General features: G+C 68.7%; 56 protein-coding genes and 5 pseudogenes (2 of these 61 running past the window's edge). 33 read left to right on the top strand and 28 right to left on the bottom strand.

What is annotated here, in order from left to right:
- On the bottom strand, positions 1–200 hold the beginning of the coding sequence (locus ACZ3IC_RS10385; protein ID WP_467414586.1) for a transposase. 703 nt of this gene lie to the left of the window's left edge; only the first 200 of its 903 coding nucleotides appear in the window; the start codon lies at positions 198–200; the stop codon falls past the left edge of the window.
- Between the two features lie 166 nt (positions 201–366).
- Between ACZ3IC_RS10385 and ACZ3IC_RS10380 the strand changes: the two genes are divergently transcribed.
- Entirely contained in the window at positions 367–840 is a 474-nt protein-coding gene (locus ACZ3IC_RS10380; RefSeq protein ID WP_467414744.1) for a GNAT family N-acetyltransferase, read from the top strand.
- Positions 841–904: 64 nt separating this feature from the next.
- Here the strand turns inward: ACZ3IC_RS10380 and ACZ3IC_RS10375 are convergent, their stop codons facing one another.
- The 4 genes and pseudogenes from ACZ3IC_RS10375 to ACZ3IC_RS10360 all read right to left on the bottom strand — a co-directional run bounded on the left by ACZ3IC_RS10375 (position 905) and on the right by ACZ3IC_RS10360 (position 3,606).
- Positions 905–1,576 (bottom strand): transposase, encoded by a 672-nt coding sequence (locus ACZ3IC_RS10375; RefSeq protein ID WP_467414741.1) that lies wholly within the window; start codon positions 1,574–1,576, stop codon positions 905–907.
- Between the two features lie 180 nt (positions 1,577–1,756).
- A pseudogene (locus ACZ3IC_RS10370) lies at positions 1,757–2,080 on the bottom strand (GFA family protein); the annotation flags it as partial.
- Between the two features lie 380 nt (positions 2,081–2,460).
- Complete coding sequence (locus ACZ3IC_RS10365; protein WP_467414583.1) at positions 2,461–2,907, bottom strand: GFA family protein; 447 nt, start codon at positions 2,905–2,907, stop codon at positions 2,461–2,463.
- A gap of 123 nt (positions 2,908–3,030) precedes the next feature.
- Positions 3,031–3,606 (bottom strand): P-loop nucleotide/nucleoside kinase family protein, encoded by a 576-nt coding sequence (locus ACZ3IC_RS10360; protein WP_467414582.1) that lies wholly within the window; start codon positions 3,604–3,606, stop codon positions 3,031–3,033.
- A gap of 176 nt (positions 3,607–3,782) precedes the next feature.
- Here ACZ3IC_RS10360 and ACZ3IC_RS10355 point away from each other — a divergent pair, with 176 nt between their 5' ends.
- Complete coding sequence (locus ACZ3IC_RS10355) at positions 3,783–3,911, top strand: hypothetical protein (protein ID WP_467414579.1); 129 nt, start codon at positions 3,783–3,785, stop codon at positions 3,909–3,911.
- Positions 3,912–3,948: 37 nt separating this feature from the next.
- Here the strand turns inward: ACZ3IC_RS10355 and ACZ3IC_RS10350 are convergent, their stop codons facing one another.
- The 8 genes and pseudogenes from ACZ3IC_RS10350 to ACZ3IC_RS10315 all read right to left on the bottom strand — a co-directional run bounded on the left by ACZ3IC_RS10350 (position 3,949) and on the right by ACZ3IC_RS10315 (position 12,445).
- Positions 3,949–4,353, bottom strand: a complete 405-nt coding sequence (locus ACZ3IC_RS10350) for a hypothetical protein (protein WP_467414578.1) — start codon at positions 4,351–4,353, stop codon at positions 3,949–3,951.
- Positions 4,350–6,491 (bottom strand): site-specific integrase, encoded by a 2,142-nt coding sequence (locus tag ACZ3IC_RS10345; RefSeq protein ID WP_467414577.1) that lies wholly within the window; start codon positions 6,489–6,491, stop codon positions 4,350–4,352. The genes ACZ3IC_RS10350 and ACZ3IC_RS10345 overlap by 4 nt, the downstream gene beginning before the upstream one ends.
- On the bottom strand, positions 6,488–8,221 hold the full coding sequence (locus ACZ3IC_RS10340) for a hypothetical protein (RefSeq protein WP_467414575.1): 1,734 nt from the start codon (positions 8,219–8,221) through the stop codon (positions 6,488–6,490). Before ACZ3IC_RS10340 ends, ACZ3IC_RS10345 begins: the two co-directional genes overlap by 4 nt.
- Positions 8,218–9,114, bottom strand: coding sequence for a hypothetical protein (locus tag ACZ3IC_RS10335; RefSeq protein WP_467414573.1), 897 nt, complete (start codon positions 9,112–9,114; stop codon positions 8,218–8,220). Before ACZ3IC_RS10335 ends, ACZ3IC_RS10340 begins: the two co-directional genes overlap by 4 nt.
- A gap of 684 nt (positions 9,115–9,798) precedes the next feature.
- Positions 9,799–9,924, bottom strand: a complete 126-nt coding sequence (locus ACZ3IC_RS10330) for a hypothetical protein (RefSeq protein WP_467414571.1) — start codon at positions 9,922–9,924, stop codon at positions 9,799–9,801.
- Positions 9,925–10,062: 138 nt separating this feature from the next.
- Complete coding sequence (locus ACZ3IC_RS10325) at positions 10,063–10,407, bottom strand: hypothetical protein (protein ID WP_467414568.1); 345 nt, start codon at positions 10,405–10,407, stop codon at positions 10,063–10,065.
- Positions 10,408–10,735: 328 nt separating this feature from the next.
- Positions 10,736–11,653: a formylglycine-generating enzyme family protein gene (locus ACZ3IC_RS10320; RefSeq protein WP_467414567.1), complete on the bottom strand. Its 918-nt coding sequence runs from the start codon at positions 11,651–11,653 to the stop codon at positions 10,736–10,738.
- 9 nt (positions 11,654–11,662) lie between these two features.
- A pseudogene (locus tag ACZ3IC_RS10315) lies at positions 11,663–12,445 on the bottom strand (aminotransferase class IV family protein).
- A gap of 212 nt (positions 12,446–12,657) precedes the next feature.
- Between ACZ3IC_RS10315 and ACZ3IC_RS10310 the strand changes: the two are divergent.
- Positions 12,658–13,095 carry an ATP-binding protein gene (locus ACZ3IC_RS10310; RefSeq protein WP_467414565.1) on the top strand — a complete coding sequence of 146 codons (438 nt, stop codon included), beginning with the start codon at positions 12,658–12,660 and terminating at the stop codon, positions 13,093–13,095.
- A 47-nt stretch (positions 13,096–13,142) separates the two neighbouring features.
- On the opposite strand, the gene ACZ3IC_RS10305 is transcribed toward ACZ3IC_RS10310, so the two are convergent.
- Complete coding sequence (locus ACZ3IC_RS10305) at positions 13,143–13,625, bottom strand: SAM-dependent methyltransferase (RefSeq protein WP_467414564.1); 483 nt, start codon at positions 13,623–13,625, stop codon at positions 13,143–13,145.
- A gap of 72 nt (positions 13,626–13,697) precedes the next feature.
- Complete coding sequence (locus tag ACZ3IC_RS10300; RefSeq protein ID WP_467414563.1) at positions 13,698–15,086, bottom strand: tetratricopeptide repeat protein; 1,389 nt, start codon at positions 15,084–15,086, stop codon at positions 13,698–13,700.
- Positions 15,087–15,275: 189 nt separating this feature from the next.
- Here ACZ3IC_RS10300 and ACZ3IC_RS10295 point away from each other — a divergent pair, with 189 nt between their 5' ends.
- The 23 genes from ACZ3IC_RS10295 to ACZ3IC_RS10185 all read left to right on the top strand — a co-directional run bounded on the left by ACZ3IC_RS10295 (position 15,276) and on the right by ACZ3IC_RS10185 (position 37,890).
- On the top strand, positions 15,276–15,773 hold the full coding sequence (locus tag ACZ3IC_RS10295) for a DUF6415 family natural product biosynthesis protein (RefSeq protein ID WP_467414560.1): 498 nt from the start codon (positions 15,276–15,278) through the stop codon (positions 15,771–15,773).
- A 227-nt stretch (positions 15,774–16,000) separates the two neighbouring features.
- On the top strand, positions 16,001–17,524 hold the full coding sequence (locus ACZ3IC_RS10290) for a sensor histidine kinase (RefSeq protein ID WP_467414558.1): 1,524 nt from the start codon (positions 16,001–16,003) through the stop codon (positions 17,522–17,524).
- Positions 17,525–17,598: 74 nt separating this feature from the next.
- Positions 17,599–18,114, top strand: a complete 516-nt coding sequence (locus ACZ3IC_RS10285; RefSeq protein WP_467414556.1) for a roadblock/LC7 domain-containing protein — start codon at positions 17,599–17,601, stop codon at positions 18,112–18,114.
- Positions 18,111–18,524 (top strand): DUF742 domain-containing protein, encoded by a 414-nt coding sequence (locus ACZ3IC_RS10280; RefSeq protein WP_467414553.1) that lies wholly within the window; start codon positions 18,111–18,113, stop codon positions 18,522–18,524. Before ACZ3IC_RS10285 ends, ACZ3IC_RS10280 begins: the two co-directional genes overlap by 4 nt.
- Positions 18,496–19,164, top strand: coding sequence for a GTP-binding protein (locus tag ACZ3IC_RS10275; protein ID WP_467414551.1), 669 nt, complete (start codon positions 18,496–18,498; stop codon positions 19,162–19,164). The genes ACZ3IC_RS10280 and ACZ3IC_RS10275 overlap by 29 nt, the downstream gene beginning before the upstream one ends.
- A complete protein-coding gene (locus ACZ3IC_RS10270; protein ID WP_467414548.1) occupies positions 19,164–19,805 on the top strand; it encodes a GAF domain-containing protein in 642 nt (213 codons plus the stop codon). Before ACZ3IC_RS10275 ends, ACZ3IC_RS10270 begins: the two co-directional genes overlap by 1 nt.
- A gap of 88 nt (positions 19,806–19,893) precedes the next feature.
- Complete coding sequence (locus tag ACZ3IC_RS10265; protein WP_467414546.1) at positions 19,894–21,147, top strand: acyl-CoA dehydrogenase family protein; 1,254 nt, start codon at positions 19,894–19,896, stop codon at positions 21,145–21,147.
- Positions 21,148–21,275: 128 nt separating this feature from the next.
- Positions 21,276–21,767, top strand: coding sequence for a DNA-binding protein (locus tag ACZ3IC_RS10260; protein WP_467414544.1), 492 nt, complete (start codon positions 21,276–21,278; stop codon positions 21,765–21,767).
- Positions 21,768–21,841: 74 nt separating this feature from the next.
- On the top strand, positions 21,842–22,414 hold the full coding sequence (locus tag ACZ3IC_RS10255) for a hypothetical protein (RefSeq protein ID WP_467414739.1): 573 nt from the start codon (positions 21,842–21,844) through the stop codon (positions 22,412–22,414).
- Positions 22,411–22,986 (top strand): DUF6624 domain-containing protein, encoded by a 576-nt coding sequence (locus tag ACZ3IC_RS10250; RefSeq protein WP_467414542.1) that lies wholly within the window; start codon positions 22,411–22,413, stop codon positions 22,984–22,986. Before ACZ3IC_RS10255 ends, ACZ3IC_RS10250 begins: the two co-directional genes overlap by 4 nt.
- A 306-nt stretch (positions 22,987–23,292) precedes the next feature.
- Complete coding sequence (locus ACZ3IC_RS10245; protein ID WP_467414540.1) at positions 23,293–23,544, top strand: hypothetical protein; 252 nt, start codon at positions 23,293–23,295, stop codon at positions 23,542–23,544.
- 130 nt (positions 23,545–23,674) lie between these two features.
- The gene (locus ACZ3IC_RS10240; RefSeq protein ID WP_467414537.1) at positions 23,675–23,863 is read left to right on the top strand and encodes an FxLD family lanthipeptide; all 189 of its coding nucleotides are present in this window, start codon (positions 23,675–23,677) and stop codon (positions 23,861–23,863) included.
- A gap of 89 nt (positions 23,864–23,952) precedes the next feature.
- Entirely contained in the window at positions 23,953–25,992 is a 2,040-nt protein-coding gene (locus ACZ3IC_RS10235) for a lantibiotic dehydratase family protein (RefSeq protein WP_467414536.1), read from the top strand.
- A complete protein-coding gene (locus ACZ3IC_RS10230) occupies positions 25,989–27,059 on the top strand; it encodes a lanthionine synthetase C family protein (protein ID WP_467414535.1) in 1,071 nt (356 codons plus the stop codon). Before ACZ3IC_RS10235 ends, ACZ3IC_RS10230 begins: the two co-directional genes overlap by 4 nt.
- Before the next feature lie 33 nt (positions 27,060–27,092).
- On the top strand, positions 27,093–29,138 hold the full coding sequence (gene fxlM, locus ACZ3IC_RS10225; RefSeq protein WP_467414534.1) for a methyltransferase, FxLD system: 2,046 nt from the start codon (positions 27,093–27,095) through the stop codon (positions 29,136–29,138).
- 4 nt (positions 29,139–29,142) lie between these two features.
- Positions 29,143–30,288 carry a hypothetical protein gene (locus tag ACZ3IC_RS10220; RefSeq protein ID WP_467414532.1) on the top strand — a complete coding sequence of 382 codons (1,146 nt, stop codon included), beginning with the start codon at positions 29,143–29,145 and terminating at the stop codon, positions 30,286–30,288.
- Positions 30,289–30,572: 284 nt separating this feature from the next.
- The gene (locus ACZ3IC_RS10215) at positions 30,573–30,926 is read left to right on the top strand and encodes a hypothetical protein (RefSeq protein WP_467414530.1); all 354 of its coding nucleotides are present in this window, start codon (positions 30,573–30,575) and stop codon (positions 30,924–30,926) included.
- Between the two features lie 75 nt (positions 30,927–31,001).
- Entirely contained in the window at positions 31,002–31,283 is a 282-nt protein-coding gene (locus ACZ3IC_RS10210; protein WP_467414527.1) for a hypothetical protein, read from the top strand.
- Complete coding sequence (locus ACZ3IC_RS10205) at positions 31,280–31,933, top strand: hypothetical protein (RefSeq protein ID WP_467414526.1); 654 nt, start codon at positions 31,280–31,282, stop codon at positions 31,931–31,933. The genes ACZ3IC_RS10210 and ACZ3IC_RS10205 overlap by 4 nt, the downstream gene beginning before the upstream one ends.
- A gap of 90 nt (positions 31,934–32,023) precedes the next feature.
- Positions 32,024–33,490, top strand: a complete 1,467-nt coding sequence (locus tag ACZ3IC_RS10200; RefSeq protein WP_467414523.1) for a site-specific integrase — start codon at positions 32,024–32,026, stop codon at positions 33,488–33,490.
- Positions 33,475–35,217 (top strand): hypothetical protein, encoded by a 1,743-nt coding sequence (locus tag ACZ3IC_RS10195; RefSeq protein WP_467414522.1) that lies wholly within the window; start codon positions 33,475–33,477, stop codon positions 35,215–35,217. The genes ACZ3IC_RS10200 and ACZ3IC_RS10195 overlap by 16 nt, the downstream gene beginning before the upstream one ends.
- A gap of 68 nt (positions 35,218–35,285) precedes the next feature.
- Positions 35,286–37,394 (top strand): integrase, encoded by a 2,109-nt coding sequence (locus ACZ3IC_RS10190; protein WP_467414519.1) that lies wholly within the window; start codon positions 35,286–35,288, stop codon positions 37,392–37,394.
- A gap of 1 nt (position 37,395) precedes the next feature.
- Positions 37,396–37,890 (top strand): hypothetical protein, encoded by a 495-nt coding sequence (locus tag ACZ3IC_RS10185; protein ID WP_467414518.1) that lies wholly within the window; start codon positions 37,396–37,398, stop codon positions 37,888–37,890.
- Positions 37,891–38,025: 135 nt separating this feature from the next.
- On the opposite strand, the gene ACZ3IC_RS10180 is transcribed toward ACZ3IC_RS10185, so the two are convergent.
- Complete coding sequence (locus tag ACZ3IC_RS10180; protein ID WP_467414517.1) at positions 38,026–38,805, bottom strand: hypothetical protein; 780 nt, start codon at positions 38,803–38,805, stop codon at positions 38,026–38,028.
- A gap of 137 nt (positions 38,806–38,942) precedes the next feature.
- On the opposite strand from ACZ3IC_RS10180, the gene ACZ3IC_RS10175 reads away from it, so the two are divergent.
- The 4 genes and pseudogenes from ACZ3IC_RS10175 (at position 38,943) to ACZ3IC_RS10160 (ending at position 42,471) form a co-directional block, all read left to right on the top strand.
- The gene (locus tag ACZ3IC_RS10175; RefSeq protein WP_467414514.1) at positions 38,943–40,238 is read left to right on the top strand and encodes an MFS transporter; all 1,296 of its coding nucleotides are present in this window, start codon (positions 38,943–38,945) and stop codon (positions 40,236–40,238) included.
- 138 nt (positions 40,239–40,376) lie between these two features.
- Positions 40,377–41,750, top strand: a complete 1,374-nt coding sequence (locus ACZ3IC_RS10170; RefSeq protein ID WP_467414513.1) for an ATP-binding cassette domain-containing protein — start codon at positions 40,377–40,379, stop codon at positions 41,748–41,750.
- Positions 41,751–41,798: 48 nt separating this feature from the next.
- Positions 41,799–42,014 (top strand): annotated as a pseudogene (locus ACZ3IC_RS10165) (MFS transporter); the annotation flags it as partial.
- A 229-nt stretch (positions 42,015–42,243) separates the two neighbouring features.
- Entirely contained in the window at positions 42,244–42,471 is a 228-nt protein-coding gene (locus ACZ3IC_RS10160) for a hypothetical protein (protein WP_467414511.1), read from the top strand.
- Positions 42,472–42,619: 148 nt separating this feature from the next.
- Here the strand turns inward: ACZ3IC_RS10160 and ACZ3IC_RS10155 are convergent, their stop codons facing one another.
- The 3 genes and pseudogenes from ACZ3IC_RS10155 to ACZ3IC_RS10145 form a co-directional block, all read right to left on the bottom strand.
- Positions 42,620–43,345 (bottom strand): MgtC/SapB family protein, encoded by a 726-nt coding sequence (locus tag ACZ3IC_RS10155; RefSeq protein ID WP_467414509.1) that lies wholly within the window; start codon positions 43,343–43,345, stop codon positions 42,620–42,622.
- Positions 43,346–43,378: 33 nt separating this feature from the next.
- Positions 43,379–43,521 (bottom strand): annotated as a pseudogene (locus ACZ3IC_RS10150) (VOC family protein); the annotation flags it as partial.
- Positions 43,522–43,625: 104 nt separating this feature from the next.
- Positions 43,626–44,309, bottom strand: a complete 684-nt coding sequence (locus tag ACZ3IC_RS10145; RefSeq protein WP_467414508.1) for an HAD family hydrolase — start codon at positions 44,307–44,309, stop codon at positions 43,626–43,628.
- 592 nt (positions 44,310–44,901) lie between these two features.
- On the opposite strand from ACZ3IC_RS10145, the gene ACZ3IC_RS10140 reads away from it, so the two are divergent.
- Both ACZ3IC_RS10140 and ACZ3IC_RS10135 read left to right on the top strand, forming a co-directional pair.
- Positions 44,902–45,543 (top strand): ScbR family autoregulator-binding transcription factor, encoded by a 642-nt coding sequence (locus ACZ3IC_RS10140; RefSeq protein WP_467414505.1) that lies wholly within the window; start codon positions 44,902–44,904, stop codon positions 45,541–45,543.
- Positions 45,544–45,596: 53 nt separating this feature from the next.
- Positions 45,597–45,908 (top strand): annotated as a pseudogene (locus ACZ3IC_RS10135) (transposase); the annotation flags it as partial.
- Positions 45,909–46,032: 124 nt separating this feature from the next.
- Here ACZ3IC_RS10135 and ACZ3IC_RS10130 read toward each other — a convergent pair.
- From ACZ3IC_RS10130 to ACZ3IC_RS10095, 8 genes are all read right to left on the bottom strand, one after another.
- Positions 46,033–46,575: a DoxX family protein gene (locus tag ACZ3IC_RS10130; RefSeq protein ID WP_467414737.1), complete on the bottom strand. Its 543-nt coding sequence runs from the start codon at positions 46,573–46,575 to the stop codon at positions 46,033–46,035.
- Positions 46,576–47,130: 555 nt separating this feature from the next.
- On the bottom strand, positions 47,131–47,721 hold the full coding sequence (locus ACZ3IC_RS10125) for a hypothetical protein (RefSeq protein ID WP_467414503.1): 591 nt from the start codon (positions 47,719–47,721) through the stop codon (positions 47,131–47,133).
- A gap of 14 nt (positions 47,722–47,735) precedes the next feature.
- Entirely contained in the window at positions 47,736–48,899 is a 1,164-nt protein-coding gene (locus ACZ3IC_RS10120) for an ROK family glucokinase (protein WP_467414501.1), read from the bottom strand.
- A gap of 130 nt (positions 48,900–49,029) precedes the next feature.
- Positions 49,030–49,890 carry an ATP-binding cassette domain-containing protein gene (locus ACZ3IC_RS10115; protein ID WP_467414498.1) on the bottom strand — a complete coding sequence of 287 codons (861 nt, stop codon included), beginning with the start codon at positions 49,888–49,890 and terminating at the stop codon, positions 49,030–49,032.
- The gene (locus ACZ3IC_RS10110) at positions 49,887–50,939 is read right to left on the bottom strand and encodes an ABC transporter permease (protein ID WP_467414497.1); all 1,053 of its coding nucleotides are present in this window, start codon (positions 50,937–50,939) and stop codon (positions 49,887–49,889) included. The genes ACZ3IC_RS10115 and ACZ3IC_RS10110 overlap by 4 nt, the downstream gene beginning before the upstream one ends.
- Complete coding sequence (locus ACZ3IC_RS10105; RefSeq protein WP_467414495.1) at positions 50,936–51,949, bottom strand: sugar ABC transporter substrate-binding protein; 1,014 nt, start codon at positions 51,947–51,949, stop codon at positions 50,936–50,938. Before ACZ3IC_RS10105 ends, ACZ3IC_RS10110 begins: the two co-directional genes overlap by 4 nt.
- Positions 51,950–52,113: 164 nt before the next feature.
- A complete protein-coding gene (locus ACZ3IC_RS10100; protein ID WP_467414493.1) occupies positions 52,114–53,118 on the bottom strand; it encodes a sugar ABC transporter substrate-binding protein in 1,005 nt (334 codons plus the stop codon).
- A gap of 94 nt (positions 53,119–53,212) precedes the next feature.
- Positions 53,213–53,929 (bottom strand): GntR family transcriptional regulator, encoded by a 717-nt coding sequence (locus tag ACZ3IC_RS10095; protein ID WP_467414735.1) that lies wholly within the window; start codon positions 53,927–53,929, stop codon positions 53,213–53,215.
- A gap of 178 nt (positions 53,930–54,107) precedes the next feature.
- On the opposite strand from ACZ3IC_RS10095, the gene ACZ3IC_RS10090 reads away from it, so the two are divergent.
- A complete protein-coding gene (locus ACZ3IC_RS10090) occupies positions 54,108–55,145 on the top strand; it encodes a Gfo/Idh/MocA family protein (RefSeq protein ID WP_467414491.1) in 1,038 nt (345 codons plus the stop codon).
- Between the two features lie 30 nt (positions 55,146–55,175).
- On the opposite strand, the gene ACZ3IC_RS10085 is transcribed toward ACZ3IC_RS10090, so the two are convergent.
- On the bottom strand, positions 55,176–55,580 hold the 3' portion of the coding sequence (locus ACZ3IC_RS10085) for a PaaI family thioesterase (RefSeq protein ID WP_467414489.1). Its footprint extends 15 nt past the window's final position; the window shows 405 of its 420 coding nt (coding positions 16–420); the start codon falls outside the window, past its right edge; the stop codon is at positions 55,176–55,178.

Here is a 55,580-nt window from a genome sequence, read left to right as displayed (position 1 = left end):
CGGTCCACCCCGTACAACTCGGCCAGGGCGGCATGTGGCAGCCCGAGCCGCAGGTGGACCAGGGTGGCCGCGAGCCGGTCGGTGAACACCAGGCGCGGCTTGCGTCCGGCACCCTCGGCCCGCTTGCGGGGACCGCCCCTCATCACGTGCAGGGCCGACGCGCGGGCCGCCGCCCAGGGCTGGGCGAGTTCTTCGAGCAACTCCCCGAAATGTGCGCGGGAGACCCCTGACAGGGCAGGATGGGTACAGGCCGTACGGGCCCAGGTCAGCTTCACAACTCGCCCAACCCGTGGGGCCCTTCCTATGTCACGGCCGACTCACTCCCGTCTTTCCCCCAAGGTCGTTAGGGTCGGACCCATGGCTTCCATAGATGTCGCCCTGCGCCCCGTGCACCCCAGCGATCTGCCCGTGTTCTTCAGGCACATGAGCGATCCCGAGTCGAATCAGATGGCCGCCTTCACCGCCGAGGACCCGACGGACCGGGCCCACTTCGACGCGCATTGGAAGCGCATCCTCGCCTCGCCCGACGTCGTCACCCGCACCGTGCTCGCGGACAGCGATGTGGTCGGGCACGCGGCCGTGTACGGTGATCCGGGCGAGCGGGAGGTCACGTATTTCATCGATCGCTACTACTGGGGGCGGGGCATCGCGACCGCGGCGCTGCGGGGGCTGCTCGCCGAGGTCCCTGAACGCCCGCTGCTGGCCCGGGCGGCGGCGGACAACACCGGATCGGTGCGGGTCCTGGAGAAGTGCGGCTTCAAGGTCGTCGGCGAGGACCGGGGCTTCGCGAACGCGCGGGGAGCGGAGGTCGACGAGCTGATGCTGCGGTTGGACGGCTAATTTTCCCCACCCCGTTACTGCGTGGTGGTTCCCGCGCGCCGGTTGTTCTGGGCGCGTATATCCCTCAGGGACACCGCGAGCGCGGCCAGGAGCAGCGGGAAGGCGCCTGCGTTCGCGAACTGGGGGTGCCGGCGGCCCGCAGCAGGCTGGCTGCGAAGAACAGCACGAGAAGGCCGAGGGGGGAGGAACCTGCGCCACGTGGGCAGGTCGCGTCGCGCGCGTTGCGGCGAAGACCGGCCGCGATGTTCTTGACGCCGCTCAGCCGTAGGGCGCCGATGGCGAGGTTGCGGCAGGTCGCCATGGCGCGGGGCGCGTTGCCGGTCCGCAACTGGGAAGCATCCTCGGCGAAGGTGGTGTCCCTCACGTGGTGCAGGGCTTCGATCTTCCAGTGGTCGCGGATCAGTGTCGCGAGCTGGGCGGGGGTGGCCTGCTCGGCGGTCAGGCTGGTGACGGCGTAGACGGTGGTGATGCCGGTCTTGCCGGTCTTGCGGTCTGTGCGGCGGCGCTTGATCTGGACGGCCTGGCGGGCGCCGGGGAAGAGCAGGTTGTTGACGGTGGCGTCGAGGAGGGTCACCTCCGTGCCGCGGCTGCGCAGCAGGTCGATCAGGGTGTCCTGCTGGGTACGGACGGTGGCCGGGGCGTACGGCCTCCAGGAGCTGGTGGTCTTCTGGCGGGTCAGGACGGGATGGACGTCGGGGCCGTCGAGGTCGGGGGTGACGTCGCCGACGTAGCGCATGGCGACGTGGCGCAGGGCGCCGTACTCGCTGGTGGCGTTCGGAGTGAGCACGATGAGTTCTCCTGGGCCTGATGCTGGACGGGTCGGACGGCGAGCCGGACCGGCGCAGGCAGTTCCAGGCAGGACGGGTCCCGGGGGCTGGCAGGTCAGGGTTGCCGGCCCCCGGCGGTCTTGCGGGTGTCAGCCGACGGGGCTGTTCTGGGTGTCCGGGACCTGGGGCAGCCAGTGCACTGCGTCGTCGCGGAAGGATTGGTTGACGGGGACGAGGTCGGCTCCGCTGGTGTCGTCCAGGGCCGTGACGACGATGCCGAGCTCGGGTACGTCGATGTCGATCGCCGCGAGGCGGCTGCCGCAGTTGGGGCAGAAGCCGCGCTGGGCCTCGCCCTCGAATGTCTCGAACCAGGTCGGCTCGATCCCGTTGGTCCAGGTGACATCGTCCGGGGCGAAGCCAGCCCACCACATCATCGGGCCGCCGCCGAGCTTCTTGCAGTGCGGACAACTGCACGTTTCCCTGTCAAGTTCTTGTGTTCACATCTTGCGCCCCCTCTTCTTGGTTGGTGCGCAGTGCGGCTGCCGAAGGGTTAGGGCGACCGCCTGACGGACGGGACAAACGCTTCCTGTGAGCCCACTTCTGCCGCGTTTACCGGTGCGTTGAGGGCGTCTTCGATGAAATCTGCCAACCCGATCGCGAACGGCTCGCAATTCATCCACGGTGCCCCGACTCTCGGCGCACACAGATTCCTCGAAACCGGCCGCGCCCGAAAACTCAAGGCCCTGACTCTCACTTCCGCTTTCGCTCCGCGGCGGGGGCGTCAGTCGGAATTCGTCGAAGAAGTAGCCCTGCGCATATTGAAGTTCCCTGAGCGTCCCTGGACTGCCTCGGGTCAGCCGGTCGCGCTGGGCTCGGTCTTGGCGACCGAGGGCAGCCAGGGCACGGCGTTGTCGTGGAAGGACGCGTGGATCGGCACGAGGTCTTCGCCGCTGGTGTCGTCGAGGGCCGTGACGTTGATGCCGATCTCCGGGATGTCACAGTCGATCGCCGCGACGCGGCTACCGCAAGTCGGGCAGAAGCCGCGCTTCGCCTCGCCGGGGAAGGTCTCGTACCAGGTTGGCTCGCCATCCTCGCCGGCCCAGATGACCGTCTTGAAGCCCACCCACCACATCACGGGGGTACCGCCGAGTTTCTGGCAATGTTCACACTCACACGTGTGCGGGAAGACTGCAGGGCCCCGGGCAGTGAAGCGGAGGCGACCGCAGAGGCAGCCGCCGAAACGTTCCGCGGCTTCTTCGGCTCCCTGGCCGTCGAGGGCTGGGGCGGGCGTGGTGGTCATGAGGCATCTCCCGTGCGCGAAGCGGAGGTTGGGGTCATCAGGTGCCAACGCTTCCATGGTCAGGAAGCTGCTGGCACTAGTGGTCAGGTCAGGGGGAGGGCGAGTTGACGGAGGCGTTCTCCGTCAGTTGGCGCTGGGGGATTCGTCTGCCGTGGCCGTCCGCACGAAGGCGGAGATGTGTTTGATGTCCGGGGCGTAGCCGTTGGAGGTGTCCACGGTCAGGGTGGGAACGTCCATGGAGATCGGGACGAAGGACTCCAGTGAATGGTCTCCCGCGGCGATCGCTTCGAGCAGGTCATGGTCGCCGTGCGCGGCTCGGTGGGCGTTCTCCTCGGCGCGCTGGACGATGCGGTCGTGAGCGATCGCGGCAGGCGTGGTGCAGCGGATGACGCGGATCTGGGCGAGGTCCGCGAGCGGTTCCAGGTTCGGTCGCCACAGCCGGTGCTGGAAGGCGGCTTCGGCCACGACCGTCACCCCGGCCTGGAGGAGAACCGTCAGGACACCGAAGAAGGCGTCCAGGGTCGGGTAGTTGAGGGGGTCGTCCCCGCCGCTCTGGTATCCGGGGGTGGACATGACCATGCCTTGCTTGATCTCGTCCCGGATGATGGCGGGGCATCCGAGTTTGTGGGCGAGGGCGTGGGCGAGCGTGGTCTTGCCCGTGCCTGGGCCGCCGCTCACGACGGCAAGTGTGGGGGTCATGGCGTGTTCTCGCAGGTCAGCACAGCGAACTACCTGTTCGTGTCGGTCGTCGGTCGCGGGGTGAGCAGGGTGTTCTTGGCTAGCCGGAAGGCGATGAATCCCGGCTCGCGGGACAGTTTGGCGTATTCACGGGGATGGCGGTGGGCCATCTGCGGGTCGGGGCGGTGTTCCTCCAGATGTTCGATGACGAAGCCTCTGGCGGTGAACTCTTCGACCCACGTCTGGAGGGGCTGGCGCCAGTAGCAGTGGAGCGTCTCTTCGACGTGGCGGGCGGCGAAGCGCAGTGGGACCGGCCGCCTCAGTAGTCTTCCCAGGCCACCCCCGTTGGCGGCAGGCCGCCGCTCAGTCGCCCGGCGGGTGGAGCGGGATGACGTTGTCGGAAACAGGCTGGCCCCGGCCTCCGGGGTTCCGCAGGAGGACGGCCGCGGCGAGGGCCATCTGCTCCGCTCGATGCCGGGACGCGGCCTCGGCGGCCCGGGAGTCCTTGAGTGCCTCCTTCAGGCGGACGACCTCTTTGCGAAGCCGCCTTTCGACTTCCGGGGTCTGGTGTGTTTCGGTACGGACCCGCGCGTAGAACTCTTCCTTGAGGTCGGCGTGGCGCTTCTGCAGAGCCATGCGGTGAACGCCCGCCTCCGCGGCGAGCGCGGCCACGGTGAGGCTGCCATTGGAGCTGGTGGGCTGCCCGGCCAGGAGGCGGTCCATGGCCGCGCGGATGCGGGTGCGTTCGTCAAGGTGTTGTTCGTTCATGCGACGGCTTCCTCGGCGGTTTGGGCGGCGGAGTCGTGGGCCTCAGCGAGAGCGCGGAAGCGCTCGGCGGTCCGGCGGAGCCGGTTACCCAGGGGCTCGGGCACGTTGGCTGCCTTCGTATCGAGTCGATCGGCGTGCTCACGTACCGCACATGCGTGGCTGTCGGTACGGATCGCGTTGCCGCAGCCGAGCTGGCAGGCGAACTGGTTGGGCGCCGTCGCTCCGGGGTCCGGATCGCACAGGGCAGTGTCGCGCTTGAAAGCGCAGATGAGGAAGGAGTCCGGGTTGTCGAAGAGCACGAGGCCGTCGCGCGCGAGGAACTTGGCGGCGGCCTTCGGGGTGGTCAGGGCACCTTCGAAGCTGGGCATAGAGGTCGCTCCGATGATCGCCCGCCGAGCTGCCGGGCCGGAGATCTTCTCGCCGGCCGCAGTGGCGTCGCGCAGCCGCACTGCGGTCTCTGCGGCGGCGAGGGCGGTCTCGACGTCGAGCACCCCGTGGAAGCCTCTACGCTCGCGGCTGCCGTAGCCGGTGGAGGTGCGGGCATCCAGGGCTGTACGCATGTGCCCGTACTGGATGGCAAGGGCGACCAGGCCGCCGGGGCGTCGGGCGATGTGCCAGGCCAGGGTTCTGCGTAGACGGCTCAGTCCGAGGTTCCCGTGCGGGTCCTCCGGTACCTGTTGAGCCTCCAGACCTTGAGCGGTGGCCTCCTGGTTGATCCACGACACGAGGGTCTCGACGCGGCGATCCAGCGTGCTCCGCTTCAGCGCACCGTGGTGTCTTCGCTGGGAGACGATGTCGTGGTGGGTGGAGCTGAACAAGAGCTCGCCCTTGGGGACGAGGCGTTCCAGGACACGGATGGCGTTGACGACCGGAGTGATCGCGACCCATGGAACGGCCCGCTCCTCGCCGGCGGAGACATGGTGCCCGTCGGAGTCGCGGACGTTCTTGTAGTGGTGGGAGCGGATCAGATGCCGCGGCATGGAGCCGTCGGGATTCGGCTGCGGGTCGGGGCAGCAGCCGGACCGCAGCGACCGTGCCTCCTGGGAGCGCATCCCGGTCAAATACAAGATCACGATTGCGGTTGCCGTAGCCAGGTGCCGCACCAGGATCGGCGTCTCCTCGTAGTCCATGAACTCGCGCCATGGTCGTCCCTCGATCCGGCCCGTAACCGGGACCTGCATCGGGCTGGGGCCAGGCCGCTGACCCGCGAGTGAGTAGAGTCCATGCCGGGCGACGAAGCTCTGGACCTGGGTCCGGCTGCACCCGGTAACCGCGGCGACGTAATGGTGGGCCAGTGTGACGCCGTGCAGCCGGCTCACGGTCGCGGGCAACGGTGCGCCGGAGTTGACCAGAGGCAGCAGATAGCTCTTGAGAGCTGCCAGTCCCTCGCGGGTGCTCTTGGCGGCTTTCACCTGTGCGTGCATGCGCCGGCGTTCGTCCCAGGCAGCCAGGATGTCGCCGGAGAAGTCCTCCACCAGCCGGATCGACCAGGTGAGCAGAGGGCCGATCACGGTCGGATCCAGCGGCTCGGTCTTGTTCTCCCCGCCCGCCTCTCCTGTCTCGGCAGGGAGATAGTCGTCGACGCCCTCGACCTCCCAGGGAGGACGCGTAATGCCGCAAGGGCTGACCGACAGCTGGTCGAAGGCCCACATGTCCGACAGCCAGCGCAGAACCGTCAGGGCATAACCGCGCGTACAGCCGCTGGCGCACTTGGCGGCGTATGCCTTCCAATGCTCCGTGGTGCAGTCGCTGAGCCGGGAAACGCCTTGCCGGTCGAGCCAGCGTGCGAACTTCATCCACTGGATGATGCAGTCGCGCATGCTGATCACGCCGTCGCGTGTCCGGTTCTGAAAGCCGCGTTCCCGTATGTAGGTGGGGCGCAGCTCGCCGTTGATCAGCACCCAGAGGACACGACGGACCTCACTCCGCAAGGCAGCCGGGCACTTCTTCAGATTGATCTTGTGGATGCTGTCCCCGGGGTTGTCGGTCAGCGGTCCCAGCGACCAGACATCGTCACTGTGAAGGGAGTTGGGGTGGGTGTTTCCGGCGCTGATCCACCGGTCCATGACGACCGGGCTGTCTGGTTCCGGCAGCGGCAGGATGTAGGGATCGGCCTCGATGGACAGTGCGGTCGTCACGGGGCCAGGTCTCCTTCGAGTAGATGGTCGATGATCATTCGGTCGCGGTCGGTTACCCGGTGCAGTGCCGCATCCCAGGTGCTCTCGTTGACCTTCGCCCGCAGGTCATCGAGTCGCAGGAGATGTTCGTCCCAGCGCTCGCGCCAGAGCTTCTCGGGCCAGGCGGAGCGAAGCGAGATCAACTGCCGCCGCAGTAGCGCGAGGCGCGGGTGGTGACCGGTGTGGACCCGGGAGTTCTCGCAGGACAGGCAGAGCAGGAAGTCGGCGCCGCAGCCCCCGTTCGGGTCCGGCCAGGGGCTGCTGTCCTCATCCGCGCAGTCCGCCGTCGCGGTCTCCTGATGGGCCGCGTCGGCCGCCTCTGTCAGGCGCCCGTAGAAGGTGTAGTCGCGGGCCTGTTCGAGGGCCTCCTCGGCGCCCGCCGCGATCACGTCCACGGCGGCTTCCTGGACGTTCTCGTCGGGCAGGACGTAGATGCTCTCGTGGGTGCCGGGCTTGTGCTGCAGAGGCTTTCCCGTCGTGATGACGGTGGTCCTGCGGGCACGCTGGAAGGGCGAGCCGATGTGGTGGGACCTGGCCCAGACTCGCGCATCGGCCTTAGACACCCCGAAGCACAACGGACCGACGTTCCGGGGCCGGTCCAGATTGGAGTCCACGTCGTCACGGCGCCGGTTGCGGGCGGCCATCAGCAGGTCGTGACCCGGTGACAGGGCGGCAGCCAGGGTCCGCCCGTGCTGCGTTGCTTCCAGGGCCAGGGTGATGAGCCGGCCCGGCGAGTCCGCGCCGGAGTCGGTGTAGTTCTCCGTGGCGAACCACCGGCCCTCGCCGGAGCGGCGCTTCTCCACCAGGACCTCGTAGGTGACCGTGGTCTTCTCTCCTGCGGACGGGGTGATGACGGGCACGCGCAAACGGTCGTAGACCGACAGGTTCCAGCCGTAGCGGTCGGTCATCATCACGGCCAGCGCCGTCAGCTCCGCCCGGCTCAGGAACAGCCGGCCGGTCGTCTTCCCGCGGTTCTTTCCGCGCAGCAGATTCTCGGCCCGGGTGTAGACCTTCCCCTCCTTGTCCGGGTACCCGGGCAGTTCGCCCGTGGCGGCCAAGCACTTGAGGACGGACGCGACCCTCCACTCACGGCTGGCCGGGTCCAGCGTGCCTGCCCGGTAGCGGTCCAGCAGCGTGGTGTTCTCCCGGATCCGCAGCAGCGCGGTACGGAACTGCCGTTCGGCGGCCAGCAGCACCTGGGCGCGCTCCGACGGCCGGTAGGACTGCTTGGACGGCTTGCCCTTCTTCGGAACCGGGCGGGCTAGTTCCTCGGCGGCCGGGCCCTGTGCCAGCTGCGGCTCTCGCTTCAGCAGCGTGCGCATCTTCGCCAGGGCCTCGCGCCCGCCGGGGGTGTCCTTGTGGTTGTTGCGCCAGAGTCGGAGCGTGGCCGAGGTGAGGTCGCCGAGGTCCTCGGCCGGGTGTCCCTGGTCCTTGAGGAACCGGGCGAAGATCTCCAGAGACCGCCAATACGATTCGCCGCTTGAGTGGCTGTTCCACCCCATGGACTGCGCGGCGAACGCTCGCGCGAGTGAGCGGCGCATCGGCTGGGGTACAGACAGTTCGGCGAAGTCGAAGACCCGCTTGTAGCCCTCCTTGTTGATCACGGTGGCCTGCAGTCCGTCGGCGGCTATTCGCTGGGTTGCCTGGAAGTCCGGCGGCGGCAGGACCGCTCGACGGCCTCTCCCGCTCATGACGCTTCCGCGACGGGCAGGGCGTCAACCAGCAGCTCGATGTCCTGGATCCCGGAGGTCTCCCGGGCCAGCCGGGCGAACAGACCGTTCAGATCCTTTGTCTCGTCGGCCTCACCGTGCTCGTCTTCGGTGTCGAAGGCGAGGATCGACTCCAGCTGCAGATGCATGACCGGGCGGAGGTAATGCTCCTTCGTCGTCTCAACGTCCTTGTGCCCCAACAGGGTCTTCACCAGCCACCACGGGTCGCCGTAGAGCTGGGCGAAGTCGCGCCGGTCCGCGGCGGTCAGCCCGTACTTCTTGTCCATCAACTCGTTGAGCAGGATCAACATGTAGAGCGCCATCGAGTGCCGCATGGAGTGGGGTGTCGCGTACGGGACCTTCCCACGGATCTCCGCGACCCGCAGCAGCCGGGATGTCTCCCGTTCCTGCGGAGTCAGCAGAGCCTGCTCGCAACGCTGGTTGGCCTGCCGGAACACGGTGTTCCAGCGGTCCGGCAGCATGGGCATGCCCTGCTCGGTCAGCCACAACCACGCCGGCTCCGGGCCCTGTGGTCCCTCGACGAACAGCCACTGCCGTTCACGCCAGTCGAGCCGGTTCAGGTCATATCGGCCTTGGACGCCGTCGTGGTCGACCCAGTAGACCGTCGGGGTGCGGCCCGTCGTGACCTTCGTGATCAGCCGCATCAGCAGCAACTTCCCGTAGCGTCCCTGGGCCTGGGCTCGTTCGACTGCCCAGGCCCGCTCCGACTCTGCGTAGGCACTGACCTGGCGCAATGAATCGACCGAGGCGTAGAAGGTCCGGTCTCGCTTCGACCGGGACAGCGCTCGGGCCACCTGCCCGTGGCAGTAGCGGCCCGAGCGCAGCGGACGGGACGGCACTTCGAACGTCAACATGGCGCCGGATTCCTGCCGCCGCAGTCCCGAGCTGAGCGTGAACCCGACGAACGAGGTGTTCCGAAGCTCGGTCCGCGCGTCCCACCCCGGCACCGGTGTTCCGTCGGGACCGAGGCCGCGAAGGCCCACGTCTTGCCAAAGACCCCAGGTGCGCGGAGTCAGCCACGACACCCGCGAGCTGCGGGCGTCCGCGGCGCGGTCCGTCCGGCGCCGGCTGTCCACCGGCAGCGGCGTGACCTTCGCCCACCGGTAGAGCCGTGTGAAAGCCGGTGCCTCCCGATCCCACTTCGCCCCGCTGATTCGGCTTGGGTTGAGTGGCGAGTCACACCGAAATTCCCGGTACGCGCGCAAGTCGCTCTCGGTCGCCTGCCTCCACGGGATCCCGCGTCGCCACAACCAAGTCAGCAACAGCCGAATATCCAGCGCGTAATTCCGCCGAGATTCTCGCTCCAGCTGCTGGAATTCCGAGGACAGTACGAATTCCAGCAGCTCGGGATCGACCACGAAATCAGGCCGCACAAAAACCGGATCGCCCGGCTGAAGCCCTACCGCGGCCACAGCTGCCGGCAGGTCGTGGACCCCCAGCACCCCCTCCTCCGGCAGCGGCCCCCACCGCCCCGGATCCGGCACGAACACCAGCCACCACTCGTCCATGTACCACCCCTGTGAGTCCCTTGAACTCACTCAATCATCAGGGAAGCAGAGGTGCGGGTAGACGGCCCTGCCCTTGACGGTGAAGCGGATCCGTCCGCACAGGCATCCGCCGGAGCGCTCCTGGACAGAGCCGACGATGTCGGGGGTGGCGTTCATCAGTTCATCTCCCAGGCACGGTGGGCGAGTTGAGCCCACCAGTGTGTCATCCCCTCGGCGATCGTCAGGAAGCCGTCCATCGCCTGGGGCAGCTCGACGTGGAAGAGTTCACTCTCCTTGATGAACCGGGCCAGGCCCTCAATGTGCGCGGCCTCGACGCTCAGGCCGCCGACCTGGGCGGCCTCGTGCCCCTCGTCGAGGGGAGCTCGTAGTAGTGTGCAGGGCCTTCAGCTCGCTGCCGCTGCCCTGGCCGGTCAGCTCGCCGTAGCGGTTGGTGATGTCCCGCAGGATCTCGGTCTCGGCGATCGCCACGGCCTCGGTCGCGTAGTAGGCGCCGGCGATGAAGCTGGGCATGTGCGAGCCGACCATCCACTGGTGGAGGTTGACCAGCGTCTCGGTCTCGCGGGCGGGCACGTGGCCGTTGACGAGGAGCCCGAGGTCGGACAGAAGCGCGTTGGCGTAGAGAACGTAGTGCGCGGGCACCTTGCCGCGCTCGCCGCGATCGTCTGGACCTCATCCGGGACGGGCTTGTCGGGACCGTTGCGCCGGTTGACGTTGAAGGCGTACTCCCGGATCGCCCTGCGGACCTTCACCGGATCGAAGTGGGTCGGCAGTGGCGTGCGTAGCAAGGCGATGGTCGCGGGCGTCAGCGCCTTGGCCATGTTCTTGCGGGTGTTGCCGGAGGCGCGCGGCCACTTCCATTCGACGTACTCGACCGCAAACTGGACTTCATCGCCGTGGTGGTCCCCGAGGCCGGGCAGGCGCAGTCATGAGGGCCCCTATCGCCGGCACCGGGCACACTGACCGCGTTCTACGGGGCAGCAACGCAGCGGAATCCCGTGTCGTTGTCCTTCATCGTCGCAGCGGCGGTGTTCAGCAGGGATGGCGCAGCCCGTTCGAACGGGGACGTGAACGCGGATCCCTTCAGGTGGTACCTCCCGTTTCCGGGCTCCTCTTCGGTGGAGCACCACTCCCAGGCGTTGCCGCACATGTCGAAGGCGCCGAAGGGGCTGGCGCCGGACTGGTAGCGGGAGACGGGGGTCGTCGCGTCGATGCCGGCCTCGGCCGTGTTCGCCTTCGCGGCTGTCGGTTCGTTGCCCCAGGGGTAGATGCGCCCGCGCGGTCCGCGAGCCGCCTTCTCCCACTGCAGGGCGGTGGGGAGAAACTTGCCAGCCCAGCGGGCGTAGGCGGTCGCGTCGTGCCATGTCACCCACACCACGGGGTGGGTAGCCAGGGCGACGGGGCAGTGGCCGTCGGGCCAGTGCTGGGGTGGCCGGTGTTTGGTGGCCAGCACGAACTTTGCGTAGTCCTCGTTGGTCGTCGGGTAGACGTCGATGAGGAACGGCTCCAGCCACACCGAGCGGTTGTCGGGGCCGGAAAGGTAAATGCCCTCTTCGACGAGGGCCATGACCTTCCCGTCGATCGGGTGCCGGCGAGTGCTCGGGTCTCTTCGCAGCAGTTCCTCGGCCCGCTCGTCGTGCTCGAGGGCCGCACGTTCGGTCATGAGCGCGGCGAACCGCTGCTGGACGTGAGGCGTGGCCTGGGCGAGAAGGGTATCGAGGGCCGTCTGGTTGTCGAGTTCGAGTTCGATGGTCTCGCCCCGGCGCTTCCACCGGGGGACCTGGCGAGGGTTCACGCCGACCAGCTCGGCGAACTCCTTCTGCTTCTTCCGCATGGCCGTGCGCAGCAACTCGGCTTCACGGCTGGTCCACCTGGTCACCCCCGCCATGACGTTTCCCTACAGGGTCTCGCCGGCGATCGACAGGTACGTCTCCTGGAGCTGCCTCAAGACGGGATGCTCCACGGGGAACTCGGTGTCGTCGATCACGGCCAAGGGGCGCACGCCGATCGACGTGTTCGTGGCGAAGGCCGCGGCCATGCCCTTCGCCTGGTCCAGGGTGACGGTGGCGATGCAGTGTTTCGCGTGCTGCTGGAGCAGAGCCATGGTGACACCCGGCAGTACGGGAGCATCGGGCCACACGACAGTGCCCTCCTGGTCGACGAAGGCCACGTTCCAGGTGCCGCCCTCGGAGACGAACCCGTCACGGCCGACGAACAGGGCGTCGTCGAAGTTCGCTCGCTGGGCCGCGCCCCGGGCATGCAGGGCGCCGAAGAGGCCGATGTGCTTCACCTGCGGCAGGTCACGCTCGTACACCAGGCTTTGGGCGCGCAGCGGCGCCGGAGGCAGGGCGCCGGCACCGCGTACGGACACGAGAACGTGCGGCTCGTTGGCGTCGGCCGGGTGACCCATCTCGACCTTCGGGTCATAGATCGTGACACGCACGACGCACGGCCGGGTCTGCCCCTCCAGAGCTTAGCGGACGTACTCGCGCACACGGTCGGTGTTCAGAGCCGCGTGCCACACGATCTGGCAGTCCCGCGCGAGGCGTTCCAGGTGCAACGTCAGACCACGGATGCTGCCGTCGGTGTCGACACGCATGGACGTGAAGTGCCCGACGTTCGTCAGCGCCAGGGGAAGCAAGTCGTCTACAGATACGGGCTTTCCATCGAGAGTCACCATGCAGCCCAGCATGTCAGGACCATCCGCTCCAGCGTCACCCTGAACCTGGTTACTGACGGGTCAACGTCATCTGAAAGTCATTCCCAAGCCTTCACTGCGGGGTGTTGGCTGGTTACTGCGCGAATACGCCTGAGGATCGACAGGGCGTGTCATGCCGCGCGCCTGGCGCCTCAGCCACACATTCACCACACCACCTGTCCGGGAGGAGCCCGATGACCGTCGCAACAGCTGTCGCACCGGTCACGACGCGATCGGTACCGCGCCCCGGGTACGCCGCTTTCGAGTCGTGCTTCACCCCGGAACCGATCAGCGTCGGCCGCTCCCGTCACACAAGCATCGCCTTCCTACAGCTATGCAAGGTCGGCGGCCCTTTGACGGAGAGCGTGGTGCTCTGTATCTCCGAGCTGGTCACTAACGGCGTTACTCACGGCGCGGGAGACGTCTCACTGCGCGTCCGGTGCTGCAAAACCGAGATCCTTGTCGAGGTCAACGACGGCAGCTCAGTGCCGGCGACCACGCGTCCGGCCAGTGCTGACGCCACATCAGGGCGGGGCCTGGGTCTCGTAGAGGCCCTCTCAAAAGATTGGGGAACCAGTAAGAACGGCCGGACAACGTGGTGCACGTTCCATATCCCCGCGGGCAGGCCCTGATGACTGCCCCTGCGAGCACCACCGTCGAGGCATTACGGGAAGCTGAGCTACGGACGCTCCGAAGCGTCAAGCCAGTACGTAGCAAGCATCTCGCTCGGCCACGCTGGCTGACGGACGCCACTTCGCGGCCCCATCTCCTCGAAATGCGGCGCCAGGTCAATGACCGGCGTCCCGTCGACGGCGTCAAGATCCGTTACCAGAAGGTCCCGGCCCTCCACTTTCAGCAACCGCGGGTAGCTGATCGCCAGTTGGTTGGGCCTCCGGTGGTTGCGGTGAACGAACGTACCGGTAGCCGGCCACCTCGAATTCCCTCGGGGGCTACGCGCGTGCAGCTCGACGTCTTCCGGCCGCGCCAGGTGGAAGCGCCACGTCACCATCAAGTGGGAGAACTCCTCGATGCCCTGCAAGGTTTCGAGGGGGTACGCGTCGTTGAGCCGGATGACCGATTCGACTCCGCCCTGGTAGTCGTCCTGAACGCGGGTGTGGCCCCCGACCACCGTTGCGATCGACTCGACCTCGTACGTCGCCATCAGGGCTCGTTCCTCTCCCTTAAAATTACGCATCCGGTAGCCGTCACGCGAAGCGACGGGCCTGCTCCACGGTCAGCCTATGGCCCGCAGCATCTCCCTTGCACGGCGGTCCAATTCGGCGACGTGGCGACCCCCGCGTTGCCGAACGGGCGAGAGATCGCTCTGCATCCGAACGATGACGTCGCGGGCACGGCCCGACTGGACGCCGACCATGGCATCGAGAGCTTGGCCCCAGGTAGCGCACGCCTCATCGAGGCGTCCTTGCTGGACCTGGACGGCGCCGAGGTATCCAAGCGTCACGCTGTGGGTGCGGGCGTATTGCTGCCGACGACGGGTGGCAACACTGCGCTGGAAGTGGATCTCCGCGTCGACTGGCTGGCCCAGGTCGCGCAGGGCGCAGGCGGTCTCGTGGGCGAGGGAGGCTTCCTGGAAGAAGCCCACGCGGCCCGGCGCATCGTCGTTGTCGGCGCGGGCGAGGTCCCGCTCCGCGCGACTGATGGCCGCGAGAGTGCCGGGCCGGTCGCCGTCGGCTGCGAGCGCTCGGGCGTGAACGATCGCGAGCAGGGCTTTCTCTCGCTGGCTGGCCTGACCATAGCGGTCGCGGGACATGGAGGCGTCGGCCAGGGCGAGTGCTCTGCGGGGGTGCCCGAGGTCTACTGCTTGGTGTGCGAGGGCGCGCAGGATGTGGCCGGCGAGCGGCCCGTCCCCGGCTTCTGCCGCGATGCGGGTGGCAAGAGTGAGGTATCGCTGGGCCGTGCGGTGCTCGGAGGCATCGAAGGCCATCCAGCCGGCGAGGTAGGTCATCTCCGCGACGGCGGAGTACGTGTCCCGGCGGTGCCGTTCCGTGCGAAATCGGCTGCCGAGCAGGGGGACTGCTTCGTCGCGAAGGTGGCCGGCCAGGGCCGAGCGCCCGGAGGCCCCTCCGCGCTGCTGGTCGCGCGCGGAGTAGAAGTTCGTGAGGTCACGGACGTCGTCGATGTTGGCCTGGGCTACCAGCCGGGGGGAGACTGCCGTGCGCCTGGCTGCCGCGGCAGGAGCGGTTGCCCACCACGAAGCGGTGGGCAAGGCGAGGCCGACGGCGGAGTACGCGGCGGTCGCCAGCAGCTTGCGTCGGTGCATGTCCAGATCGTCGCTTCCCAGCTCGGCCAGCACGGTCAAAGGGTCGACGCTCCAGTCGGAACCACTGTAGGTCGTGCCTGTCGGCTCTTCTCCCAGCCCGAGGTCAGCCAGGGTGAGGCGGCGGCCGAGCCTGCGGGACAGCGTCTCGCGCAGGATATGCCGCGCTCTTCCGCTGGGCTTCGTGCCAAGGACCCACATGGAGATGTGCGAGCGGGAGATGGCCTCCAGCTCCCGTACGCCGCTCTCCGCGGCCACTCGGGCGACCGCTGCGGCTGTTTGAGGCTGGGACCAGCCCGCTTCGCGCAAAAGTGCGGCAAGGGCGAGGTTTCGCTCACGGGCCATGGACTGCCCCTCGGTTCCGAAATGATCTTTGGCGCCTTTGGCGGCCTTGGCAGCCGTGCAGGCATACCCCTCGGCGGGGATTCAGGGTTCGCTCAACGTAGCTTCCGCATCACTCACTTTGCACGTCAGCCGTCGATACTCCACGGCGAACCTCACTCAACTTGGCTTGATCCATACAGGAGTTGTGTCATGCGTCTCTCGCTGGTCCTGCATCGGGAAACCCGTCACCGCGATGGCCGAGGCAAGCGTGGCCACCTCCCCATGGGGCCGGCCGATGTCCACCGAGATCAAGCGGTGGCCGCGGCGGAGACGGTGGCGCTTGTGCTGGACGAGGAGTCGCCGCTGCCGGAGAGCGCCGGCGACGTGGAGGAGCTCGCGCGGCGCCTTCGCGGTCATATCAGCCAACTTGGGGTCGTGCTACCGCCGGGAGCGCCCGCGTTGCGCGGCGCGCAGCAGCACGCTTCGGCGGGCGTCCCCGACGAGTACATGCCCAGCAGGGTTCATCTGGTCACGCTGGCCAAAGCGACCCAGGCACTCGTCGCGACCGTGCAATCTCACGGCGTTGACCCCTCGAAGCCGACGCGAGGACGGCGTCGGTGGCAGCCGCGGATCAACGTGCTGCGGGGCGCAGTCATCGCGGCTGCCTTCGCATGCTTGATTCTGGCCGCATCGGTGCCCCGGGCATGACCGCAATCGGGGCAGTTCTGATCGTCGGGACGAGGACTCCGCGCCGAGGCAGCACGAGCTTACCCGGGCCGGTAGCCACCGAGTCTGCTGTCGACGCAGTCCTCCCTCCACCGAGGCGCGGTCGCGGTTCCGGTGCCCCGTTCCCCATCACGCAGCCCGCGACAGACCTGCAAGGACCTGACGTCGCAGCACGCTTAGCCGCCCCTCCCCACCTGACGAGGATTCCCATGCCTGACAGCGCGTTCCCGACATGGCCGGCCGCGACCGGCCACCGCAGACGGCGGCCTCCACGGATCGACGCATTCCCGGTGCACTGTGTCCGTCGTGCCGTGACACTGCCCCTAATGCTTCTTGCGGCGCTGCTGGGCGCTGCCTTCACCATGTGGTCAACGTCCGCGGTGGCTCTCGGCTGGCTCCTCGTCGGCCTTGCCTGCGGGCTGACCGGAGTCGCGGTGGTGGTGGCCCGTGGAGCGCAAACGGCCGCAGGTGCCGTGCAGACAGCCGTAGAGGAACGGCAGGCAGCGGAGCTGACAGCGGTCGCGGGAGCTGCGGCGGCCGTCGAGAAGTCGGTGCAGTGGTCGGCGGACGAGCTGTGCCGAGGTGCGCGCCCACCGCTGCCGGACAGCCAGATGCCGCAGCCGGCCAGTGCGACCGCTGAGATCGACAAGGCGTTGAGCGCACTCCAAGTGCAGGCCGTCGCCTCGCTGATACGCGTGCACGACGAGTCCCAGTCCGTCGTCCTTCTAGAAGTGCTGCGCCGCCTGGCCATGCGGGAGCACGCCCTGGTCGGGAAGGCCCTGGAGGCACTCAGTCAGCTGGAGATGCTGACCGACGACCCGGAGCTGCTCGCGAAGATTTTCGAGATCGATCACCTCGTGACGCGGATGCGTCGTCAGGTGGAGAGCACCGCGGTGCTGGGCGGCCAGTCCCTGCGCAGCGTGCGCCGGCCGGTCCCCGTCACGACCACGCTGCGCGGTGCGATCTCCGAGGTGGTGCAGTACCCGCGTGTAGCGGTCGCGGCCGGTTCCGTGGGCGCTGAGCTGGGTCTTCCAGGACACGTGGGTCCGGACCTGACGCACCTGCTGGCCGAGCTGATCGAGAACGCCTGCGAGTGCTCCGACCCGGCGACGAAGGTAACCGTGCGAGCGCAGCAGGTGCCGAACGGGCTGGCGATCGAGGTCGAGGACCGAGCCATCCCCATGCATCCGCAGACCCGCGCACAAATGAACCGTCTGCTCAAGGCCCCCGACGAGGTCGACGTCAGCGGCCAGGTACGAGCCGGCCAGCTCGGCTTGCTGGTCGCCGCGAAAATAGCCCAGTCGCACGGGCTGTCCGTTCTCCTGCAGGAGAACGTGACGGGAGGCACCACTGCCCTGGTCGTCATTCCGGCACGGCTCCTCGTAGCGATTCCGCCCGTCGGTGACGCGGGCGCCCGCCACAGGGAAACACGCCCCTCCGTGACCCCGCCGCAGCGGCAGGTTGCTGCGACGACGGCCGACACTTCGGCAGCCCAGGTCACACGCCCCATCACCGTTGGCGCATCGGGCGCCGGAGAGGCAGGTCGCTCTGCCGTTGCTCCCGACCTTCCCAGGCGTACGCGCCAGGCCGGTTCGTTCCGTCCACCACGTGAGCGGGAGCAAGCCCCTGCGACCGCGGCGACGCCGGGGCTCGCAGCCGCCTTCCGCAACGGCATCGAGGCCGGCGGGACCGTCGGTTCGCCTCCCGCTTCGGCAGAGCCGCCCAGGCCCTGACCATCGCCCGTTCCCTCCGCGTTCCCGGTGTCCCGGTATATCCGCCGGCCCTTCCCCCTTCTGGAGCGATCCCTATGAGCACCCACCCTGAGATGAACGCCTTGACCGGCATCGCGCCCGCATCCGAGGCGACGGCGAGCGGCCAACGGGAGGACATGGCTTGGCTGCTGCGACAGTTCGCCTCCGAGGTTCCGGGCGTGACGCACGCCGTCCTGCTGTCGCGGGACGGGCTGCGGCTGCTGGACAGCGACGTCGACAAGGACTGGGCTGACGAACTGTCTGCAGCGCTCAGCGGAGTGGCCTCGCTCGCGGCGAACATCACCGGCCCCAGCCACAAGAAGAGGCCGGCGAGGCAGGTCGTCATCGAGCGAGACGACTGCCTGTTCTTCGTCCAGAGCGCTGGTCGCAGCGCGGCCTTCGAGAACCACCCCGGCAACGAACGCGGTGAGGTGGACACGGTCCTCGCCGTCATCGCCACCACGGACGTCGACGCAGGCACCGCCGGATACGAGATGGGACGGCTGGTGCAGAAGTTCGCCCCCTACATGCAGATCCCCGTCCGCGTCGGCACGAGTGAAGCCGCCCGGTGAGCACACCCGGCGGCGCGGCCGTGAATTCGACGTTCGTACGGACCTACACGCTGACGCACGGTCGCACCCGGCCGCGGCACCTGCTGGGCCTGGACACCGTGCTGGACGCCGGACCCGGACGGCCCAGCCCAGGCCAGGCCGAGGAATGCGACGAGATCCTTGCCCTGTGCCGGGAGCACCGGCGGTCGGTGACCGAGCTGGCGGGCCGACTCGGCCGTCCCGTCACCGCCATCAAGATCCTCGTCTCGGACCTCCTGGACGCCGACGCCCTCGTCGTCCCCGTCACCGTCCCCTACGCCGCGTCCGACACCGACGCGGATGCACGTCCCTCCCCGCAATTGCTGGCGGCCCTCTCTGCGGGCCTGAAAAGGAAGTGGCCCGATGCCATCGCCTACCCCCAGGCCGGATGACCCGGCCGTGGGCCTGCGGACTCCGTCGCGCCCGCATGTCGGCGCGCCGACCGTGCTGAAGGTCGTGATCGCCGGTGGTTTCGGCGCGGGCAAGACCACCGCCGTGGGCGCGGTCAGCGAGATCACGCCGCTGAGCACCGAGGAGTACCTGACCGAGGCGAGCGCGGACGTGGACAGCCTGGAGGGCGTCGAGGCCAAACAGACCACCACGGTCGCCTTCGACTTCGGCCGTCTCAGCCTGCCCGACGCGCCCGTGCCCCTGGAACTGTTCCTGTTCGGCACGCCCGGCCAGGACCGGTTCGTCGACCTCTGGTACGACCTCTCCCGCGGAGCCGTCGGCGCGGTCGTCCTGGTCGACACCCGCCGCCTGGAAAGCAGCTTCACCCCCGTCAGCTTCTTCGAAGACATCGGCCTGCCCTTCGTCGTTGCCTTGAACCAGTTCGACGGAGCACACCGCTACCTCCCTGAACAGGTCCGCGCCGCCCTCGAACTGCCCGTCTCTGTGCCGGTGGTCACCTGCGACGCCCGCGATCCGATCAACGTCGCCGGCGTCCTCCTGACCCTCGTCGGCCACGCCGTGAAGGACGCATCGGCAGGTCCCGTTCGCCCCACATCCACTACCACCCTCCAGGACGCCTGATGTCGTATCAGCCCAACGAGCCCTGCCTCGTACCGCAGACCGCCCCGGCCACGCTGGCACTGCCGCGGCGCGGCACGCGGGACACCGCCCACGGGCCGTCCGTCCCGGCCGGCGCCGCCGTCACCGGCCCGCAGGCCCAGCATGCGACCGAACTGGCGCGGCGGTATGAGCTGCTGGAGCGCCTGGGCGTGCCCACCGCTGCCAGTCAGGACTTCGACGAGCTGGCCCGCGACATGGCCACGCAGGCCGGATTCCTGTACGGATTCGTCAATCTCTTCCTGGAGGAGCAGACCTTCGTCGGACTGCACCAGCCGGCCGCGGACAGCGGGTGCGTCATCGTCGGCCGTGCCATGAGCCGCGACCACGGCTGGTGCCCGGAAGTCGTGGCCCGCAAGAAGGCCCTCCCGCTGCATGACGTGCACGCCAGTCCGCGCTTCAGCGGTAACCACGTGGTCGACGCGGTCGGGATCCGCTCCTACTTCGGTGCACCGCTCATCCACGAGAGCAGGACCGTGCTGGGCACGGTGTGCGTCATCGACCCCGAGAAGCGGCCCCTGAGCGAGGCCCGACGGCTGAGAGACATCGTCATCAACGCCGGCGCACAGGTGATGGACCACATCGCCCACGCGCCCGTCCGCTAGGCCCGTTTCACCACCCCCCGCCCGGGAACCGCAGGCGATTCCCGGCCGCTCTACCGCGCGAACTTCACCCAGGGAGACGGAGACGACCATGCCCGCCACGCCCACCACGCCGCCTCCGGCGCTGCGTCCCTATCTCACCGCCCGCCACGAACTGCTGTGGGACGAGGCGGACGCCTTCGCGGCTGAGCACATCGCGCCGCGCGCCGTACGGATGGAGGCCGCTCCGGGCAGGGTGGAACGCAAGGTCGCCGATCTGATGGCCGCGCGGGGCTGGTTCGCCGTCACCGTCCCGGCCGCCTTCGGCGGTCTGGGCGCCGGCCATGTGGCCAAGACGGTCCTGGTCCACCGCATCGCGTGCATCTCGGCGGCTGCCGCGGCCATCCTGCAGGCCACCCTGATCCCCGTCGGCGCCTTGTTGCACTTCGCCACCTATGAGCAGAAGGGCCGCTGGCTGTCGCGGGTGGCGGACGGTTCACTGCTCTTGTCGATCGCCGTGACCGAACCGCGGGCCGGCGGGCACATCGGCGGCATCGAGACCACCGCCGAGCGCGCCGGCAATCAGTGGGTGATCAACGGCAGCAAGGTCCACATCGGCAACAGCCATCTCGCGGGCGCCCACCTCGTGGTCGCCCGCACCGCCAAGACCGGCGTGCGTACCGCCCAGGCACTGACCGCGTTCATGGTCGAATCCGACCGCCACGGGCTCTCCGTCTCCGACCACCGCCCCGGCCTCGGCCTGCACGGCTTCTCCGCCGGCCGCCTTGACCTCGACCACGTCCGCGTCCCCGCGGACAACGTGGTCGGAGAGATCGGCCAAGGGCTGAGCGTGGCCCAGAGCAGCAGCATCCTGTACGGCCGGCCCAACCTGGCCGCCGTCAGCCTCGGAATCCACGAAGCGGTCGTGGCCACCACCACTGCTCGCCTCAAGGCACGCCCCCGCTACCGGGGCGCGCTGTCCGATCTGCCGGTCCTGCGGGACCGCATCGGTGACATGGAGGCCCGCCTGCGCGCCGCACGAATTCTGGCCTACCAGTCCGTGCACCTCCTCGACCAGGGCCTGCCCTGCGACGCCGACCTGATCAACGCGAAGTACTTGGGCCATCAGTGGGCCATGACGTCAGCCCAGGACGCCATGGAAATGCACGGCGCCCAGGCCCTCGACCGCGACTACGTCCTCCAGCGCCTGTGGCGCGACATCCAGCACACCTACCCACCAGCCGGGACCGGCGAAGTCCAGCGAATACGCCTCGCCGACGCCGCCTTCGACGAGGACCACATCCAGTGGTCCGAACGCCTCGCCGCCGAAACCGCCTGGGCGCAACCCGACCCCACCGCCGCATGAACCCCCGTGCGCGGCACCCCGTGAATCCAGACCGCCGCGTACGGGCCCGTGTCGCTGGCCCCCGTCCCCCGCGGGGGCCGGCGGCACCCCTTCCGGTGACCGTCAACCCAGTCGAGAAAGAGACACCCGTGACCCCGCTCATGACGACCAGAGCACCGATCACACCGCTGAAGCCGACCCTGCAGCGCGTCGCCCAGCACCTCGTGGACGGTCTCACCACCCGAGAGATCGCCACGAGGACCGGTCTGTCGGTCGACACGATCCGCCAGTACGTCCGCGACATCCGGGAGAGCCTCCACTGCCCGCCGCGCTGCAAGCCGCAGGTGCTCGTGCATTTCCTGTTGGCTGCCGAGCAGGTCGCCCCGCCCACGACGGACCGGTCAACGCCGGAGCTCAACACGGAGCAGCAGCTGCTGCTGAAGGCGGTCGCTGAGCACAGCACTTCCCGCGACATCGCCCTCGCCGCCAAGATCGCCCCCGCCGATGCCCGGTCCGCACTCGACGAACTGCTCGATGAGACGGGCGCCGCCGACGTCACCCAACTCGTCGTCCTGGCCCACGCCTGGGGCCTGCTGGGCACCAGGCCGACCGGCACGGTGGAGAGCGGAGCGATCCAGTGAACACGTCACCCTCCTCGCCGGTCACCGAGCCGTCTCCCGCGCCCCTGCACCAGCGCGCGCCAGAGTTACCAACCGTGTACGAGATGCGGACTCTGTGCACCGACGCCGAGCGAGACGAGGCCGCCGCACTCGTCCAGGACCGTCAGCGCTGGCTCACCATGCGCCGTCTGCCGGTACCCGCCCGAGCCGATATCCCGGTCCTGTACCGCGACCCCCAGGCCAAGCCGGCCGGACTGTTCGAGGACGGGCTGCTGCTGGCCTGCATGATCCCGCAGCGCGCGCCCGACCTCAAATGGGGTGAGGGCCCGTGCCTCTTCCTGGGCTGCGTCCACACCTTGCCCGACCGATCCGACGACACCGTCCGGCTGATCACTCTGTGGGCCTCCGACTTTGCCGCACGACTCGACGTTCCGCTCGTGCGGGCCGAGGCTCTGGCCCGCCATCCCCTCGACGTTGATCCGGTCGCCCCGTTCCTTCGTCGGCTCACCGACATGGGCTGGGATGTGCGGGGATCGGGCACCGGACGGGACGGTGAGCGAGTCGCTCGTCTCGAACTCATCGCCGAGCACCGGCCTGGGCTGAGCGCGCTCATCGGCTGCCGGGTCCACGAGCCCCAGTCCGCCGCAGGCAGCCGGAGCATCGCGTGACGACCGCCGAACCGCTCCGGCCGGATCTCGCCCGCGAACTCATCGCCCGCGCTACGCAGTCGGCAGCGCGCCGGGCCAAGCGCGTGCGCAACCAGCTCGACGCCGTCCAACTCGGCCAAGACCGTCACGCCGACCACGCCGACACCAAAGTGCTGCGCCGCATCCTGGCCGAACATGACTGGCCCGGCCACCGCCTCGTCGGTCCCGACGGGGCACGCGCCGCATGGAGCCTCGCTCTTCACGCCGACGACGAACCCGACTTCCAGCGGGCGGCCACCATCCTGCTGGAGCGTGCAGTCCAGGAGGACGACGCACGCATCCAGCACTGGGCCCACCTCTACGACCGCGCCCTGGTCAACAGCGGCCGCCCCCAAGAGTTCGGGACCCAACTGGTTCTCATTGCGACAGGGATTGAACTGTGCCCGCTCCGCGCGCCGGAGTCCTTGGACCAGCGAAGGGCCTCCGTCGGGCTGCTGCCGATCGCCGTCGCCCTGGAGGGGGTGCGTGGCCGGTTCGCCCCGGATCGCAATGCCGACGACTCCGCGACCGTCGTGCTCGCGGGGGCCGCATAACGCAGAGGGCCCCACCGACTCCACCAATCCGACGCCCGGCCACAGAACCCTCCATCTGAAAGGACCGTTGACGTATGAAGCTCACCACCGCCGTCCTCGCGGCCGGCGCCGCAGTCTCCCTCGCCACCGCCATGGTCGGAGCCGCCCGGCTCAGGCAGGACGCGCGGCACCAGGCCGAGCGGAACGAGGCGACCGTCGCGCGGAACCAGCTCGACTGGCTGGCGCAGATGTCCACCAACCCCGACCTCGCCAAGCTCTGGACGCCCGAGGACATGGACGTCCAGGAGTACATGCGTCCAGGAGTACATGCAGCTACTGAAGGCCAACCAGCTCATCTGCACCCTCAGCCTGCGCGACCGGCTCGGCTTCGTCCGCGACGGGCAACTGCCGTTCTTCGGCTCGATGGTCATGAACAGCGACGTCTGCAGGCGGTACTGGGCCCATTTCGGAGACCTCCGCGCCCAGGAGGCCGAGGGCTACGAGCGCGCCGAGCACTTCACCGAGGTCCTGAACCAGGCCGCGAAGGCCCACCAGGAACCGCAGCCCGCAGCAGCCTGACGACACGGGCACCACCGACTCCCAGGCGTCGTGGAGCAGGCGACACCCTCGCCCGCCACCGTCTGGCACCGAGCTCCGGGTCCCGACCGGGTCCCGGCCCCGCACCACCCATCGCCACTAGGAGGCAAGCATGACCGCCGTGCAGACGGAAAGGCCGACCGCTCCCGCGAAGTCGGACCTCGTGACCACCGACGAGACCGACCCGTTCGGGCTCGACATCACCTTCATCGAGGGCACGCCGGCGACCGAGACGGTCCTGATGTGCAGCACGGGCGACACCTGCGGCAGCTCCTGCCCCAGCGCCTGCACCACCTCGTAAGCCGGGCCAACCCCGGCAGTGCGGGCCGGTCGGGACTTTCCGTCCGGCCCGCACCCCGCCCCGTCACGAAGGAAGAAGGGAGAGCGGTGATGACACGCGTACGACCCAGCCTGTACCAGGGCGCGGGGCAGGCGATGCTGCGCGCCGCGGTGCACCGCACCGAGCCCGCCATGCCACCCTGGCCGACATCCACGGCACCGGTGGAACAGTGGCGTGCGTGGCTTAGCACCGTCTGGTCCGACGATGTCTTTCGGCAGACGGTGACCGACGCCAGCCCTGGCCTCGCCGGACAGGTGCAGGCCATCATTGACGGCCGCACGCCGAAGCCGCGCCGGGTTCGCCGTGCTGCTCTGGCCACGGCCCGCTACGCGATCCGGTACGCGCACCGCTCAACTCCGTACGGCCGGTTCGCCGGCGTCGCCTTGCTCGGCTTCGGGGAGGCGGCCTCGGTCCGCTTCGGCGAACGCCACCAGGCCGTCGCCCGTCCCGACCCGGTGGCTCTCGACGAGACGCTCAGCACCTGGGAGAGCGACGCCACGCGGATGGCCGACATGGAGGTGTGCGTTAACGCCCTCGTGCGGCAGCACGACGGACACGTCTACGTGCCGTCGGAGGGGGACGCGGAATTCCGTCTCGCGCTGAGCCCGGTGCTGCGGCTCGTGCTCGACCTGGCGCGGTCGCCGATCCGCTACCGCGACGTGGCCGACAAACTCGCCGCCGAGTTCCCCGCCGTGAGCGACGCAGCGCGCAACAAGCTGTTGGGCGAACTGCTGCGCGTGCGACTGCTGCGTTCATCGCTGCGCGCCCCCGCCACAGTCGTCGACCCCACCGATGCCTTGCCCGGAACCGTCAATGTGAAGGCACGCGACCTGCGGTCCGCATTCGACCTGCGACTGGACGCCGAAGTACGGCTGCCGAGAGAAGTCCTGACCGAGGCGGGGACGGCGGCGACCATCTTGGCCCGTCTCGCCACCCGCCCGAACGGGACACCGACGTGGCGCCGGTGGATCGAGCAGTTCACCGAGCAGTACGGCGAGAACGTCCCCGTGCCTGTGGAGATGGCCACGGATCCGGAGCGGGGCGTGGGCTTCCCCGACGGCTTCGTCACCGCGAGCGAACCGCCCCGCCCGATGTCCCGACGCGATCGGCTCCTGCTGGAACTGGCCGGCACCGCCGCCGCTGAGGGAACCCACGCGGTGGCCCTGACAGGCGCCATGATTGAGGAACTGGAAGAAGCCGCCGGCGACAAGCCCCGTCATCACGCACCGCACCTCGAACTGGCGGCCCAGGTCCAGGCACCCTCTGTCCAGGCTCTGGACCGGGGCGGCTTCCGGCTGCGGGTGCTTACCGTCTCCCGCTCGGCCGGTTCGATGACCGGACGGTTCTGGCATCTGTTCCCCGGCACCGAGGCCACGTACGCCGACCTGCCCACCGTCGACGGGGAAGCGGAGCTGGCACAGCTGTCCTTCCACGCCGGACGGGTGTCGGCGGATCTGCTCACCCGCGCTCCGCAGGCACTGCCCCGGATCGTGAGCGTCGGGGAGTTCCGCCACCCCGGCCGGCGCGTCCTCTTTCCCCGTGACCTCGCGGTCACCGTCACCGACGGCCGTCCACAACTGGTGGAGATCTCCACCGGCGCACGCCTGGAACTGCTCGCGCCAACCGCGATCAACTTCCTGTGGAACAACTACACCCCGCCGATGGCCCGTTTCCTCGGCGAGATCAGCCGGGCTACCGCACCGCAGGTGACCTGGTTCGACTGGGGTGCCGCCTGGACCCTGCCCTTCACCCCGGCACTCACCTACAGACGTACCATCCTCACCACCGCCCGGTGGAAGATCCGCAGCCGTACGCTGCCCTCCCGTACCGCGACGTTGCAGGAGTGGTCGAGCCAACTCCACGCTCTGCGTGCTCGGTTGCGAGTGCCGGAGCGAGTACTGCTCACCGAGGACGACCAGCATCTCCCTCTCGACCTCACCCGCGACTTCGACCTGGACCTGCTGCGCGCGCACCTGGACGCGGATCCCTTCGGCATGGCGACCCTGCACGACGCACCCCCGCCAGGAGCAGACGGGTGGATCGGCGGCCGGGCCCACAGCCTCGTGTTTCCCCTGGCGGTCCGCCGATGACCACCGTGACCATTCCCCGCACACAGGACCTGTCCGAGGGCACCCTGGGAGTGACGCTGCTCGACATCGAGCGCGGTGACCTTCCCACCGCCCGACGACATCTCGCCCAGGCCGTCGCACAGGGCGTGAGCACCGGAGGCAACGCCAGCCTCTTCCACGGCGCCCCGGCACTGGAGTTCGTCCTGGCCTGCGCCACCAGAGCCGGCAGCGACGTCCGCGCAGCCGTCGACCGCGTCGTGGACGCCCGCCTAGCCGCAGCCCACCATCGGCAGGCGTCGGGCGCGCTGCCCCACCTCGCGGAATGGGACCTCATCCGAGGACTTACCGGGCTCGCCGCACTACAGCTGAAACGCGGCACGAACTCGGCCCGGCTGACGGACGTGCTCGCCCATCTCGTCTCGCTCTCCCGCCCGGACCGACTCCAGGACAGGGACGTTCCGGGGTGGTGGTCGCCGGTCGGGCCCGACGAGGAAGACATGGCCGGTGGCCACGGAAACAACGGCATGGCCCACGGCATCGCAGGACCGTTGACGGTGCTGTCCCTTGCCATGCGACACGACATCCGCGTCCCCGGACAGGTGGAGGCGATCGGCATCTTCGCCACCTGGCTCGACCGGTACGGCGCCCACTACTGGTCCACCCTGGCAGACCTGGACACCGCCGGGCCGCCCGAAGCAGGACCGGCCCGCCAGTCCTGGTGCTACGGACTGCCCGGCATCGCCCGCGCACAGCAACTCGCTGCACTCGCCCTCGGCGACACCGCCCGGCGCCAGGCAGCCGAGGACACGGTCAAGCAGATCCTCACCGACCCTGGCCACCTCGCCCGGATCACCGACCCCACCCTGTGCCACGGCTGGGCTGGACTGCTGACCCTGACCCGCGCGGTCGCCGCCGACAGCCCGGTCCCCGAACGCTTCACCCCGGTCATCCAGGACCTGCGCCGGCGCCTGGCCGCCGACTGGGAGCACCTGCCCAAGCCCGGCTTCATGGAGGGCCGCGCCGGTGCCCAACTCGCTCTCGATGGAACCGACACCACCGGCTGGACCAGCGCCCTGCTGCTCACCTGAACGCCCGGCCCGAACCAAAAGGAATCCTGCCCCATGACCTTCGACGACGAGAACCTGCCGCTCACCCGGGACACGACCTGGTGGCACGCCTCCGTGGCCTTCCCCAACAGCACCGCGAGCGCCGACGCCGCCCGCGCACTGGCGGGCGCACTCGGCGACCAGCGCTTCCACTTTCTACGCAAAGACGCTGGCGTGCGCCTGCGCACACAACGGCCCGCCGCCGCCCTGCTGGACCGGCTCGCCGCCGAAAAGGCCATCGCCGGTTGGGTCGGCGGGATCTACGAGGCGGAGACCGAAGCCTTCGGCGGGCCCGAGGGCATGGACGTCGCACACGACGTGTTCTGCGCCGACAGCCGCGCCGCGCTGGCCGAAACCGGGAGTACCAGCGCACGTGAGCGCACGGTGATGCTGATGTCCGCCATGATCCGCGAGGCCGGACTGGACCCCTTCGAGGCCGGAGACGTCTGGGCCCGCCTCGCCGCCCTGCGGCCCCCCGTCACCCCGCCCGACGGCCTCGCACGAGAGCGGTCCGTCTCGGCGATGCGACGCCTGATGAACGCGGACGCCGCCCGCCGCCCGGACGCCGAGACGGGCTGGGCCGAACGCGTCGCCGCGTTCGAGGACGCCGGCCGACGCCTGCGCCGCCTCGCCTCCGACGGCCGACTGATACGTGGGTTACGGGCGGTGCTCGCTCATCACGCGATCTTCGCGTTCAACCGCGCGGGCGTGCCTGCCCAGGCGCAGGCCGCCACCGCGTGGCTCGGCCGTCATGTCGCTTTCTCCACCGGAGAAGGCGATGACGTGTCTACCCGCAAGTCCGCCTCCGCGGACCCTAGCCTCCCTCGAATGGAGACCACCGTGACACCCGTAACCGACCCCGCCAGCCTGCGCGAAGCCCTCGCCCAGCGCCTCGTCGACAGCGGCCACCTGCACAGCCAGCCCGTTATTGACGCCTTCCGCACCACCGACCGGCACCAGTTCCTGCCCGGCGTCGATCTGGAGGCCGCTTACAAGGAGGACGCGGTCCCGATCAAGCACGACGAACACGGGGAGATGATCTCCTGCATCTCCGCGCCATCGATCGTCGCCACCCAGCTCGAACAGCTCGGTGCCCAGCCCGGCCACAAGGTCCTGGAAGCCGGGGCCGCGACCGGCTACAACGCCGCCTTGATGGGCAAGGTCGTCTCGCCCGGCGGGCAGGTGTGGACCCTTGACGTCGACCAGGATCTCGTCGCCGGCGCGAGCAAGAACCTCGCCGCCGTCGACAACGCCACCGCCACGCTGGCGGACGGCGCGGCTGGCCTGCCCGAGCACGCCCCGTACGACCGGATCATCTTCACCGTCGGCGCGGGCGACGTGCCGGTGAAGATCCTCGACCAGCTCGCGCCCGGCGGACGCCTGGTCCTGCCGATGCGCATCCGCGGCAGCATCTCTCGCTCCTTCGCCTTCGAGCGCGACGGACAGACCTGGAAGACCGTCTCCTGCGAGATGGCCACCTTCATCCCGCTGCGCAAGGGCGTCTGCGACGACGTGTACACCCTCGTGCCGATGGCCGGCGAGGGCAACGTCCGCCTGGAGACCTTCAGCGAACAGGACGTCGACCGCGACGCCCTGCCCTTCGTCCTCGACCAGCAGCAGACCAAGCTCTACACCGGGGTGAAGTTCCGCGCGGGATCGGCGTGGGAGTGGCTGTACCTGTACCTGGCGTGTGTGCTGCCCAACGGTCTGTCCCGGCTGCCGGGCCAGCGCCCCGGGTTCACCCCCCACTTCGGCTGGGGATCCATGACCGCGCTCGACGGCGGGTCGCTGGCGTACCTGACCATCCGCGAGGGCGAGGACGAGCAGGGCCGGTACTGGGAGATCGGCGTCATCGGCCACGGCGAGGGCGGCGCCGGCCTCGCCGAGCGCGTCGTGAGCGAGATCCGCGCCTGGGACGCGAGCGGCGGCAACGACGCCCCGGAGCCGGGCTTCCGGATGGCTGTCGCGGACTCCCGCGACCTGCTCACGGCCGACGACGCGCGCTTCGTCGTCGACAAGCCCTACAGCCGTCTCGTCGTCGACTGGGCACGCAAGGGCTAAGCCGATGATCCCCGCGATAGCCAGCCGCATCCCTCTGGTCCGCCGCACCAAGGCGCCGGCGCTTCCGTTGGAGGAGCGCATCACCCACCTCACCGGGCTGACCGTCGCGCCCGCAGGTACGAGCCACCACGACCTGGTGGCCCGCGCCTGCGGGGTCCTCAACTACGCCGCGCTGATCGCCTCCGACGTCGGTCTGTCCGACCTGGCCACCGATCTCTGCTGGCGCCAGCACCAGGTCTTCGCCGACGCCGGAAGCCTGAGCGGGCCGAACGCCGTCATGTCGCTGATGCCGCTGGTCAACCTCTCCCGGCTGCTGACCCGCGACGGCCAGGGCGAAGCCGCCTATGGCCTCCTCACCCGCCTCAACCACGCCGCGCGGCAGCGGGAGAAGACCGAGATCGACGGCCGCACCGTCGACCTGTCCGCGCTGATCAGCACCGAGGCTGATCACCGGCAGGTGTGCCAGGAACTGTGGGTCACCCTGCTCGTGGACGGCGCCCGCGCCCTCGCCCGCATCGGCCGCTGGACCGAGGCAGCCGAGGCCATGGCCAAGCACCGCGGCATCGGCAACCGGCTCCTCGACGGCCGCCAGATCAAGATCATGTCCCTGATGGAACAGGGACTGGACCAGCAGTCCCGCGCCGTAATCGACGCCACCCAGCCCACAGAACCCTGGGAGACCCCCGTCGGCCTGCTCCTGCGGGCCCATTGCCGTCCCGTCGGCGTACCGGTTCCGCAGGCCGACCTCGACCACACCCTGAACGAAGCAGCCGTGCTCCTCACCCATCCCGATCCGTCGACCGCCGTGTTCCAGACCCGGGCGGGCCTGGCCGCTCTAGAACTGGATCCCGACGGGCCGTACGCGAGCACGCTGCCCGAAACCGTCGCCGAGGTGGCCCGACTCGACGCCTACGCCGCCCGCGAGGTCCTGCACCACCCCGTCGCCCGAGCCGCGCTGAGCGCCGAGCGGGCAGACGCGCTCAGCGCGGTGATCACGGCGGCGGGTCTCGGGGCCGGCACCTTGCCCGCGGACTACCGGCAGTCGCTGTCCGAGGCCGTCACCCTCGGCGAAACCGAACTGCGGCGACTGCTGCGGGACGACAACGCGGGACCAGGCAATCCCCCGGAGGAGTTACCGCAACCCACATGAGTGATCGAACACAGCATCACAGTCCGCCCCACCCGGCCACACAAGGAGAGAGCCCGGTATTCGAAATCAGGTTCTAGATTTCGCCCGCCTCCACCCGTTACGGCGACAGCAGAACCGCCGTTACCCGATCACCTGTCCACATCTCGCCCCGAGGAGCCCCCATGCATCCCGCACGCCGCCCTGCGCTCGTTCATCCTGCGTTCGATAACACCGCTGTCTCCTCGGGCACCATCCCTCTCATCACCTCTGGCCGCGCCGCCCTGCTCACCAAGGGCTTACCTGGCATGACGGACTCGACTCGTCTTCCCTCCTCCCTCGCCGCTTGGGTGGAGAGCGTGCTGGGCCCCTTGGACTGTGTGCGGGACGCCTCGCACGCCCGTGACAACTCCCAGGTGTTGAGGGTGACCGGACTCGCCGGCGACCACTACGTGAAAGTGGCGCCCAAGCCGATCCTGTATACGCGCGAGACCGGTGCCTACCGGATGGCCGTTACTCACCTCGGTTACGGCAACGCCCCGGTGCTGCGCGAGAGTTCCGCCGACCTGCTCGCCCTGATCCTCACCGCTGTGGACAGCGAGCCGTTGAAGGAAGAGGAGCCACCCGCGCGCCGCCGCGCGGCCCACCGGCAAGCCGGCTAGTTCCTGCGCCGCTTCCACGACGCGACGACCGGCTCTCTGGTCCAGCTTCAAGCCGACAGAGCCGTCGAGAACACGATGGCCGGCCTGGACAAGCACCTCGCCGAGGCCGGTGACCACCTGTCCGCTGCGGAAGCCGACCTGCTGCGGCACCTGGTGAGCGCGCTGCCTGGCTGCGGACCGCTACCGGCCGGGTGGCGGCACAACGCCGAGCTGGACGAACACGACGGGCTGTTCTGGGTGCCGATGGAGAAGCCCCCGCCGGACTGCCACCCCTACACCGCCGCCATCTTCCACATGTTCACCCACGGCCCGTCATACCGGGCGCTGGACTGGCCTACTTCAGGAGGCACCTGGTGAAGAGGTTCTTCGGACCGGTGAAAATGACCGAGCCCCGGGTATCTGACGCCGAACAGGAGCTGTTCGGCGGACCGCTGCGCTACGACATGGGCTGGTCCCACCACGAGCACGCCGGCCTGGACCTGACCATGATGTCGGCGCTGCGCTCAATGCCCGCGCTCGTCGGCGCCACCCTGCGCATGGCCTGGCAGGCCGACCGGCGCGCACTTCTGGCCGTGGCGGTCAGCGAGATCGGCCAGGGCATCGCAGCGGCCATCGGGTTGCTAGCCATCAACGTCGTCATGCACGCGCTGCTCGCCGGAACCGGCAGCGCCGATCAGCGGCTGCACGCCCTGTTACCCGGTCTGCTGGCCGCCGCCGCCATCGGTGTCGTCAACTCCGCCCTCTCGGCCTGGTCCACTTCCCGCGCGGGGCGCCTGGAGCCGAAGGTCGAACGGATCGCCACCACCCAGTACCTGGCCGCCGCCACCAATGTCGAGCTGGAAGCCATCGACGACCCCGACTTCAGGCGGCTCGTCGACATCGCCCAGCACGGCCCCAGCTCCGCCCGCCGCATGATCGGCGCCTGCGTCGCCGCCCTGAACGGCACCATCTCCCTGATCGCCACCGCCGGCGTGCTCGCCGTTCTGCACCCCCAAGTCGCTGCTTAATCGCCGTGTCGCTTTCCTCTCGGTACACCTTGGAGTGATTCCTCCAAGTCTGTTGCACTGAGGTCGTGTCGAATATCTAGGCTCCGCGCCATGCAACTGATCGGCTTCTCCGCCACCGGCTGGGAGTCCTGGGATGTGGCTCAACAGCCGCTCATCCGGGACCGGATGCCTGTACTCATCGACGACGACCTGAGATTCGAGGACGCTCCAGGAGCGCCCCGGCCCACGGTGTTCGTCAACCGCTGGCTGCGTGAGCTTCCCCTGAACGGTGCCCCAGCCACGCGCACTTGGCAGAACAGCGCCAACTGCCTCCGCGACTGGCTGACGTTCCTCCAAGCCCGGGGTGTCAACCCCCTGGGTGACGGTCAGGACCTGCGCGCCACCCTGGGCATGTACGCCGAGTACCGGCTGGCCGGAGAGCTCACGGACCGCTGGGACCCCAGCACGTGGAACCTGAACATGGGCATCCTGTCGGGCTTTTACTCCTGGGCCCGCGAAGAAGGCATCGCCTCCGCCGTGCCGTTCAGCTACCGGACGGGCCGGCGCATGGCAGAGGGGGTTCTGGTCGAGGTGGAACGGAACCTCGCCAAGCTGCGCACCCCGAGGCCGCACACGACGATCAAGTACCTGGAACGGGACTTCGCGGAGCTGTTCGTGCGGGGCCTGGCAGGGCTCGGCCCGGACGGCGAGCCGGACCCGCGCTACCGCGGCCGGGAAGGAGCCCGCAACGCGGCGATGGCCCGTCTGGTGCTGTCCAGTGGCCTGCGGCGGCAGGAGTTCACGCACCTGACGATCTACGAGGTACCGCCTCTTCCGCCCCGCCCGCGAACGCTGCCTGTTCTGTTTCCGCTGAGCCATGCGATCACCAAGGGACAGAAGGCTCGTACATCGTGGATCAGCTATGAAGCGCTCGCCGAAGTGCACCAGTACATCGAGTTGGACCGGGCCGCGTCGGCCGAGGGCTTCACGTGGCGGCCGCCGTCGAAGCTGGGTGAGCCGCTGGTGGTGGAGGAGCCCGACTGGGAGGGCGCCTTCGTCAACGGGGAGCGGAGGTCGTGGCGGAAGTTACACCCGTCCGAGCGGCTGCGCCTGGTCGCTCCGGATGGCGGGTCGCCGCTGCTGGGCCTGCAGTCCTCGGGGCAGCCGTTCGTGGACTGGGCCACGGTCTTCCGTCGGACGTCGGCCCGTATCCGCGAGCGGTTCGAGCCGCGGTTTCCGACGGTGGCCCCGCACCGGCTGCGTCACTCGATGGCGATGGCGACCCTGGAGTGGCTGGTCACGGGCTACTACCAGCGGGCGGCTGCCCTCGCGGCGGACACCGGAGACGACGCCGCGATGGCTCTCTATCTGACCCGGAACGATCCGATGCTGATCCTGCGGGACTTGCTCGGCCACCAGAGCGTCCTGTCGACCGAGCTTTACGTCGCTCGCCTGGACGTCACACGGATCTATCGCGACGCCTACAACGACACGACCGGCGCGCCGCATCCGGAGGCCGCCGCCGAAGCTGCGGCCGAGTTCGATGACGAGGAGGCCGGCGCATGCCCGCGTACGTGATGCACGAGCCGTTGGCCGTGCACTTCGTGTTCCCCAACGGCCGTGAGTGGACGGCCGTTCTGGACGGTCTGCCCAATCCTGGGCTGGCGCGCGACCTTGCGAAGGGACTCGCGGCCAACGCGCATCCCGACGGCGGCATCGGCGCGAAGAACACTGCCAAGGCCTACGCTGTGGCCCTGCGCCAGATGGTGAGCGCTTTGACTGAGGCCGGGTTCACCGGGAGCGTCCCGGACCTGACACGGGCCACGCTGGTCCGCTACTGGATGGCCAGCACGTATACGCGTGAGCGCGAGACACGCATGCTGTTGAAGGGCTTCGACGCGGTCACCGGAGCCCTGCGTCCGGAGGTGCGCGCGTACCTCACGGGGAACCAGATCCAGGCGTATCGAAGCACCAGCCCGTACAAGGCGTACACCGATGGAGAGTGGGAGCGGCTGGAGACGTCGTGCCGGGCGGTGGTGGACGACAGCTGGGGCCGTCACCGGCGGGCTCTGGAGCTGGCCGCGCGGGGCGGCGAGCCGTCGACGAGCGCGCACCACAGTCCGCAGGACATCGCCTGGCTGCTGTTGCGGGACGGCCCCTTCCCGGACCGGCCCGTGTACCGGGCGCAGACCCAGGGCACCAAGTCGACGCAGTGGGACCTGCGCCGGGCGGTGCGTCAGGTGCGCAGCGACCTGTTTCCGCACCCGGTCGTCCAAGTCGCCCACTCTGTCTTGTTCGGCATGTACTGCGGGGTCGTGCCGGACAGCATTGACGATCTGGGGCTGGACGGTCTCGAGTGGACCGGCGACGCCACGATGCTGATCACCTACATCAAGGGGCGTACTGCGCGAGAGAGTTCCAATCTTCCGGCTCGGGCGGTGCGGCTGCTGGAGCGGTGGCTGGCGTACTCGGCGCCGCTGCGGAACTTCGCTGACGCCGGGATCCGTGGGCAGCTGTGGATTTCGTACACGCCGAAGTGGTTCACGGCGAGTGGGGAGTTCAGCCCGGTCATCGGTCCTCCGTCGGGCACAGGCCGTCATCGTGATCTGGTGAAGCAGCTGGGCCTGGTGGACGATGCGGGGAAGCCGTTCGTGATCCATCGCGGCCGGATTCGTGCGACGTACCACGAACGATTGGCCAGGCGGGGGTGGACCGGACGGGCCACGATCGATCCGAACCACACCGCCCGCACCGAAGGCGATCACTACGTCACTCCGACCAGTCCTGCTCAGCTCGATGCGGTGGAGTCGATCATCGAAGACGGCCAGGCCGACATCCTGCGCAAGGCGCTGCCGCCGGTGGTGCTCTCGACGGAGCAGGCAGCGCGGTTCGCCGAGGACTTTCCTGACGATGTGAAGCGGCTCGAGTTGCATGCCGTGGCCATCGCCGAGTTGGTGGGCGGCGAGCGTGATGTGTTCACCGCCGCGTGCGCCGATCAACTGGCCGGGGTCCACGGTCCTGCCGGGCAGCCGTGTCCGGCCCGGCCGTGGGTGTGTCTTCTGTGCCCGCTGGCGGTGTTCTTGCCACGTCATGCGGCGAACCTGCTCCGGCTCAACGCTTTCTTCGCGCGGCAGTTCCGGCAGATGCCCACGGAGAACTTCATCCGGGTCTTCGGTCCGTACGCCGATCGTCTGGCCAACGAGATCCTGCCGAAGCTCTCCGCCGAGGCCAAGGCGAAGGGCGAACGCGAGGTGGCGGACGACGACACTGATCTCCCGCTGAGGCCCGAGGAGGGCACACTGTGACGCTGCGTCCCGTACCTGCACACCTTTCCCGTCACCGTCGGCCAGCCTCGGTCTTCGCTCAGAGTGACGTGTGTGAGATCGCCGGGCTGAGACTCGTCGATGGCGCGACACGCTCGCGGTTCGAGCAGGACCGCTGGGTGTTCTCCGGCCTCGCGGACGCACACCGGATGATGTCCGACCACGAGCAGATCTGGGACTTCACCCGGATCGTCAATCCGCGATGGAGGGTCGTGGCCAAGGAGATCCTGCTGGCGATGCTCGCCCCGCAGTACGAGGCGGTGCTGGAGTGCGCGCATGCACTGCGGGCCGCCCGTTCTCCCCGGACCTGCTTCAACTTCCTGCAGCGATACACCGAGTGGTTCAACTGGCTCACCGAGCAGGGGATCACGGCTCTGGAGGATGTCACGCAGGAAATGTGCGGACAGTACCTGGAGCACTACTCGTGGAGTGTCCCGGTCTCCGGGCGGCCGAGGCGACGTCTTGAACCGTACTCAACCGTGGCGCGTGTCCGGACCCTCAAACTGATCGCCCAGTATGAGGAGTTGTTGTCCAGCGACAGCTACGAGACTGGGTTTGTCCCGTGGAAAGGGAAGACCGCCACCCAGGTCGTCGGCTACAAGTCGAAGGGGCCGAACCTCACACCGCCCGTGCCGGACTCCATGCTGCAGCCGCTGTTGGCCACGTGCCTGTACTTCGTCAACGAAGTGGGGCCGCATCTGGCAGACCTGATGGACACGGCGCGCACCTCCCGCGCGGACACGACGGTGTCGGCCAGTGTCACTCTGGCGCACCTTCCCGCTCTGCGGCAGGCCATGGCCCTCATGCGGGCCAATGGCGAACCGTTGCCCGCGGTTGATGATGTTCAGTTGCGGAAGCGGACCACGCTGGGACAGGAGGGTCCCCTGAAGCACCTGGGGTGGGAAGCACTCGCCCGCACCGTCGGCGCCCGCAGGTTCGGAGACGACGCGCGTCGACAAGTGATCCCTGAACTGACCACGCTGGCGGCCGAAGTCGGATTCCAGCCGCCGCTGGCCCGGCAGGCCGCAGCCATCCCGCGTATGGGGGACGGCGAACTGATCCCGTGGACATTGCCGTTGGCCGAGGGCGACCTCTTCTTCATGGTCGACCATGCGGTGACGGCCTGTCTGGTGGTGGCCTGCGCCCTCAGCGGGATGCGGACCAGCGAACTCCTGGAAATCGAGGCAGGATGCCGGCTCCCTGCTGTCGCGACGCCCGGGGGTGGTCGCCGGTTCCGGCTCGCCAGCCGCCTGATCAAAGGGCAGAAGTTCGGAGGAGTCCCCGACGAATGGGTGGTCATCGAGCAGGTGGACCGGGCCGTGGCGCTCGCTGAACGCTTGGTGAACCGGCCCGCCGGTGAGGCACTGTTCGGCACCATCGACCTGGCCGGCCGGTTGAAGAACCTGCGTGGGTGGCTGGAGCGGACCGGCAACCGGGAGCGCTGGGGACTCCCCGTCATCCCCCAAGGCCCGCTCAACGCCAGGATGCTGCGACGGACACTGTCCCTGGCCATCGCGGAGCGTCCGGGAGGTCTGCTGGCGGCGAAGATCGCCCTCAAGCACATCTCCGTGGCCACCACGGAAGGCTATGCCGCTCGCCCCGGCGGATCCCAGCGACTGTTCCATGCCGAAATCGAGGAGGCCGAGGAAACCCATCACGTACAGCTGACGGTGCAGGCATTCCGCGATGTCCAAGCAGGCCGTATGCCCGCCGGTCCCGGTGCACGCGGCCTGATCGAGGCATTCCACCACGTGGATGCCCAGCTGAAGAACGCGGCCCGCACAGACCCGAAGGTCCTCAAGGACGACCGTCACCTGGAGAATCTCCTGCGGAAACAGGCCAAGACGCTCCACGTCGGGCCTGCCAACTTCTGCTGGTTCCGTGACCCCTCGAAGGCCCTGTGCCTGCGCCTGGCCGGCACGCCGAATGCGACCAAGCCGCTGGTCGGCATGTGCGACTCGGCTCGCTGCCCCCAGGCCACCCACCACCCCTGCCACCGTCCCGTCTGGGCCGGACAGGCCACCGCGATTGATGTGTTCATCGAGAGCCCTCGGGTGGCCAAGGGCGAGAAGGCACGGCTGGTACCCGAGCGCGATCGCGCCCTGCGGGTCGTCGCCGAGATCGACGCCGTCCAGGCCACGTCCCGTGGAGAGGAATAAGATGGCCCGGCTCACCCAGGGTGACAAGGCTCGCAACGAGGTCGCGATCCGGGCCGCTATGGAGCGGATCCTGAGCGGGAACCTTCCGCCCGGAGGGAAGGCGGACCTCAAGACCCTCGCCGCCCTGGCCGGGGTGACCCGCACCGGCTTCTATCCCAAACCCAACCGCGACGGCACAGTCAGGCCCGGCGCCTACCAGCACCTCGCCGAGGAGTTCGAGCGGCGACTCAGGGAGCTTCGGGACGCCGAAGAGATCCTCGATCCCCGAGTCGCTCAAATCGATCGACTCAAGACGGAGAACGCCGAGCTGAGGAAGCGAATCAGCGCCCGCGACGAGCAGTTGGCGGAATTGACCGATTTCAAGACCTTGGCGATCTCTCGACTGGCCGCCCAACACGACGAGATCGAACGTCTACGCAAGCACGCGGTAGCTCATCACAACGTCCGCCCGCTGTCCGCCCCGAGCGACACCGCCCCCTTCGGGTCCTGCAGTTGACACCGACGGGTGGAGCGGACTGCGGCTACGGCTTGTCCCTCCTCTCTGCCCGTCGTACTCGATCATTGCCCTGATGAAGGTCGGTAGCCGTTCCGCCTCGGTCGTGACCTTTGCAAGGCAGCAACCCCCAGCCAGTTACGGGACAACAGCCAGCATCTCTTGCTGGCCAGCGGCCGACAGTTGGCGAAGCGTCCACCCACGCCCACGTGGATCGAGTGGGCTGGTGGCGGCAGTGAAGATCTCCGCAGCGCGGCGGTAGGACAGCCGCCCACGGCTTGTCATGAACAGCGGTCCGTTGACATGGCCGAGAGTGAGCAACGAGAGCAGCTTGGCTGTGCCCTCACCCCAGCACAGCGGAGAGTCGCTACACTCCCGGGCGCGGCGACCGGGGAGGTCCAGGTCGTCGATGTCGAGGGCGAGGACGCGCTGGATCGTCCCCCCGGACTCGTACAGCAGATGCCAGAACGCCTGCTCGCGCAGCGGGGCGGGCAACTCCAGGACAGCTCGGGCCTGGCTCGCATCGAGCCGTGACTCCGCATCTGGTCGATTCGCTACGGGCAGCCGCCGCAAACCCGCCACGGGATCGCCAGTAAGCCAACCCTGCTCCCGCCACCAGTTCACCGCACCGGTGAGTATCGACAGCTCCCGGTTGGCGGTGCGTGCGCCGACGGCCGCAGATCGCACGGCGAACACGTCCCGTAACCGGGCTGCGGCATGCGGGGTGTCCAGCACGGCCAGAGGAACGGCTGGGGGTGCGGCGTTGCGACGCCCTTCGCCCACCGGCGGCGTCCGGTCCACCGCTGCCCACGCCCAGGTAGTGAGAGCAATCCGGTAGACGCGGCGCGAGCCTGCGCCGAGGGCTGCGGCGGTCAGGAACCTGTCGACGGCGACGGCGTACTCCACGGGGTGGCTCACGATCTCCTCCGTTCTGAATGAACCGCAGTAAATGCTGCTCTGTTCACGCTGATCAAAGAGTAACTTGACATTACTAGACTCAGGTTTTTCGACCGCAGCTCTGGCGTGTCGTCACCCGGTCCTGGCAACCTGCGCCTATGTCCCTTGAACTCCGCCTGGCGGTACTCCGTGAACGTGACTTCCGCCGCTTCTTCATCGGCTACGCCACCTCACTGCTCGGCTCCTCAATGGCCTCGATCGCGGTGTCCTTCGCAGTCCTGGAGACCGGCGGGGGAGGCACCGAACTGGGCTACGTCCTTGCTGCGCGGATCCTGCCGCTGGTCCTCGTCCTGCTCGCCGGCGGAGTCGTCACCGACCGGCTGGGCAGCCGCCAGGTGATGCTGACCGCCGACACAGTGCGCTGTGTTACCCAGGCCGGCCTCGCCGTCTGCCTCCTCAACGGCACCGGCCTGTGGACGCTGGTGGTACTTGTCGCCCTCTGGGGATCGGCGGAGGCCCTCTTCACACCGGCTCTCAACGCCCTCGTCCCGCACATCGCGCGCGACGACACCCTCTCCGACGCCAACGCGCTACTCGGAGTCGCCCGTTCGATCGCGTCCATCGCGGGACCCGTACTCGCCGGCATCCTGACCGCGGTGACCGGCGCGTCGTCAGTACTCGCCCTGGACGCTGCCAGCTATGCGGTAAGCGTCCTCGCGCTGCTCCTGCTCCCCCGCACTTCCCTGCCAGCCGTGCTGGCTTCATCATTCGTGGCCGACCTCCGGGAAGGCTGGACGGAATTCCGCTCCCGCACCTGGTTATGGGTGATCTCGGTGCAGGGCTGCCTCTTCAATCTCCTGGTCTGGGCGCCGTTCCTGGTCCTCGGGCCCGTCGTTGCCCAGCAGCGGCTCGGCGGCGCAGCCTCGTGGGGCCTGGTCATGGCTCTGTACGGAGCTGGTGCGGTGGTCGGCGGTGTAGCCACGCTCGGCCGCGACCCGCGCCGTCCGCTGCTCATCGCGACAGTGGCCGCGCTGGGCTGGGCACTACCCTCCGCTGCCCTCGCCACCGGCGGGTCGCTGCGCTGGATCTGCGCCGCCGCCCTGCTCGCCGGGATCGGCTCGGCGGTCTGCGGCACCCTCTCCACGACCACCACGCAGCGACAAGTGCCGCCGGGCGCCCTCGCCCGGGTCACTGCCTACAACTCCTTCGGGGCATTCGCCCTCGGCCCCGTCGGACTTGCCGCTGCCGGTCCGGTGTCGGTACTCGTCGGCACATCCGGAGTGCTGGGCTTCGGCGCCGTGTGGCAGATCGCCACGGTGGCTGCAGTCCTTGCTGTTCCCGCAATACGCGTCAAGCTTCCGCAACAACCCGGCAACCAGTCCACGAAACCAACCACTTACCTGACCCCGACGAGCGAATCGACGACACAGAAGGGGCGTCGTCTGGGACCCTGACCACGGGGACAGAAGGATGTCCTGCCGTGTGACCTTCATCAGCAGCCTGGCAGTAAAGAGACACGATGCCGCTTCTGAGCACGACATGGGCCAAGGCCACGCTCCCGCCGTAATGCGACACGACCTGTGTGGGACACGGTGTCTGCAACGACTAACCCTGTCCTGCTGCCCATGCTGCTCCTCATCGCCGCCCCGCGCGGCTGGGGCGCCATGCGCGTGGCCCAGGAACGGTACGTGTCGGTGATGAGCTGGATCGAGCACGTGCGGGCCAGCCGCCTCATCGGCAACCTGCTCACCGAGCGCACCGCCGCCCAGGAGGTCCGCATCCACGCCGTCGGCACCTTCCTCCTCAGCCGCTACCAGCGCATGGCCGAGAGCGCCGAAGCCGAACAGGAACGCCTCGCCTCCAGCAAGGCGTTGACCGAATGGGTCGCCGCCGCGCTGTCCGGCCTGGCGATGGCCGCGACGTACGGGGTCATGTTCTGGCTGATCACGGCCGGGCACATGAGCCTCGCCATTGCCGGCACCGCCGTGATCGCGGTGCGGACCGGATCGGCGAGCCTGGGCGCGCTGGTGATGAACATCAATCAGCTGCACGAGGAGTCCCTCTACGTCCGCGACCACGGCCGGTTCCTGGCCCAGGCCGCGCAGCGCACCATCCCCGCGGGCGGCGATCCGGTCCCCGAGCAGATCAAGGAGATCGTCCTCGACCACGTGACCTACCGATACCCCGACCGTGACACGGCTGCCCTGGACCAGGTGTCCCTCACCCTGCCGATGGGGTCGGTCACCGCGGTGGTGGGTGAGAATGGCTCCGGCAAGAGCACGCTGATGAAGATCCTGTCAGGCGTGCTGCTGCCCCAGGCCGGCACTTTGCGCTGGGGCGAGGCGGACATCAGCGGCCTCGACCGCTCCCAGGTTTTCGAGCGCGTCTCCCTGCTCACCCAGGATTTCCAGCGCTGGCCCGTGACCGCCGCGATGAACATCCGCCTCGGCCGCCCCGCCCACGCGGCCACACCGCAGGACCTACAGCCGTCGGTCGACTACGCGGGCGCCGGCCCGGTCATCGCCAAACTCCCCGACGGCCTACGGAGCCTGCTGGCCCGCATGTTCCGCGGTGCCATCGAGCTCTCCGGCGGTGAATGGCAGAAAGTGGGTCTCGCCCGCACGCACTGGCGTAGCGCGACTTCAAAGGCAGACAGCGTCCTCATCGTCGACGAGCCCACCTCCGCCCTCGACCCCGAAGCCGAGATCGAAGCCTTCGACCGCATCCGCCGCCTCGCCGCCCCGAACCGGGCCGTCGTCCTGGTCACACACCGCATGTCCGGCGTCCGCCACGCCGACCACATTTACGTCCTCAACCAGGGGCACCTCGCCGAACACGGCACTCACGGCGAACTCATCGCCGCCCAGGGCCGCTACGCCGCCATGTTCGACGCACAGGCAGCCCAGTACGCACCCAAGGCCAGCATCCCGAAACCCGCCTCACCCACCGTCGCGGATCCCGCATGACCCGATCGACCGAAAAGCCCGCCATGACGACACCTCGCACCGCCGAACTCGACCGGCGGCCTGCGCCTGACGCCCCTGCTGGTGGTGCCGGGACTGGTGGGCAGCGTGCTGTGCCTGCCCGTACTGCGCGAACTTCAACGGCGCCGCGCCACCGGCACCCACACGACCGCCGCCGTCGTAGGACGGGACGACAGGGCGTCGTTCGTGAAGCTGTCTTTGGCCGTGGTGTTCCGGTCGATCGTCTTCATCGGCCTGAGCACCTGGCGAGGAACGGAGCCGCGGTAGTGGGTTGCCCTGGAAGCGGCCGGTCAGCCGGCTGCGTCAAGGCAAGGGGGCGTGACAGGTTATGCGTCTGTGATGACGAGGGCTTCGGTCGAGGCTGGATCCATGGAGGGGCTTTCGTGGAGAAGGACGCGGAGCGGGAAAGCAGCGCGGGGCAGCGCCGAATCCGTACGAACGGGTGCTCGCCGAGGACCGGCGAGTCAGGAGGGAGATGCTGCGCTCCAGCCGAGGCGGGGCGCACTTCGGTCTGGTGGTGATGGCGGCGGCGCTCGGGGTGGTCGGGTACCTCGAGGGCCCTCGGTGGCCGCTGATCACCGGCGGCGTGTTCGCGGTCTGGTTTGCGCTGGCGTTGGCGGTCGTCCGCCGGCGCGGCGGGCGGGGCTGCAAGTCGATCGAGCAGGCGTACATCGCGACCTTCGGCTGGGCCCAATGGCTGTGACCGGCCAGAGCGACCTTGACTCAACAGGCACCAGGCCACTCGTCGTGCCGAGCACAGCCCGGGGCCCGAAGCAAGCACCCAAGTGGTCGCTTCCGGGCGGCCTTGGAGGTGGATGACCAAACCGACGCTCTTCCACACCATGCCGGTGTCAGATCAGGGCCTCACAGTCGGCCTGGGCCTCGTGGTCAGTGAGGTGCCAGTGCAGGTCGCGGACGCCGGGCTCCAGGGACAGGCGGGTGACGAGCTGTTCCATGGGTGCGCCGGGGGCGCCGTCGATGGTGACCGTGGCTTCCATGTCGGTGGTGTCGTCCTCGCCACGGCGGATACGCAGGCCGGCCAGTCTGGGGTCGGTGCTGCTGAGCATCTGGATGAGCAGGACGCGGACATGGGGTTCGTCACGGCGGTCGCAGGTGACGTGGAGGGTGGCGTGCGTGGTGGTGTCGGCGTTGCCCTGCGGGGCTCGGTCAATGAGGCGGCTGGCGGGGCGCAGGACCAGGTGGATGGTGATGACGGCGGCCGCGCCGAGCAGAGCGAGGGCGAGCCGCCCGGAGGCGGCGAGCACACCGGCCGCGGCCGAGCACCACAGGGTGGCGGCGGTGTTGAGACCGCGGACGCCGCCGCCTTCGCGGAGGATGACGCCGGCGCCGAGGAAGCCGATGCCGGACACGACGTAGGAAGCGACCCTGGTGGGGCTGTTCGGTTCGCCGACGGCCTCGCTGTAGAGGACGAAGAGGGTGGCCCCGGCGGCGACGAGGGCATTGGTGCGCAGTCCGGCCATGCGGTAGCGCCACTGGCGTTCCATGCCGATGAGGGCGCCGCAGCCGACTCCGGTAGCGAGTCGAAGAACGAAGTTGAACGTGGTCAGGGTCTGCATGACGGCACCTCCTGGTGGCGCGGGGGATTTGGATCAGTTCGTCGGCTGGAGGAATTCGAGGCGATTGCCGACCGGTTCCTGGCTGTAGAAGCGGCGCTGCCCGAGCCCGCTGACGCCCCGGACAACCGGTGCACCATGCTGTTCGAGCCGGCCGCGAGGGCGTCGATGTCGGTCACGGGAGTCCTTCCTCAGCGACGTACGCTGCGGCACGGGCGAGGAACCGCTCCGCCCGCCGCGAAGCAGTGGGGCTGATCGGGGACGGCCGGCCTTCGCGCGGTGATCAAGCTCCCTCCGCCCAGCCCCGTGCCCATGCCTGAAGTTCTGGATCAGCCAGTGTGCGAACCCAGAGGTCGGCCCGGTCCGCCTCCTTTCCGGCTGGCCGAGGTCCTGCGCCGATCACGCGCATGCCTGCGCTCCGGGCCGACTCGACGCCGGTCACCGAGTCCTCCACAGCCATCGCGTCCCCCGGCAGCACGCCGCAGAGGCGGACCGCGGTGGCGTAGACGTCCGGATGGGGTTTCGGCAGCAACCCATCACCTGCGACGACGACATGGGCGAAATGGCCCAGCAGTCCGGCCCGGGAAAGGCTGTACTCGACCACGTCCAGCGGGCAGTTGCTGGCGACAGCGAGCGGGATGTGGCGGGCGGCAAGCCGGACGAGCGAGGCCGCACCCGGCATGGTGACGGGGTCCTCGGCGACGTACGCCCTGAAGCGCCTCAGGAGGGCATGCGCCATGTCGTCGGCGAGGCCCGGCTTTCCAGCCTCCCTGGCCATGAGGCTGCCGCACTCGGTGTAGTGGACACCCTTGGCCCGCTCGGCGAATCCGGCACGGGGTTTCAGCCCGAACTCTTCGAAGACCCGGCTGCGCGCTTCCTGCCAGTGCCGTTCGGTATCCATCAGGGTTCCGTCGCAGTCGAAGACGATGGCAGCCGGGGACCAGGTGAAGATGCGATGAGGTGTCATTTCCCTGCCCTTCTCGAAGAGCGCGCCATCCCGCGCCGTCGGCGGTCGCAGTGAGAAGCGGGACTACGGAGAGGCTCACTCAGCTACAGAAGGTGCGGCGTCGAACGAGCCCGTCGACCGCGCGTGCAGGACGGATGATTCGCTTCCGGGGTCTACAGCGACGGACATCGTCCGGTCATGTTCGGATGACCCGAGAAACATCGTGATGACTACGTTAATTTCAGAGTAGAGAAGGGCGCAATCACCATTTCGAGTGTTTGACGGCAGGCTCGTTACGGAGTACTCGCGAGGCGCGTACGGAGTACTGGCGAGGCGCGTACAGCAGTCAACGCGGGCCGAAGAGACCTTGCTGCCCCGTCAACTCCGTTAAATTTAGGACGACTTGACCGAACACGTCGCTCCTCGGAGGTCGGGGACCACGTTCGGGAACGCCGGGTGAAGCGCGAATTTTCCTCAATCAGCCGCACCCGCGCCCAGCCGAAAGATAATAATAATCTCCACGCATTTAACGGAGCGGAGCGCCGTCAGTGCGCCAGGCGCACGACTTTCCTGGATAAAAAGCAGCGCATCATTGAACGAAGGTGGAACATACGTGCAGGACAGGGCACGCGCGACCCGAAGGTCTCTACTGGAAGCCGCAGCACGTCTTTTCGTTGAACAAGGGTATGCAGGGACAAGCATCAATGAGATCAGCGATCTTTCGGGGCGCACCAGCGGAGCCGTCTACTTCCACTACTCCAGCAAGGAGAAGCTCGCGCTGGCCGTCGTGCGCGAACAGTTCGCCGCCTGGCCCTTGTTGGCCGACCGCTACGCCGCCCCCGGGATCCCGCCGCTGGAAAAGCTGGTCGCTCTCAGCTTCGACGTCGCTGCGGCGCTGCGCGACGACGTCATGACCCGGGCCGGCGCGCGTCTGTGGACCGAGCGCCGCACCATCGACGCCGCCATACCCACGCCCTTCGCCGCCTGGACGACTGCCGTCACGCGCCTTCTGGCCGAAGCCCGCACCAAGGGCGAACTGGCCGCAGACGTCAAACCGTCGGGCACCGCCACGACCTTGGTGTGCGCGTTCTTCGGGCTGTACAGCCTCACTGACGAGATGGCAGAGCGTGAGGAACTCACCGACCGGCTGCACCAATGGTGGCTGCTGATCTTGAAGGCGTTGCAGGTACGCCTCGAGCCCGCCGATCTGGTGGCGCGGGCGCGGGCCCACAGCCGGCCGACGTCCAGCGGATGAACGTCATGGCCGAACTGTCAGCGCTGGTGACGGTGTTGTGCGGCGCCACGAGGATGGGTTCTTCGGCCTGCTCGCGCGTGGCGTGCCGGGGAATCGGCGGGACGGAGGTGTTCGCGCCGTCGGCGCGTGTGGATCAGCGGGTGAAGGGCGGGCTGTATCTGCGGGGTCTGCTGTTGGACGGTCGGCGGAAGTCGATGCAGCCGATGGCGGGACGGCTGGGTGTGGATCACCAGCAGTTGCAGCAGTTCATGACGTCCTCGACCTGACCGGTGGACACTGTTCGTGCCGGGCTGGCCCGCCAGGCGGGGGCGGCGGTGCGGCTGCAGGTGTGGTTGGTGGATGACACCAGGTTCGCGAAGGACGGACCGGCACCTGCCCCTCCGCCGACAAGCCACCCCATGGCAGGCCTACGACACACTGCGCCGCGGGGCCCTTCATGCGGCAGGATCAGCCAGCGGCCTGATTGGCATCAGTATCCTCTGCCCGAATTCAAAGGATCAGCACGATGGCGGCGCTGATTCCTCCGACGCCCAGAGCGAAGGCGGCTTCTGGCCAGCCGCCGTTCCCCCAGCGGAAAGGTCTGTCGAGGGCGAGCCGACCGGGACCGATGGCAGCGATGGCCAGCGACACGACCGCGATGCACACGTTGTACTCGACACCGCCTTGTGTCTCCCACAGGCCATGTGCCGCGGTGACGGTCGCCATGGCATTGATCATCACGCCGATCAGGGCAGCCGACGCCAGTGGGGTGAACAGTCCCAGAGCCAGGCCGAGGCCCCCGAGGAACTCGGAGCCGCCGCCGATGGCGGCATAGGCCACTCCGGGGTGGTAGCCCAGAGCGGCGAATCCCTTGCCCGTTGCGGTGAGACCGTCACCACCGAATATTCCGAAGAGTTTTTGGCATCCGTGCCCTGCCATGAGGAGGCCGAAGGTGATTCTGACAAGGAGCAGACCGCAGTCGCCGGCGGAGACCAAAGGCTGTGCCGGTACGCGGGCCGTTGGCTGGGGCGGGGCACGCAGTTTCTCATTGATGAACTTCACCGGGGGCTTCCTCTCTGCTCCGATGTTCCGGGGGCTGCCGACTGACCGCCCGGGACACGGCAGGGTCGGTGGCACGCGCGGCAGCGCCTATGAGCGCACGCCAGGCACGGAATATCGCGGCACTGCCCGGGAGGCAGCCGGACCACGGAGAACCAGCTGGGCTGCCCCCGGTCAGGACACCGATCCCTTTCACATTGAGTTGTGACATCGGCTTGTCATTTCAATCGTTACCCCTTCCCCAGCCGGTATCGACCCTGGAACGGGGCAGTACGCGCGGTATCAGCAGGTGCAAGGAGGAGTGACCGCCTCTGGTGCGGGACCGTAGGTGCCGCATTGCTCGCTGGACCAGGGCCAGGGGCGCAGCAGGTCTACGGTCAGCCACGGATGATCACGGACCGGAACGGACTGCCGCTGTCGCGGGAGATCTCCGGCGCCCACACGCACGACGGCCAGGGATGGCAACCCCTCGTGCGCGGCATCCCGCCTGTCCGTTTCCACCGCGGCCCGCGGCGCAGGCCAAGCCCGCTCCCGCATGTCGGCTTCCGGTCAGGGGGTCGCCGCAGATACGACATATACGACAGGGTTCATCGGATCGGACATGTTCACGGTGATGTCCTGGGTGGGCCGTGGGTCCTTGTTGGTGTGCGTGGTGCCCGCCCACTCGGCCCCGGGGTCGAAGCTCCAGCCCGAGACCTCCTGGTCGCGGGCGCTGATGCTGACCTCGCCGGTCTGCAGGGCGGCGCGTCCGCTGCCCAGCCGGCTCAGGAATCGGTCGAGTCCGGCGGACGTGGTGCGGAACTCCACGTACAGCCGGCTGGCCTTCCAGTTGTTGGTCTCGTAGTACTGCACGTCCTGGGCGTTGCCGGGGATCGGCAGCTCGAAGATCCGGCGCTGCATCCGGGACGGCCAGCCCTCCTGGAGCCCCTGGGCGGAAGCCTCGGCCTCCTTGTTCTGGCCGGAGCGGCGGCTCTGCTCCGCGGAGATCAGCAGATAGCCGGCCGGGATGCCGATGAGCAGCACGATGACGGTCGCCGTGATCAGGCGGCGGCGGATCATCTGGCGCCGGTCCTGCGGTGGCCTGTCGTCCTCGGGCGGCGAGGACTGGCGCGGCAGGACGGGGTGCTCGGCTGCGGTCATGTCTCTGGAGATCCCTAGGAGGTGCGAGTGTTGCGCGTGTTACGGATGGTGCTCGCGGCCTGGTCGTAGATCTGTGCGTACCGCTCGTACCGCTCGACGCGGCGACGGTTGGTACGCCGGAATCTGCGGGCCACCAGCCGGGCCAGGTCGGCTGCGCCGACCATACCTGCCTCCGGGCCGAGCTGCGCCTTCGCGATCCGGGCCTCCGGGCGGTAGCCGCGGCCGGTGAGGTGGCGTTTGAAGGCGTCCCTGGCGGGGCCGATCAGCAGGTCGTCGGCGGCGCTGACGCCGCCTCCGATGACGAAGCAGGAGGGGTCGAGCGCGGCGGCCAGATTGGCGATGCCGACGCCGAGCCACTGGCCGATGTCCTCGAGGAGCTCGACGCACATCGCGTCGCCCTCGCGGGCCAGTTCGGTGATGAGGGGACCGGTGATGTCGGGGATGTTCCCCTTGACCCGCTCGATGATGCCATGCGCCACCGGGGAGTCGGCCGCGGCCAGCTCCTTGGCCTCGCGGACCAAGGCGTTGCCGGAGCTGTACTGCTCCCAGCAGCCGCGGTTCCCGCAGGGGCAGCGGTGCCCGCCGGGCACCACCTGCATGTGGCCGAACTCACCGGCGACGCCGTACTTGCCGCGCTTGACCTGACCGTCCTCGAGGATCGCGCCGCCGATGCCGGTACCGAGCGTGATCATGACGAGGTGGTCCTCGCCGCGGCCCGCTCCGAAGCGCCACTCCGCCCAGGCGGCGGTGTTGGCGTCGTTATCGACCATGACGGGGACGACAAGGCGGGAGGCGAGGGCGTCGCGCAGCGGTTCGTCGCGCCAGGCGAGGTGCGGGGCGAACAGCACCTTGGAACGGTCCGCGTCGACCCAGCCGGCCGCACCGATGCCGACGGCGTGCACATCGTGCCGGTCGGAGAGGTCCAGGACCAGCTCGACGATGGTGTCCTCGACGACCTTGGGACTCTTGGACTTGTCCGGCGTCTCGGTGCGCAGCTGCTCCAGGATGTTGCCGTCGGCGTCGACGACGCCGGCCATCACCTTCGTACCCCCGATGTCGATGCCGACGGTGGGTACCCGCGGCGCCGTGAAGTGTGAGCGCCGCTCCCGGGTGCCCACGGTCCGCAGGACGGTGGCGCGGGCGGAGCCGCGGTGTGTGAAGTCGCGGTACGTGCTCATCGTCCCTGCGGGGTCTGGGGGGCCGGGGTGGTGCTCCCGGCGGCGGACGGCGCCCGTCGGGCTCGATTCTGCCACTGTCGGGGCACCACAGCGGGCAAACCGGTGTGCAAGGGTCGGTATCGGCCAGGGGTTATCGCAGGTCGTCGTCGACCGGGTGGCCGCCCAGACGGGTCGGGCCGGGGGCCCTCTCCAGCTCATGGCTGAGCTCCTCCAGCTCGCTGCCGCCCGCCATCTGGCGGGTCAGCTCGTCCAGAGTGATGTTCGCTCTGGTGTGACTGCCGGACATGGCGCCCCGCTTGAGCAGGACGAACCGGTCGCCGACGAGATACGCGTGGTGCGGGTTGTGCGTGATGAGGACCACGCCGAGACCCGCGTCGCGGGCAGCCGCGACGTACTTGAGGACGACCCCGGACTGTTTGACACCGAGCGCGGCGGTGGGCTCATCCAGGACGAGGACCTTGGCGCCGAAGTAGACAGCCCGTGCGATGGCGACGCACTGGCGCTCGCCGCCGGAGAGCGTACCGATCGGCTGGTCGACATCGCGCAGGTCGATGCCCATGCGCAGCAGCTCGGAGCGGGTCGTCTCGCGCATCAGACGCACGTCGAGGCGCTTGAAGGGGCCCGCGCCGGTGGTCGGCTCGGAGCCGAGGAAGAAGTTCCGCCAGACCGGCATCAGGGGGACGACGGCCAGGTCCTGGTAGACCGTGGCGATGCCGCGGTCCAGGGCGTCGCGCGGGTCGGCGAGGGTGGTCTGCTCGCCTTCGATGAGGAAGGTCCCCGCGTCATGCCGGTGCAGCCCCGCAATGATCTTGATCAGGGTGGACTTGCCGGCGCCGTTGTCACCGAGGACGCAGGAGATCTCCCCCGCGTGGACCTCCAGCGAGACGTCCTGGAGGGCCTTGATGTTGCCGTAGTACTTGCTGACGTGGTCCAGCTCGACAAGCGCCCGGTGGGGCGTCTCCGGGCCGGCCGGTGCCTGGGGGGCCGTCATTTCGTCGCCTCCGCGCGCTTGCGTACCCATGCATTGAGCAGGGTGGCCAGGAGCAGCATGGCTCCGAGGAAGAACTTGAACCAGTCCGGGTTCCACTCCGCGTACACGATGCCCTTGCTGGTCATGCCGAAGATGAAGGCACCGACCGCGGAGCCGATCGCGGAGCCGTAGCCTCCGGTGATCAGACAGCCACCGATGACGGCCGCGATGATGTAGATCAGCTCGTTGCCGACGCCCTCGCCGGACTGCACCACATCGAACGAGAACAGCAGATGCTGCCCGGAGACCCAGGCTGCAAAGGCGACCCCGAGGTAGAGCCCGATCTTGGTACGGATCACCGGGACGCCGACCGCGCGGGCCGCGTCGGCCCCGCCGCCGATCGCGAAGATCCAGTTGCCGAAGCGGGTACGGAGCAGGATCCAGGTGGCGATCGCGACAAGCACCGCCCACCACAGAATCGTGACCTTGAACTCGACGCCGCCGATGGTCCACTGTGAGGCGAAGACCTGACGGGCCGATTCGAAGCCCTCCATGTCGCTGATGGACTTCGTCGAAACGGTTCCGCTGATCAGCTTGGTGAAGCCCAGATTGAGACCGGTCAGCATCAGGAACGTACCGAGCGTGATGATGAAGCTCGGCAGTTTGGTGCGGGTCAGCATGAAGCCGTTGAACGCCCCGATGGCGAGCGTGACCAGCAGCGACACGAAGACGCCGACCCAGACATTGGCCGTCATCTGGTAGCTGAACATCGACGAGATCAGCGCGGAGCTGGTGACCAGCACACCGGCGGAGAGGTCGAACTCGCCGCCGATCATCAGCAGCGCCACCGGCGCGGCCATGATTCCGATGGTGGAGGCCGCGTACAGCACCGTGCCGAAGCTGGAGGCGCGCAGGAAGCTTTCGGCGACGATCGAGAAGAAGATGAAGACGGCCGCGGCGCCGACCACCGAGCCGAGCTCGGGGCGGCCGAGCAGTTTGCGCAGCGGCGAGGTGCGCAGCAGCCGCTCGTCGGCCCCGGCCGGGGCGGACGGCCCTGCGATCGTACTCATCGGGTTCCCCGCTTCGTGTATTCCGCCAGCTCGGCAGTGTCCTTCGAGGTGATGATCTGCGGGCCGGTCAGGACCGGGCGGCCACCGCCGAGGACATTGCCGTTGTAGCGGTGGAGCCAGAGCAGATCCACGGCCTCGTACCCCTGGAGGTAGGGCTGCTGGTCGACCGCGAAGCCGAGGGTCTCGTCCTGGAGGGCCGTGGCGACCTTGGCATTCAGGTCGAAGGTGTCGATCTCGGCCTTGCTGCCCGCGGTCTTCTTCGCCTTGACTGCGGCGTCCGCGAACGGCGCCCCGAGGGTGACGACCGCGTCGATGTTCTTGTCGGCCTGGAGCTTGGCCTCGATGGACGCCTGGACATCGGGCATGTTGGTGCCTTCGACGTACAGGTTCTGCATCTGTCCGTGGAAGGTCTTCTTCGCTCCGGCGCAGCGCTGCTCGTGGCCGACGTTGCCCTGCTCGTGCAGGATGCACAGGGCCTTCTTGCGGCCCCGCGTGTTCAGCTCCTCGCCGACGGCCTCGCCCGCGATGGACTCGTCCTGGCCGATATGGGTGAGCGCGCCGAACTGCTTGGACTCCGCGGAGCCCGAGTTCACCGTGATCACCGGGATACCGGCCTTGGTGGCCTTGGCGACGACGTCCTTCATCGCGTCGGGCTTGGCGAGTGTGACGATCAGCCCGTCGACCTTCTGGTCGATGGCGGCCTGGACGAGCTGGGCCTGCTGCTGCGCCTCGTCGCTGTGCGAGTACAGGAACTTGATGTTGTCCTTGACGGCCGCCTGCTCGGCGCCCCGCTGGACGATGTCCCAGAAGGTGTCGCCGTCTCCCGAGTGGGTGACCATGGCAAAGGTCCAGCGGGGCGTGTTCACCGCGGATCGGCCCTCGGCGGCGGCCTGGGCCGCGCGTTCCTCCGCCTGCTTGCCGCCGGTGCTGCTGCATCCCACGAGGGACACCCCGAGCACCGCCGCAAGCACGGCGCCCATCGCACGTACCCCTGTCCGAACCCTTGCCACGACGCCATGCCCTTCTTGTACTGCTCGCTATGCTCTTTGGTGGGGCCGGGGGCCGTTCACGCCCTGCCCGGCCGGCCAAGTATCCCCGAGCCGCCGACGGCGCCGCCCGGCAGGGGCGGGGCGCGTATGCCGGCAACGGGTGTGCACAGCGATGCCCGCGACGGTCATCGGGTACCGCGCGCGGTGTATTCCTCCAGCTGCGGGACGTCGTCGGCGGTGACGATCGCCGGGCCGGTGAGCACCGGCTTTCCGCCACCGATGACATTTCCGTTGGTCCTGTTCAGCCACAGTTCGTCGACGGCGAGATAGCCCTGGAGGTAGGGCTGCTGGTCGACCGCGAAGCCGACCTCCTTCGCCTTCAGCCGCTTGACGACCTCGGCGTTCAGATCGAATGTGTCGACCTCCGCCCGGCTGCCGGATCCCTCCTTGGCCTTGACGGAAGCGGCGGCGAAGGGTGCACCGAGGGTGACGATCGCGTCGATGCCCTTGTCGGCCTGGAGCTTCGCCTCGATGGAGGAGGTGGAGGCGGGCATGTTGGTGCCCTCGACGTTGAGGTTCTCGACGGTGCCCCCGAAGGTCTTCCGCACCCCGGCGCAGCGCTCCTCCAGGGACACATTGCCCTGCTCGTGAATGACACAGACGGCTTTCTTGCGGCCCCGCTCGTTGAGCTCCTCGCCGACGGCCTCGCCCGCGACCCTCTCGTCCTGCCCGATATGTCCGAGCGCGCCGACCTCCTTGGAGAACTGCGCGCCCGAGTTGATGGTCACTACGGGTATGCCGGCCTTCACGGCCTTGGCGACGACGTCCTTGACCGCTTCCGGCTTGGCTAAGGTGACAACGATGCCGTCGACCTTCTGATCAATGGCGGCCTGGACGAGCTGGGCCTGTTCCTTGCCCTCCTTGTTCGCCGAGTACAGGAACTCGACGTTGTCCTTGGCCGCCGCCTGTTTCGCGCCGCTCTGCACGATGTCCCAGAAGGTGTCGCCCTCCCCCGAGTGCGTGACCATCGCGATCTTCATCCGGGAAGTGGAGACCGCCTTGCCCCCGCTGCCGCTTCCTCCCTGGTGCTTCTCCTCGGCGCTCTTGCCGCCCGAGCCGCTGCATCCGGTGAGGGTGAGGCCGATGGCAGCGGTGGTGATCAGGATCACTGCTCTGCGACAGGTACGCATCGTGGGTCCGCCTTCTCTTCCCGCCGCCCGATTGCGGCTGGCGGCAGTTGTAGCGGTGGGCGTCCCGGACGTCAACGGCCTCGCGCGGCCGTCGTCACCGTACGAGGAGCTGGAAATCGAAGGAGTAGCGCGAAGCCCGGTAGATGTGGGAGCCGAACTCGACCGCGCGCCCGGTGTCGTCGAAGGTGGTGCGCTCCATCGTCAGCAGGGCGGCTCCCTCGGTCTCGGCGAGTCCGGCCGCCTCCTCGGCGGTGGCGAGCCGGGCTCCGACGGTCTGGCGGGCACTGTGCAGGGTGATGCCCGCGCCGCGCATCATCCGGTAGAGGCCGGTGGTTTCCAGCCGTTCGGTGTCCAGGTCGATGAGCCCGAGGGGCAGGTGGTTGCGCAGGAATGCCAGCGGCTCGTCGTGCGCATACCGCAGCCGCTCGACGAGGTGCACGTCGGTACCCTCCTCGACTCCGAGGGCGGCGGCGACCTCGGCGCCGGCGGGCTCGACCATGTTGCGCAGAACGCGGGTCGTGGGGTGCCCGCCGGCGGCCTCCAGGTCGTCGTACAGGCTGCTCAGTTCGAGCGGGCGCCGGACCCTGCTGTGCACGACCTGGGTGCCGACGCCGCGGCGACGAACCATCAGCCCCTTGTCGACCAGCGACTGAATGGCCTGGCGGACGGTGGGTCGGGACAGGCCGAGCCGGGCCGCGAGCTCGATCTCGTTGCCGAGGAGACTGCCGGGGGCGAGCCGGCCCTGCTCGATGGCCGATTCCAGCTGCTGGGCCAGCTGGTAGTACAGCGGGACCGGGCTGGTGCGGTCCACGCCGAGTTCAAGTGCGGTGGGGTCGGTGGTGGGTTTGGGCACGCGTGGAGGGTATCCCTCACGTCTTAAAGCCGGTAGTCACGTCATCCTGTTGTCCGGACAGCATGAACATCCAACAAGCCCGACTTTGTCAGGACATATAGTTGACAGCGCAGTCGGTGAGCGGCACGTTGAGTCCATGCGCATCGGACTCATCGGCACGGGCCGGATCGGTTCCTTCCACGCGGGCGTGCTGGCCCGCCATCCCGAGGTGGACGCCCTGGTGGTGACGGACACCGACGGGGCGCGGGCGGCCGAGGTCGCGGGCCGCCTGGGCGCGGCAGCCGCGGACAGCGCCGCCGAGGTGTTCGGCGCGGGTGTGGACGCCGTGGTGATCACCTCGGCCACGTCGGCGCACGCGGACCTGATCGGGCAGGCCGCACGGGCCGGGCTGCCCACGTTCTGCGAGAAGCCGATCGCACTGGACCTGCCGGGGACACTGAGCGCGCTGCGCGAGGTCGACCGGGCCGGCAGCGTCCTCCAGCTGGGCTTCATGCGCAGGTTCGACGCGGGGTACGGGGCGGCACGCGCCGCCGTGCGGGCAGGGGCGCTGGGCAGGCTGCACACCGTACGGGCGATGACCATGGACCCCGCACCGCCGCCCGCCGCGTACCTGCCGCTCTCCGGGGGGCTGTACCGGGACTGTCTGGTCCATGACTTCGACATGCTGCGGTGGGTGACGGGCCGTGAGGTGACCGAGGTGTACGCCACCGGATCGGATGCCGGGCCCGCGATGTTCCGGGCGGCCGGCGATGTGGACACGGCGGCTGCTGTGCTGACCCTCGACGACGGCACCTTGGCCACGGCGACGGCCACCCGCTGCAACGGCGCCGGTTACGACGTACGGATGGAACTGGCGGGCGAGCTGGACCAGATCACGGTCGGCCTGGACGACCGTACACCGGTCACCTCGGCGGAGCCGCGGGGCCCCGCCGCACCGCACAGGCCCTGGCCGGGCTTCCTGGAGCGGTTCGCCCCGGCGTACGAGGCGGAACTGGACGCGTTCGTACGGGTGGTGCGGGGGGAACTGCCCAATCCGTGCGACGGGCGGGAAGCGTGGTACGCGCTGTTGATCGCGGAGGCATGCGAGGTGTCCCGCCGGAAGCGGCGCCCCGTGGAGATCGCGGAGATCGCCGACGAGGCGGCCGCCCGGTCCGGCGCTCGCGCCGCGGGGTGAACCGCCCCGCCGGGGCGTCATCGAGGCGCTTCAGGACGGCGTGACGGACAGTACGGTCCCCTGGGCGACCGCGCAGAGTGTCTTCGCCCCGTCCTCCCCCGCGGCGAACAGTTCGCAGCGGACCACGGCCTGGCGGCGGCCGGTGTGCACGACATCGGCGTGGGCTATGAGCGTGCGGCCGGTGGCGGGCCGGATGTACTGGATGGAGAAGCCGCCGGTCAGTACGGTCGGCCCCAGGGTCGTCCCGGCGGCGAAGGTGATCGAGTTGTCGGCGGCGTAGGCCAGAACTCCGCCGTGCAGAAAGCCGTTCTGCTGGTGGAGTTCCTGACGGATGTCCACTTCGAGGGTGGCCGCGCCGTCTCCGAAGGCGGTGATCCGCGCCCCGACGAGCCCGCTGAACGGCTGGCTGTCGAGGACCTTCTGCGCCATCTGCAA

It is taken from the genome of Streptomyces sp. NPDC002958, from assembly GCF_055563255.1.
This window is presented reverse-complemented; position numbering and strand designations above follow the sequence as displayed.

Coding starts and splice junctions, on each gene's coding strand:
- ACZ3IC_RS10375 (WP_467414741.1), bottom strand. CDS start 1,576: ATGCGCTACGTCGGCGACGTCACCCCCGACCTCGACGGCCCCGACGTC.
- ACZ3IC_RS10365 (WP_467414583.1), bottom strand. CDS start 2,907: ATGACCACCACGCCCGCCCCAGCCCTCGACGGCCAGGGAGCCGAAGAA.
- ACZ3IC_RS10360 (WP_467414582.1), bottom strand. CDS start 3,606: ATGACCCCCACACTTGCCGTCGTGAGCGGCGGCCCAGGCACGGGCAAG.
- ACZ3IC_RS10355 (WP_467414579.1), top strand. CDS start 3,783: ATGTTCGATGACGAAGCCTCTGGCGGTGAACTCTTCGACCCACGTCTG.
- ACZ3IC_RS10350 (WP_467414578.1), bottom strand. CDS start 4,353: ATGAACGAACAACACCTTGACGAACGCACCCGCATCCGCGCGGCCATG.
- ACZ3IC_RS10340 (WP_467414575.1), bottom strand. CDS start 8,221: ATGAGCGGGAGAGGCCGTCGAGCGGTCCTGCCGCCGCCGGACTTCCAG.
- ACZ3IC_RS10335 (WP_467414573.1), bottom strand. CDS start 9,114: ATGTTGACGTTCGAAGTGCCGTCCCGTCCGCTGCGCTCGGGCCGCTAC.
- ACZ3IC_RS10330 (WP_467414571.1), bottom strand. CDS start 9,924: ATGAACGCCACCCCCGACATCGTCGGCTCTGTCCAGGAGCGCTCCGGC.
- ACZ3IC_RS10320 (WP_467414567.1), bottom strand. CDS start 11,653: ATGGCGGGGGTGACCAGGTGGACCAGCCGTGAAGCCGAGTTGCTGCGC.
- ACZ3IC_RS10310 (WP_467414565.1), top strand. CDS start 12,658: ATGACCGTCGCAACAGCTGTCGCACCGGTCACGACGCGATCGGTACCG.
- ACZ3IC_RS10305 (WP_467414564.1), bottom strand. CDS start 13,625: ATGGCGACGTACGAGGTCGAGTCGATCGCAACGGTGGTCGGGGGCCAC.
- ACZ3IC_RS10300 (WP_467414563.1), bottom strand. CDS start 15,086: ATGGCCCGTGAGCGAAACCTCGCCCTTGCCGCACTTTTGCGCGAAGCG.
- ACZ3IC_RS10295 (WP_467414560.1), top strand. CDS start 15,276: ATGCGTCTCTCGCTGGTCCTGCATCGGGAAACCCGTCACCGCGATGGC.
- ACZ3IC_RS10290 (WP_467414558.1), top strand. CDS start 16,001: ATGCCTGACAGCGCGTTCCCGACATGGCCGGCCGCGACCGGCCACCGC.
- ACZ3IC_RS10285 (WP_467414556.1), top strand. CDS start 17,599: ATGAGCACCCACCCTGAGATGAACGCCTTGACCGGCATCGCGCCCGCA.
- ACZ3IC_RS10275 (WP_467414551.1), top strand. CDS start 18,496: ATGCCATCGCCTACCCCCAGGCCGGATGACCCGGCCGTGGGCCTGCGG.
- ACZ3IC_RS10270 (WP_467414548.1), top strand. CDS start 19,164: ATGTCGTATCAGCCCAACGAGCCCTGCCTCGTACCGCAGACCGCCCCG.
- ACZ3IC_RS10265 (WP_467414546.1), top strand. CDS start 19,894: ATGCCCGCCACGCCCACCACGCCGCCTCCGGCGCTGCGTCCCTATCTC.
- ACZ3IC_RS10245 (WP_467414540.1), top strand. CDS start 23,293: ATGCAGCTACTGAAGGCCAACCAGCTCATCTGCACCCTCAGCCTGCGC.
- ACZ3IC_RS10240 (WP_467414537.1), top strand. CDS start 23,675: ATGACCGCCGTGCAGACGGAAAGGCCGACCGCTCCCGCGAAGTCGGAC.
- ACZ3IC_RS10235 (WP_467414536.1), top strand. CDS start 23,953: ATGACACGCGTACGACCCAGCCTGTACCAGGGCGCGGGGCAGGCGATG.
- ACZ3IC_RS10230 (WP_467414535.1), top strand. CDS start 25,989: ATGACCACCGTGACCATTCCCCGCACACAGGACCTGTCCGAGGGCACC.
- fxlM (WP_467414534.1), top strand. CDS start 27,093: ATGACCTTCGACGACGAGAACCTGCCGCTCACCCGGGACACGACCTGG.
- ACZ3IC_RS10220 (WP_467414532.1), top strand. CDS start 29,143: ATGATCCCCGCGATAGCCAGCCGCATCCCTCTGGTCCGCCGCACCAAG.
- ACZ3IC_RS10215 (WP_467414530.1), top strand. CDS start 30,573: ATGACGGACTCGACTCGTCTTCCCTCCTCCCTCGCCGCTTGGGTGGAG.
- ACZ3IC_RS10210 (WP_467414527.1), top strand. CDS start 31,002: ATGGCCGGCCTGGACAAGCACCTCGCCGAGGCCGGTGACCACCTGTCC.
- ACZ3IC_RS10200 (WP_467414523.1), top strand. CDS start 32,024: ATGCAACTGATCGGCTTCTCCGCCACCGGCTGGGAGTCCTGGGATGTG.
- ACZ3IC_RS10195 (WP_467414522.1), top strand. CDS start 33,475: ATGCCCGCGTACGTGATGCACGAGCCGTTGGCCGTGCACTTCGTGTTC.
- ACZ3IC_RS10185 (WP_467414518.1), top strand. CDS start 37,396: ATGGCCCGGCTCACCCAGGGTGACAAGGCTCGCAACGAGGTCGCGATC.
- ACZ3IC_RS10175 (WP_467414514.1), top strand. CDS start 38,943: ATGTCCCTTGAACTCCGCCTGGCGGTACTCCGTGAACGTGACTTCCGC.
- ACZ3IC_RS10160 (WP_467414511.1), top strand. CDS start 42,244: ATGCTGCGCTCCAGCCGAGGCGGGGCGCACTTCGGTCTGGTGGTGATG.
- ACZ3IC_RS10155 (WP_467414509.1), bottom strand. CDS start 43,345: ATGCAGACCCTGACCACGTTCAACTTCGTTCTTCGACTCGCTACCGGA.
- ACZ3IC_RS10145 (WP_467414508.1), bottom strand. CDS start 44,309: ATGACACCTCATCGCATCTTCACCTGGTCCCCGGCTGCCATCGTCTTC.
- ACZ3IC_RS10125 (WP_467414503.1), bottom strand. CDS start 47,721: ATGACCGCAGCCGAGCACCCCGTCCTGCCGCGCCAGTCCTCGCCGCCC.
- ACZ3IC_RS10120 (WP_467414501.1), bottom strand. CDS start 48,899: ATGAGCACGTACCGCGACTTCACACACCGCGGCTCCGCCCGCGCCACC.
- ACZ3IC_RS10115 (WP_467414498.1), bottom strand. CDS start 49,890: ATGACGGCCCCCCAGGCACCGGCCGGCCCGGAGACGCCCCACCGGGCG.
- ACZ3IC_RS10110 (WP_467414497.1), bottom strand. CDS start 50,939: ATGAGTACGATCGCAGGGCCGTCCGCCCCGGCCGGGGCCGACGAGCGG.
- ACZ3IC_RS10100 (WP_467414493.1), bottom strand. CDS start 53,118: ATGCGTACCTGTCGCAGAGCAGTGATCCTGATCACCACCGCTGCCATC.
- ACZ3IC_RS10090 (WP_467414491.1), top strand. CDS start 54,108: ATGCGCATCGGACTCATCGGCACGGGCCGGATCGGTTCCTTCCACGCG.